Genomic DNA, 55,801 nt, shown 5'->3' with positions numbered 1-55,801 from the left:
GTCTGGCGTCGATCCCCAGGCCGAGCAGAGCTGGCAGAAGTACACCCTGGCCTTGCTCGCCTTCAACCTGGCGGGTTTTGTACTGTTGTTCGCGATCCTGCTGTTCCAGGACCACTTGCCGCTGAACCCGCAAAACCTGCCGGGCCAGGAATGGACGCAAGCGTTCAATACCGCAGTCAGCTTCATGACCAACACCAACTGGCAGTCCTACAGCGGCGAAGCGACCCTGAGCTACCTGAGCCAGATGGTCGGCCTCACCGTGCAGAACTTTGTCAGCGCTGCCACCGGTCTTGCAGTCCTGGTTGCGCTGTGCCGCGGCATCGGTCGCAAATCCACTGCATCGCTGGGCAACTTCTGGGTCGACATGACTCGCGCCACCCTGTACGGCCTGTTGCCGCTGTGCCTGCTGCTGGCGCTGTACTTGGTCTGGCAGGGCGTGCCGCAAACCTTCGCGCAATATGTGAATGCCGTGACCGTGCAGGGCATCGATCAAGTGATCCCGCTGGGGCCGGCCGCCAGCCAGATTGCGATCAAGCAACTGGGCACTAATGGCGGTGGCTTCTTTGGCGTCAACTCGGCGCATCCGTTCGAGAACCCGACGGCCTGGAGCAACCTGTTCGAAGTCGCGTCGATCATCCTGATCCCGGTGGCGCTGGTGTTCACCTTTGGCCATTACGTGAAAGACCTGCGTCAGAGCCGCGCGATCATCGCGTGCATGCTGGCGCTGTTCTTGATCGGTGGCGCGACGTCGCTGTGGGCTGAATACCAACCCAATCCGACCCTGGCCAACGTCGCCGTCGAACAGACCGCACCGCTGGAGGGCAAGGAGGCGCGTTTCGGTACCACCGCCACGGTGCTGTGGTCGGTGACCACCACGGCGGCGTCGAACGGTTCGGTCAATGGCATGCATGACAGTCTCAACCCGCTCAGCGGCATGGTTGCGCTGGTCAACATGATGGTCGGCGAAGTGATCTTCGGCGGCGTCGGCGCGGGGCTCTATGGCATGTTGCTCAACGTGCTGATCGCGGTGTTCCTTGCCGGCCTGATGATCGGCCGGACGCCGGAATACCTCGGCAAGAAACTGCAAGCCCGAGAGGTGCAGCTATTGGTGCTGACCTTGCTGGTCATGCCGATCGGCGTGCTGGTCCTCGGTGCCATTGCCGCCAGCCTGCCAGGGCCTGTGGCCTCGGTGAGCAACCCCGGCGCCCATGGTTTCAGTCAGTTGCTCTACGCCTACACCTCGGCCAGTGCCAACAACGGTTCGGCATTTGGCGGCTTCGGCGCCAATACGCCGTACCACAACCTGATGCTGGGCCTTGGCATGTTGATCGGTCGCTTCGGCTACATCCTGCCGGTGCTGGCCCTGGCCGGCAGCCTGGCGATGAAGAAGACCGCGCCGATTGGCCAGAACAGCTTCCCGACCCACGGCCCGCTGTTCGTGACCTTGCTGACCGTGACCATTTTGCTGGTGGGTGGCTTGACCTTCCTGCCGACGCTGGCGTTGGGCCCGATTGCTGAACATTTAAGCCTGGGCTTCTAAGGAGCAGATGATGAATATGCCCGCAATCAAACCGGTCGCTGCCAAGGCCCCGGAACAAGCAAGAACCGCGATCTCGGCCCTCTGGCGCCCAGCGCTGGTACAAGCTTTCGTCAAGCTCGATCCGCGACAATTGCAGCGTGCGCCGGTGATGCTGGTGGTCGAACTGACGGCGATCCTGACCACCGTGCTGTGCTTCATTCCCGACACGGCGGTGCCGACCTTCGTCGCCGCACAGATTGCCCTGTGGCTGTGGTTTACCGTGCTGTTCGCCAACTTCGCCGAGGCCCTGGCCGAAGGTCGTGGCAAGGCCCGCGCCGACAGCCTCAAGGCGGGTAGCGAAGGCTTGAGCGCCCGGCGCAGAACCAGCAACGGCAGCTTTCAAGTGGTGCCGGCCGCCAGCCTGCGCAAAGGCGATGTGGTGCGCGTCGAAGCGGGGGAGATGATCCCCGGTGACGGTGAGGTGATTGAAGGGATTGCTGCCGTCAACGAAGCGGCCATCACCGGTGAATCCGCTCCGGTGATTCGTGAATCCGGCGGCGACCGCTCGGCGGTGACCGGCAATACCCGGCTGGTGTCTGACTGGCTGTTGGTGAAGATCACCGCCAACCCCGGCGAGTCGACACTGGATCGCATGATCGCCCTGGTCGAAGGCGCCAAGCGCCAGAAAACCCCGAACGAAGTGGCGCTGGACATCCTGTTGATCGGCCTGACCCTGATCTTCCTGCTGGTGGTCGTGACTCTTCAACCGTTCGCCCACTTTGCCAATGGCAGCCTGCCGCTGGTGTTCCTGGTGGCGTTATTGGTCACGCTGATCCCGACCACCATTGGCGGTTTGTTGTCGGCCATCGGTATCGCCGGCATGGACCGCCTGGTGCGCCTGAACGTGATCGCCAAGTCCGGTCGCGCGGTGGAAGCGGCGGGGGACGTGCACGTCCTGCTGCTGGACAAGACCGGCACCATCACCTTCGGTAACCGTCGTTGCGCCGCCGTTGTTCCCGCTCCAGGCGTGACGGCCAGCGAACTGGCCGAGGGTGCCTTGTTGGCCTCTCTGGCCGATGACACGGCGGAAGGTAAATCCATCGTCGAATACCTGCGTGGCACGCAACCGCAAACGGAGCCGGCCGCCGAATTGCTGACGGCTGTACCGTTCAGCGCCGAAACCCGGCTGTCAGGTGTCGACTATCAGGGCCGCGTGTATCGCAAGGGCGCAGTGGATTCCCTGCTGGCGTTCGTCGGCTTGAAGCGAGCCGACCTGGCCGCGCCGTTGTCCCGGGAAATCGACAGGATTGCCCAGAGTGGCGGCACGCCGCTGCTGGTCTGCGCCGACGGCAAACTGCTCGGTGCGATCCACCTCAAGGACGTGGTCAAGCCCGGCATCCGCGAGCGTTTTGCCGAGCTGCGCAAGCTGGGGATCCGCACGGTCATGGTGACCGGCGACAACCCATTGACCGCTGCCGCGATCGCCGCCGAAGCGGGTGTTGACGACGTGCTGGCCGAAGCCACGCCGGAGAAAAAACTGGCGCGCATCCGGCACGAGCAGAACGACGGTCGCCTGGTTGCCATGTGCGGCGACGGCGCCAATGACGCCCCGGCCCTGGCCCAGGCGGACGTCGGCATGGCGATGAATGACGGCACGCAGGCGGCACGTGAAGCGGCCAACATGGTTGACCTCGACAGTGACCCGACCAAGCTGCTGGACGTGGTGCAGATCGGCAAGGAACTGTTGGTGACCCGCGGCGCGCTGACGACCTTTTCCATTGCCAACGACGTGGCCAAGTATTTCGCCATCCTGCCGGCGCTGTTTGCCGCGATCTACCCGCAACTGGGCGTGTTGAACGTCATGCAGCTGCACAGCCCGCAGAGCGCGATTCTCTCGGCGATCGTGTTCAACGCCCTGATCATCGTGGTGCTGATTCCCTTGGCTTTACGCGGTGTGCGCGTGCAGGCGGCGAGCGCGGCGGCGTTGCTGCGACGCAATCTGCTGATCTATGGCCTGGGCGGGATTGTGGTGCCGTTCGTGGGCATCAAGGCGATCGACATGCTGTTGACGGCGTTGCATCTGGTTTGACCGTGTGTCAGGCGTACCGCCTTCGCGAGCAGGCTCGCTCCCACAAAGGCACCTCGTTTCCTTGTGGGAGCGAGCCTGCTCGCGAAAAAGACGACACGTTGTACCTGACTGAACGCGGTACTTGTTCACCGAATTCGAGGAGTTTGAAATGTCCACAATGATACGCCCGGCCCTGAGCCTGCTGGTTTTGATGACCCTTATCACCGGTGTCGCCTATCCCCTGGTGGTCACCGGCGTGGCCCAGGTCGCCTTCCCGGATCAGGCCAATGGCAGCCTGGTGCGTGATGCCGACGGCAAGGTTCGCGGCTCATCGCTGATTGCCCAGGATTTCGTCGGCGACGCCTGGTTCCACCCGCGGCCATCGGCTGGTGCCTTTGCCACCGTATCGAGCAGCGCCAGCAACCTGTCGCCAAGCAACCCGGCCCTGGCCACTCGGGTGATCGACAACGCCAACAAGCTGCTGGTGCCAGGGCAGGGGCCGGTACCGCTGGCGCTGGTCACCACCTCTGGCAGCGGCCTCGATCCGCACTTGCCACCGGCCGCGATTGCCTATCAACTGGCGCGTGTTGCGGCGGCGCGCAACCTGCCGGTTGCGTCGCTCCAGCAACTGCTGGACGCCCACACCGAACAGCCATTGGTAGGCCCAGCGGTCGTGAATGTGCTTGAGTTGAACCTGGCGCTGGAAAAACTGTAGTCGGCGGTGACGCCATTCGCGAGCAGGCTCGCTCCCACAGGAGAATGCATTCCAAATGTGGGAGCGAGCCTGCTCGCGAAGACGGCCCCCAGGCACCACATGAATACCTGAATAAAGAGAATTGAAAGCATGAGCGACTCCGGCCGCGCCGACGCGCTATTAGCAAACCTGCCCCGTGATGGCCGTGGCCGGCTCAAGGTATTCCTCGGCGCCGCCCCCGGCGTCGGCAAGACCTACGCCATGTTGCAAGCGGCCCACACCCAATTGCGCCAAGGCGTGAAAGTCATTGCCGGAGTGGTCGAAACCCACGGCCGTTTCGAGACCGAAGCGTTGCTCAGCGGATTGCCGCAAATGCCATTGGTGCGCTCGTCATACCGTGGCGTGGAGCTCGAGGAGATGGACCTCGACGGTCTGCTTGCAGCCAAGCCCAGGCTGGTGCTGGTGGATGAACTGGCCCACACCAACGCCCCCGGCAGCCGTCACGAAAAACGCTGGCAGGACATCCAGGAACTGCTCGCCGCGGGCATCGACGTGTACACCACGGTCAACGTCCAGCATCTGGAAAGCCTGAATGACAAAGTGCGTGGCATCACGGGCGTGCAGGTGCGCGAAACCCTGCCCGACTGGGTTTTGCAGGAAGCGTACGAACTGCTGCTGATCGATTTGCCACCGCGCGAATTGCTCGAGCGTTTGCGCGACGGCAAGGTCTACGTGCCCGAGCAGGCGAGGGCCGCCATCGATGCGTATTTCTCCCAGACCAACCTCACGGCGCTGCGTGAGCTGGCCATGCAAACCGCGGCGGCCCAGATCGATAACGACCTGACCCAGGGCTATCGCCAGATGGGGCAAGCGGCGCCGACGGTGCGCGGTCGCTTGTTGGTCGGCGTCGATGGCGATGCCCAGGCCGAGCGCCTGGTGCGTCACGCCAGCCGCGTCGCCCAGCGTCGGCATCTGCCGTGGAGTCTGGTGCATGTGGATAATGGCCGCGTGCGTGACGAGCAGTCGCGGCTGCGTCTGCAAAGTGCCCAGCAACTGGCCGAACGCCTGGGCGGTGAAGTAGTGCTGCTGCGGGCCGGCGAGGTCGCCAAAACCCTGATCCAGCACGCCGCTGAACGCCGCGCCAGCCTGGTGCTGGTCGGCCAGTCGCGGCCGCGCCTGCGTCGTCGATTGTTCGGAGGCGGCCTGGCGGCGCGACTGCTGCGTAATGCCCGTGGGCTGGAAATCAACGTGCTCGACACCGAGCAGCAACAGCATCAACCAAGGCAGCGTTCGATGCAGGCACCGGTATGGTTCGACTACGCCCTGGCCGTGGTGGCGACGCTGTCGGCCACTGCCCTGGCCTGGGCAGTTGCCAGTGTGCTGCCGTTGCCGAACATCTCGCTGGTGTTTCTCGCCGCGGTGTTGCTGGTAGCGGTGCGCAGCAGTCTTGGCCCGGCCCTGGCCTGTGCGGCGTTGTCGTTCCTGACCTACGATTTTTTGTTCATTCCGCCGAATTTTTCCTTCAGCATCCAGCGCGAAGAAGACGTGCTGACCTTGCTGTTTTTCCTGCTGATGGCGGCGCTCACCGGCAACCTTGCTGCACGCCAGCGCCGGCAATTGCAGGCCCTGCGTGATACCCAGGAAGAGACCAGCGAACTGCTCGATCTGTCGCGCAAACTCACCGCTGCCACCGATCGTCAGGCCGTGGTCAACGCGGCGGCCCAGCACCTCAGCGGCTGGAGCGACCTGCAACTGTGCCTGCTCAATCGCGACGGCCAGAGCGGCTGGAAAGTCGAGATCGGTGGCCCGCTGGAGTTCACCGAAGCCGAACGCGCCGCCGCCGATTGGGCGTGGCAGCACGACCAGCCGGCGGGCGCGGGCACCGGGACCTTGCCGTTCGGTCGTTGGTGGTGGTGGCCATTGTCAGTGGAGGAGGGGCCGCTGGCGCTGCTCGGTGTGTGTGCCAAAGAAGGCCAGGCCTTGAGCGGCCAGCGTCGGCGTTTGTTGACCGCGTTGAGCCAGCCGTTGGCCCAGGCGCTGGCCCGAGCACAACTGGCCGATGACCTGGAAGCCGCGCGGCTGCACGGCGAAACCGAACAATTGCGCAGTGCCTTGCTGGCCTCGGTGTCTCATGATTTGCGTACCCCGCTGACCTCCATGCGCGGCAGTATCGATAGTCTGCTGGCCCTCGGTGAGGCCATTCCCCTGGAGGATCGCCGTGAGTTGCTGGAAGGCACCCGCGACGAAGCCGAACGCCTCGATCGCTACATTCAAAACCTGCTGGACATGACCCGCCTCGGTCACGGGGCATTGAAGCTGGCACGGGACTGGGTATCGCCGGCAGACATTGTCGGCAGTGCGCTCAATCGCCTTCGCGCGGTATTGGCCCCGTTGCAGGTCACCACCGAAGTGCCGGCGCAACTGCCGCTGTTATTCGTCCACGCGGCGCTGATCGAGCAGGCCCTGGTCAACGTGATGGAAAACGCTGCGCGTTTCTCGCCGTCCCACGGGCGCCTGCACGTGCGCGCGGGGGCCGATGACACGGAGCTGTTTTTCTCGGTAAGCGACGAAGGGCCGGGGATTCCGGAAGCGGAGCGGGAGAAGATTTTCGACATGTTCTACACCGCCGCTCGCGGCGACCGTGGTGGGCAGGGCACGGGGCTGGGGTTGGCGATCTGTCAGGGCATGGTCGGTGCCCATGGCGGGCGGATCAGCGTGGCCGACGGTATTGAAGGGCGCGGCACCTGCATCACCTTGCACTTGCCTTTGCAGGCGCAGCCGGGCTTTGAGAGTGAAGCCTGATCGTGCTTGCGTTACTCTCTTGCCACTACTTTGTGTTGATGTGAATCCATGAACCAGACCGCGACCATCCTGGTCATCGATGACGAACCGCAAATCCGTAAATTCCTGCGCATCAGCCTCGCTTCACAGGGCTACAAGGTGCTGGAGGCCGGTACCGGCACCGAAGGCCTGGCGCAAGCGGCGTTGAACAAACCGGACTTGCTGGTGCTCGACCTCGGCCTGCCGGACATGGACGGCCAGCAGGTACTGCGTGAGTTTCGCGAGTGGTCGACAGTGCCGGTGCTGGTGCTCTCGGTGCGTGCCGGTGAAGGGCAGAAAGTCGAGGCGCTGGATGGCGGTGCCAATGACTACGTGACCAAGCCCTTTGGCATCCAGGAATTCCTGGCGCGAATTCGAGCGCTATTACGCCAGGCGCCGGTGGGCGAGGCCCAGCAAGCGGCACTGGCCTTCGGCCCGCTGACGGTGGACCTGGCCTATCGGCGGGTATTGCTCGATGGTAGCGAAGTCGCGCTGACCCGCAAGGAATACGCAGTGCTGGCGCAACTGGCACGGCATCCCGGACGAGTCATCACCCAGCAACAACTGCTCAAGGACATCTGGGGGCCGACCCATACTGAAGACACGCATTACTTGCGGATCGTGGTGGGGCACTTGCGCCAGAAACTGGCGGACGACCCGATGCAACCGCGGTTCATCGTGACCGAGGCGGGGGTGGGGTATCGGTTACTCGATTCATGATCGTTCCCACGCTCTGCGTGGGAACGCCGTCATGGACGCTCCGCGTCCGCTATTGAGTTCGTGACGCGGAGCGTCACAGGATGCATTCCCACGCAGAGCGTGGGAACGATCGTTGTTTCAGGAATCTCGCTCACTCTCATACCGATCCAGCGTATCGCGCGCAATCTCGCGTCCCAGCGCGATCAACTCCGGCGCCTTGTAGAACTCGAAAAACCGGCACACCCGCTTCGGCACGTTGATCAGGATGTCCGGCGGATACCCGGCAATCTTGTATTGCGCCAAGGAGGTCTGCATGACCTCGAAACTCTGGTTGATCAAATCCAGCAGGGACGCCGGCCCCACGTTGTCGATGATGAACGACCCGGTGGCGGACTTCGGCGCACCGTCCCGTTCAGGCGCGGCCGCGGGTTGCTGGGCTTCAGGTTCGGCCGACTCGACCCAGGGGTTGATCTCTGCCGCTTCGGCCATCAACGCTTCCTTCTCCAGCAGCAGCAATTGTTCGGCCTGCTTGCGCCGGAACGGCAACTTCGAGCCCAGGGAACTGATCAGGCTGTCAAAGCGGGTCTTGAAGGCAGCTGGGCGCTGGATCACCGGTAACTGGTAGTGACGCTGGTTGGTGGAGTTGAGGTTGACCGCGATGATCAGATCGCAATGGCTCGACACCACCGGCACGATCGGCAAGGGGTTGAGGATACCGCCATCGACCAGCATGCGATTGCCCTGCATCACCGGGGTAAACAGACTGGGAATCGCCGCCGAGGCACGCATGGCCTGGTGCAGGCAGCCCTCCTGGAACCAGATTTCCTGCTGGTTGGTCAGGTCGGTGGCCACTGCGGTATAGGGGATGCGCAGGTCTTCGATATTGATTTCGCCAACGATCTTGCGGATTTGCCCGAAGACCTTTTCCCCGCGGATGGCCCCGAGGCGAAAACTGACGTCCACCAGGCGCAGTACGTCGAGGTAATCCAGGCTCTCGATCCAGTCCCGATAATCATCGAGTTTGCCAGCGGCGTAGATCCCGCCAACCACCGCGCCCATGGAGCAACCGGCGATACAGGCGATATCGTAGCCTCGCCGTTCAATTTCCTGGATGACGCCTATATGGGCATAGCCCCGGGCTCCACCCGAGCCCAACACCAGTGCGACACGCTTTTTCATTGATCGCCCTCGTTTGAATCGTTCAACAATGCACCCAACGAGGGGGGCGCTTCAATCGACAGGTCGTTCGGCCGCGTGAATGGGTCGTTTTTTCGACACTCCATGGCGGCGGATGGGTATTCTCTCCCCGTTGGGTTAACGTTGCCGACGGACGGCACTTTTTGTCCGCCAGACCGTCCTACCTGCATGACTGTTTACCTATTTTAGAGGTGTAAGAAATGAAAGCCTGGATCTGTGTGCCACTGATTGCCCTGGCGCTGGCCGGTTGTGCCGGCAAAACCGCTTATCGCGACAGCTGCGGCAGCCAGCTCGATGCCGCCTGGCGTGAGTTGGACCTGGCAAAGGCCGAAGGTTTCGCCGGAACCGTCAGCTACTCCAAGGCTTTATCGCTGCTGACCGCAGCCAAGACCCAGCAACAATTCGAAGGCTTCGAGGGATGCGCGAAGAAGGCCGAAAAGGCGCGTTTCTATATTCGTGAGTCGCGCGCGGGGAGATAGGCTGGAAAGCAGCTATAAGTTATAAGCTGCAAGCCACAAGTCGGTTCGCTTGCAGCTTGCAGCTTACAGCCGTTTACGGAGTAAACCATGATCGATAGGTTGGTGGCCCGGGTCTTAGGCTTGGAAATTCGTCTATTGGCCTGTCAGGCACGCTTGAGTGCCCACACCGATCCTGAGGCATTGCACGAGTTGCGTACCACGGTGCGCCGGTTGCGCAGCCTGCTGCGGCCGTTGCGCGGGTTGCCCGGAGTCGAGCAGCTGGAAGCGGCGGCGTCCGAAGTTGGCGACTTGACCACGCCATTGCGTGATCGTGAGGTGTTGGCTGCCTACTTGCTCGAAAACGATCAAGTGCAAGCCGCGCAGCGGCGCATGGTGCAAATGGCCAAGGCTTATCCTGCGGTGGCGACCAGTACGGAGTTTAAGCAGCTGCTGTTGATCCTCGATGCCTTTCCGCGATTCCTGCGCGCTGCTCAGCGCCAGGGTTTGCTCAAGGGGCTGGACAAGCGCATCGAAAAACGCCTGGGCAAACAGTGGAAGAAACTCGACACCGCCTTGCACGATCCGGCCCATGACCGCCATCGTTTGCGCTTGCTGATCAAGCGCGTACGTTATGGCATCGACGCTTACCCCGAACTGGATCGCCTGCCCAAGGCCGCCATGCCCCGACTGAAATCTGCCCAAGGGGCCTTGGGGGACTGGCACGACTGTGTGCAATGGCTGGCGATGGCCGAGCAGGAAGCGGATTTGCAGCCTTGTGTCGCCGTTTGGCAAGCCACCATGGCCAAGGCCGAACAGCGTGCCGACCGGGTGCTGGAAAAACTCAGCAAGGCCTGTTTCAAATCCTGAACCCACCACGACCCCTGTAGGAGCTGCCGCAGGCTGCGATCTTTTGATCTTTGTTTTTAAAATCAAAAGATCGCAGCCTGCGGCAGCTCCTACACAGGCGCAGGCGGCTTATCTGTCAGTCAATTTGACCGGAATAGGCACTGTACAGCCCCAGTGAGCTGGTTAAGATTCCTTCATCCGTTTCCTGCCTTGAGGTCTTCATGCGCTTTTGCGATTTGCTCGACGCTGTTCGCCGTCAACCACTGGAACTGTCGATCCCGCCCGGATGGGCGCAAGGCCGAGCCAGTTTCGGCGGCCTGGTGGCTGCCTTGCAGTACGAAGCCATGCGCGCCAAGGTGCCAGCGGACCGGCCGGTACGCTCACTGGCAATCACCTTTGTCGGCCCGGTCGAACCCGACGTGCCGGTCAGTTTTGAAGTTGATGTATTGCGCGAGGGCAAGGCGGTCAGCCAGGTGTTGGGCCGCGCGATGCAGAGGGGGCAGGTCGTCACGCTGGTTCAGGGCAGCTTCGGCGCCTCGCGTCCATCGGAAGTGGCGGTGCAAGCGTTGCCGGCGCCAGAGATGAAGCATTGGGACGACTGTCAGGAACTGCCTTTCATCGAGGGCGTGCTCCCGCAATTCATGCAGCACCTGGCAATGCGCTGGAGTGTTGGCGGGTTGCCATTCAGCGGCAATACATCGCGTCAAATGGGCGGCTGGGTGCGCTTGCGGGGTGATGTGAAGGAGGAGTCGGTCACCGAAGCGCACATCCTGGCGCTGGTGGATGCCTGGCCACCGGCCCTGATGCCGTTTCTGAAGAAGCCGGCGATGTGCAGCACGCTGACCTGGACCATCGAATTCGTCCAGCCATTGCTGGCACTAAGCACCCTGGACTGGTGCAAATACCTGGTTGAAACCGAGCATGCCGCCGACGGCTACGGCCATGCCGCGGCGAAGCTGTGGGATGTGGAGGGGCGGTTGATTGCCATGAGCCGGCAGACGGTGACGGTGTTCGGCTGATCAATGACGACGGTGGCGCTCGCGCCAGGCGCGCCACCAGCCGCCGCTGAGGACGTATCGCGGGAAGGTCAGGAACTGCTCGACCAGCAAGCGTGAAACCGCATCTTTGCGATCACTGAATGGCTCGGAGGCTTGCGCCTCCAGGGTATGGCCGTGACGTTGCAGACCCAAGGCGGCAATCACACCGATGACGCCGATGGCGAAATTCGCCAGGTTCAGGCCGAATACCCCGCAGGCGATCAGCAGGAAGGCGACAATGAACAGTGGCACGGCAATCAGGTGCAACACCAGGTTGGTCGGGTGTTGGTGATTGTTCGGGTACGCACGCCATTGCCAGGCGGGAAGGTTGGGGTGACGTTTACCCATGATGCTTATCCTCGATCCTTGTTGAACTCATGAATCAAGGATAGGCCCGGTAGATGCGGGCGGCGAATCAAGCTTGGCTATCGAAGCGATAGGGGTCATGTCCACCCTCGATGTTATAGCTTGAGCTGCCCGATCGCCGTGCTCAACTCGCCGGCCAACACCGCCAGTTCATCACTGGTTGTAGCCGAGCTGACGGTCTGGCGCACCGTATTTTCGGTCACATCGCGGATGCTCACCACCGCCCGGTTCATCTCTTCGGCCACCTGGCTTTGTTGCTCGGCCGCCACGGCGATCTGGGTGTTGCTTTCGCGCATCTGCGCCACTGCCCCGGTAATCTGCGCCAACGCGGCCCCAGCCTCCTGGGCTTGCTGTACGCATTCATCGGCCTTGAATGAACTCTCCTGCATGAAGTCCACCGCATCGCGAGTACCTGATTGCAAGGCGGACACCATCACGGTGATTTCATCGGTGGAGGTTTGGACGCGCTTGGCCAGGTTGCGCACTTCATCGGCGACCACCGCAAACCCCCGGCCCATTTCGCCGGCCCGGGCCGCTTCGATTGCCGCGTTCAGCGCCAGCAGATTGGTCTGCTCGGCAATGCTGTGAATCACGTTGACCACACCGTTGATCTTCTTGCTGTCCTCGGCGAGGCGCTGGATCATCTCGGCGGTCTGCTGCACCCCGGTAGACAGTCCGGCAATCGATCGCTGTACCCGCATGACCACTTCCTGCCCGCTGCCGGCCAAGGTGTCGGCAGATTGCGAAAGGTCTCGGGTGGCACCGGCGTGCTGGGCGATGTGATAGACGGTGGCGGTCATTTCATTGATGGCCGTTGCCGCCTGATCGGTTTCGCTCTGCTGGCCAAGCATGCCATGACGCACTTCATTCATGTTCGATGCCAGGCGTGCGGCACCTTCGTCCAGTTGTCGGACGGTGCTGGCGACGGTGCTGACCACGCCTTGGTAACCGGCCTGCATGGCGTTGAAAGCGTTGGCCATCTGCCCGACTTCGTCGCTGCAAGTCAGCGGGACACGGGCCGACAAGTCGCCAGTTTTTTCAACGTGGAGCATCACGTCTTTCAGGGTATTGAGTTGACTGAGCAAAAAGCGAATCAACAACTGTGAGGCACCGAGCATTGCCAGCATCAGGATAAACACCGCCAGCGCATAATTGACAACACGTTCGCTGAACACCTGGCCCAGGCTTGGGCCATGGGCAATCAAGGCGACCCGCTGGCCGTCCGTGCGGGTGAAGACTTCGGCGCCGATCGGCGGGTTGTCACCGAAATATGGCAGCGCGTCGAACTCGACCCAGCCGGTGGCATCGGCCAGTGCCTGCAGCGGCTGTCCGTCCAGCCGCGGTGCCTGGCCGTGATCGAAGGTCAGCAGGTTCCCGGCCCTGGGCAGCGGCTGCCCGGCAGGCCAGGCTTCGAGCAATCGCGCCTGGGCCTGGGCCGATTCCTGGGCGGCATGGCTGCGGGCTTGTTGTTCGAGCTGCACGGCATAAAACACCAGCAGTAGCGTGGTGACGAAAGCGACGGCGTTCACCGCCCAGAATTTGTACTTCAGCGAGATATTGCTAAGCCAGGCACCCATGGAGGTCTTCTCTGATAGCGGAAACAGTTTTGGCAAGGTGCCATTATTGTGCCGCTATTGTTGGGCTGAACGCTTGATGCAGGTCAAGATTGCGAGGCTTGCTTGCAAGACGCCATCGCAGGGCGTAATGCGCTATCCTGCGCGCCCTGAAAATTTACCAGCTACAGGATCCGCCCCCATGAAAGCCGCCCTCATCGAACTCATCAGCAACATCAGCTCCGGGTGCATGGCCGATGACGAAATCGAGAAAGTCGCTGATGAAGCGGCCCAGGCTTATGCTGATCCAGCGGCTTTCCTGAGCGCCAACCCGGACATCAACTACGACGACAGCTTCCCGATCCCGCTGGGTGAGTGGGTCGTGGTTGGCAGCCTGCCCGATACCGTGCTGTTTCAGGCCGACACCTATGTGGACCTGTTTGCCCAGATCGTCGCCTCGTTCGGCCCCGGGGTAGAGTTCAATCTCAAGCCCAAGCAGTTGGCCAGGACCGAAGCCCTGACCGCACTGAATCGCATCCAGGTGCAGATGAGCAGCCTGAACAAGGAAAACGGTGGCTACACGCTGATGAACTTCAGCCAATTGCTGGACGATGAACTGCAAGTGGTGCTGGTCTACGGCAATGCCGTGCCTCGGGTGCTCGAACTGTGCGCGCAAGTCGGCATCGCCGCTGCGCCATCGCTGGAAGCCTTGAAAGTGGCGATCCACGTCTGAACCGGTAAAGCTGTCAAAAAAAGGGAACCCTGTTCACGGCGGGCTATCCTAAGAGGGCATATCACTCTTCAGGAGCGTCATCATGGGTTCCACGTTCAATAGCCTGGTTGGCTTGATCATTCTTGCCCTGGATATCTGGGCAATCATCAACGTGCTGAAAAGTGGCGCCGAGACCGGAATGAAAATCTTCTGGGTGCTGTTGATCCTGTTGCTGCCGGTTCTGGGCCTGATCATCTGGGCCATTGCGGGCCCACGAGGAAATGTGCGCATCTGAAGCGAAACACTCGCCGGAACATTGCCCGGCGCCCGAGGTCGAGATAGGTGTAAGCCCATCCATGGGTTTTATCGAGGAGGCACCGATGCAAAGGTGGAAAGTCACTTTCGTGGATGATCATGGTGAAGTAATCGATGAAGAATTCGAGTGCGAGGAGTGCCCGAGTCACGAAGAGGCCGCCAAACTCATCAAGGCGCGATTGCTTCCCGTGGCCGCCGAACTGGATCTGAACGACTATGAGGGCCGCACCCCGGATGCAGGCGTCAAAAGCCTGAAGGCCCAGAACAGTATTGAAATTCGCAGCATCACCCCCGTCTGAACCTCTTCTCGTTATCGACTACAGCAGAACCAGGCCTTGGCAGCGGCTCTATCTTGGGGCTACTCTGCAAGCGAGATCAGCGAATGGATCGCTAAGGTCTGGTCTTGTCAGCTCCATGCTTGTTTCCCGTCGCGCGCACCCTTGGGTTCGCACAAGGGAGTACGGAAAGTCTATCCATCAGTTTGAGGAGGACGTTTCATGAGCACAGCCTATCAAGAAGACATCAGCAGCAGTGTGTTGCGCCGCATGAAAGAAGGCGGTTTTGATTTTTCCCGGTTCCATCCCATCGAGTTCTACGCCATTTTCCCGGACGAGGAGCGGGCACGCAGGGCGGCAGGTCATTTTCACCGTGGTGAATCCCTGGATGCGCAAATCAGTGTGCGCGACGATGGCGCCTGGGCTTTGGAGTTGTGCAAGGTCATGTATGCGACCTACGACGACATTGGCGATTTCGAACAGGGTTTCGAGGCAGTGGTCGAGCCTCTGGGCGGCATCATCGAAGGCTGGGGTGTGAAACAGGAGGTACGAGGGCGACTCGCATAAACCTATGAACAGTTACAAACAGCAATGACGGCTAACCTTCGGGTTGGCCGTTTTCGTTTTTGTCGATGGCAATCGAACAAGGCCGACCCGTTCGCCGGCAAGCCGGCGCCTACGGTCTATGCTGGTGATGGGCGACGACAACGCCTTGCAATGAAGCGGGGGCCGTCAGGTGGGGGCATTTGCCGCACAGGATTGGTGCGGCGCTCGCGTGGTGATTATCCAACCGATTGAAATCAAAGCGTTTCTGCCGATGGCACGGGCCTTGCGAAGGCCTGTATGTCCGGGTGACAAGGAGTACGGCATGATCCGCACCTATTTTGATGAGATGTACGACGCTGGCGGCCAGGTCCGCCCGCATTATCGGGAGTTTGCCCGTTGGCTGGCCGAGACGCCTGACGAGCTTCTGGCACAACGGCGACGCGAGGCCGATCTGCTGTTTCATCGCGCCGGGATTACCTTCACGCTCTACGGTGATGAGCAGGGCACAGAGCGCCTGATTCCCTTCGACACCATCCCGCGCAGTATCCCCGCCAGTGAATGGCGCGTGGTCGAGCGCGGCTGTATCCAGCGGGTCAAGGCGTTGAACATGTTTCTCGCCGACCTTTACCACGAGCAGCGCATTATCAAGGCCGGGATCATTCCGGCCGAGCAGGTGCTGGCCAACGAGCAGTACCAGTTGGCGATGCAAGGCCTGGACCTGCATCGGGATATCTATTCGCACATTTCCGGCGTCGACCTGGTGCGCGACGGCGACGGCACGTACTACGTGCTCGAAGACAATCTTCGTACACCGAGCGGCGTCAGCTACATGCTCGAAGACCGCAAGATGATGATGCGCCTGTTCCCCGAGTTGTTTGCGGCCCAGCGCATTGCCCCCATCGACCATTACCCGAACCTGTTGCTCGACACCCTGAAAAGCTCAAGCCCGATCGAAAATCCGAGTGTCGTGGTGCTGACGCCGGGGCGCTTCAACAGCGCCTTCTTCGAGCATGCATTCCTGGCGCGAGAAATGGGCGTGGAGCTGGTGGAGGGTGCGGACCTGTTCGTGCGTGACGACAAGGTGTTCATGCGCACCACCGACGGGCCGAAAGCCGTCGATGTGATTTACCGCCGTCTCGACGATGCGTTCCTTGACCCGCTGGCGTTCAATCCCGACTCGATGCTGGGCGTGCCCGGCCTGCTGTCGTCCTATCGTTCGGGCAATGTCGTGTTGGCGAACGCCATCGGAACCGGGGTGGCAGACGACAAATCGGTGTATCCATTCGTCACCGACATGATCCGTTTCTACCTGGACGAAGAACCGATCCTGAAAAACGTACCCACGTGGCAGTGTCGCAATCCTTCTGAGCTGTCCCACGTCCTGGCCAACCTTCCGGAGCTCGTGGTCAAGGAAACCCAGGGCTCCGGCGGCTACGGAATGCTGGTGGGGCCCGCGGCGAGCGCAGCGGAAATCGAAGCCTTCCGCGCGCGCATCATCGCCAAGCCCCATGCCTACATCGCACAGCCGACACTGTCGCTGTCGACCTGTCCGACCTTTGTCGAAAGCGGCATCGCGCCACGCCATATCGACCTGCGTCCGTTTGTACTGTCTGGCCGCGAAACCCGGGTCGTGCCCGGCGGCTTGACCCGTGTCGCCCTGCGCGAAGGCTCCCTGGTGGTGAATTCCTCCCAGGGCGGCGGAACCAAGGACACCTGGGTGGTTGAGGATTGAAGGAAGCCTGACATGTTAAGTAGAACTGCCTCGGATTTGTATTGGATGTCGCGTTACCTGGAGCGGGCGGAAAACCTCGCGCGGATGCTCGACATCAGTTATTCGCTGTCGCTGATGCCCCAGGATGGCCGTGGGAACGGCCTGCACGAGTTGGCCATGCCGTTGCTGATTACCGGCACGCTGGATGATTATCTCGAACGCCACGGCGAGCTGCATGCCGAAAGGTTGTTGCATTTCTTTGCCCTGGACGCGGCCAACCCGGCCAGCATCTACAGTTGCCTCGGGGCCGCACGGGCCAGTGCCCACGCGGTACGTGGCCGCATCACCGCCGACATGTGGGAAAACATCAACGCCACTTGGCTGGAGATTCGCGGCATCGCCGAACAGGGCCTGGGCCGCTACGGCATGAGCCGTTTCTGCGAGTGGATCAAGGAACGTTCCCATCTGTTCCGTGGTGCGTCCTACGGCACCATCATGCGCAACGACGCGTTCCGTTTCATTCGCCTGGGGACATTCATCGAAAGGGCCGACAACACACTGCGCCTGCTCGATGCGCGCTACGAAATGGCCGGTGATCAGGCCGAAGCGGTCAGCGACGGCACGGCCCACGCCTATTACCAATGGAGTGCGTTGTTGCGGGCCCTGTCGTCTTTCGAGGCGTACACCGAGATCTACCGTGACGCCCCCGGCGCCCGGCATGTGGCCGAGTTGCTGCTGCTGCGGGCCGATGTTCCACGCTCTTTGCGCGCCTGCACCGAAGAAATCGATCTGATCCTGGCGCAACTGCCAGGGGCCAATGGCCGCCCGGCACAGCGCTTGGCTGCGGAGATGGACGCACGATTGCGCTATACCGGCATCAACGAAATCCTCGACGAAGGCCTGCATGCCTGGCTGACCGAGTTCATCCCGCTGGTGCGCCAGTTGGGTAATGCCATTCACAGTTCCTACCTGGAGGCTGCATGAGACTTTCCATAAGCCACGAGACCACCTATCACTACGAGGATCAGGTGCGGGCGAGCATCCAGTACCTGCGGCTGACGCCTCACGACAGCGAGCGCCAACACGTGCTCAGTTGGCAGCTCGATCTGCCGCGGCCGGTGCGCGCGCAACTGGATCCGTTCGGCAACATCCTGCACGTACTGACCATGGACGAACCCCACGCGGCCATCATCATCGGTGCCCGTGGCCAGGTCGACATCGACGAGTTGCGCGAAGCCGAGCACGAGAGCCAGTCGGCATTGCCGTTCTTGCGTTTCACCCGGCTGACCGAGGCCGACCAGGCGCTACGCGCGTTCGCCGACAAGGCGTGCAAGCAGCGCCGCGACCGAACGGCGCTGATCGACTTGATGCATGGCTTGAACCAGCACATGACCTACACGCCGGGCGCCACCGAAGTGGACACCAGCGCCGCCCAGGCTTTCGCCGGGCGTTCGGGCGTGTGCCAGGACCATACCCACGCGTTCCTCGCCTGCGCCCGCAGCCTGGGCGTGCCGGCGCGTTATGTGTCGGGTTACCTGTACAGCGAAAACAGCGAACACCTGGCCAGCCATGCCTGGGCCGAAGCCTGGCTCGATGACGCCTGGTACAGCTTCGATGTGACCAATGAACTGGCCCGTCCTGAACGCCATTTGAAGCTCGCGGTAGGGCTCGATTACCTGGACGCCTGCCCGGTACGTGGCATGCGCCGCGGTGGTGGGTGTGAGCAGATGCATGCAAAAGTGTTCGTATCGCCGACGCCTGCGCCGGTGATCTCCGTGCAGCAACAGTAAAATCGGGGATACCGCTTCGCGAGCAAGCCCGCTCCCACATTTGATCTTTGTTGGTCACAAATTCTGTGTTCGCAGAAGATCGAATGTGGGAGCGGGCTTGCTCGCGAAGAGGCCGGCCCAGACACCACAAGCTCAGGGTTTAACCTTGCGCCCGGCCATGTGCTGCAAATACCCCACCAACATCTGCAGATCCCCATCCGGCAACACCTCGGCCGAGAACCCCGGCATTTTCGCCTGCGGCCACTGGCGCAAACTCTGCGGGTCGCGGATATAGCGCTGGAGGAAATCCGCGCCGAAGTACTCGGTCGGGTTGTACGGGATATTCAGGTCCGGGCCGAACTGCGAATCACCGGCACCGTTGAGTCGATGGCACGCCAGGCAGTTTTTCTGAAACAGCGCAAAGCCCTTGTTCACCGGATCGTCGGCCTTCAACGCAGGATCAGGCAGCAGGGCAGGGAAACGCGCGGCCACCGGTGCCATGCGCTTGATGCTGGCGACTTCGAACGGCCATTGTTCCGGGCTGATGTTGCCTGCACGCGGATCGGTCCAGACCAGGTAAAACGGCCCGGCGCTGTGTTTGCCTTCTGCCAGCGGCGGCCACGGCTGGGCCGGATCTTCGATCGCCAGCCAGGCACGCGCGCCTTGGGTATTGAGCAGCGGCGCCGCCGACAACTCGGCCGCAAAGCCGTCCAGCGCCACGGCTTGCAGGTGATCGTCAGGCTTGATGTCGGTCAATAGCGCAGCGAGCGGCACGGCGCGATAAGTCATGTCACGCTTGTAGGACACATCATTGCTGATACTGATGGTCTGGATCTGAGGATGCTTGAGCAACTCCTCGGATTGCCACGTGCGACTGTTCGCGCCCAGCTCAAGGTTCAGCTGTGCGGCATGAAGAGGCGTGCTGAGTAGCAGGGCCCCGAACACAATAAGCGTTTTCAAATGATCGCCATCCATGTCGTGCAAGTGCCGCAGAGGTTGGCACAGCCATACTGGCACGGGAAGCGAGCCAGTCACATTTTTACATGGCGATTAAAGACCTGCCGCCGTCTTTTCAAGATCGACTAACCGATCACCTTGGTCAGGTTTGGCAAAATCAACAATAGAGTGGTGGCGAAAAGAATGAGCCCGGCTTGACGAACTTTCGATTGTTTGAACATGGCTGACCGCCTTTTTTTTGTTATTTCCTGATGCCTGCCTGCCCATCTCCATGACGGCAAACGTTGCACTTCCTGTAGCACGAGCGTCTCGGCAAAACCCGACGACAACTTCGTACACCTTCACCTTAGAGCCCGCGTCACACTTGGTTTAGATCCATTTAGTATGGTGTTGTGACGGACTGCTATTAAAAAGGCATGAGGCCAATTGCCAGCTTCTTGAGCGGCCTTTTGCTAGACACCTGCGTGTGCTGAACCCCTTCACCGGGGGCGGGATGACCGTCCGTCTGAGCGTGTGGGTCAACGTTGATGAACGTTGCGGTCATTGAATGGCCGGCAGCTCGGAATAAGGTGGAGGCTCTCTGGAAGATCAGAAGATTGCAGCCCCATCAGGTTCGAGGACGCCATGACCCAAGCTTTGATTTTCGACGCGTTACGTACGCCCCGTGGCAAAGGCAAGCCCAGTGGCGCCTTGCACAGTGTCAAGCCGGTGAGCCTGGTGGCCGGCTTGCTCACGGCGCTGCAACAGCGAACCGACCTTGATACCAGCCAGGTCGACGACGTGGTGCTCGGATGCGTGACGCCCATCGGCGACCAGGGCTCTGACATCGCCAAGACCGCGGTCCAGGTGGCGGAATGGGACGTCAGCGTGGCGGGCGTGCAGATCAACCGTTTCTGCGCCTCGGGGCTGGAGGCAGTGAACCTGGGGGCGATGAAAGTCCGTTCCGGTTTCGAAGACCTGGTGGTGGTCGGCGGCGTCGAGTCGATGTCACGCATCCCCATGGGCAGCGACGGCGGGGCGTGGGCGCTGGACCCGCAAACCAACCTGCACGGCCATTTCATTCCACAGGGCGTGAGCGCCGACCTGATCGCCACGCTTGAAGGTTTCAGCCGGCAGGACGTCGATGCCTACGCCTTGCACTCGCAACAAAAAGCCGCAAGGGCGAGGGCTGACGGGGCGTTCAAAAACTCATTGGTGCCGGTGCAGGACCAGAACGGCATCATCCTGCTCGATCATGACGAGTTCATCCGCGCCGAATCGACCCTGGAAGGCCTTGGCAAACTCAAGCCGAGTTTCGAAATGATCGGGCAAATGGGGTTCGACGCCACTGCGCTGCGGGTTTTCAGCCAGGTGGAGCGGATCGATCATGTACACACCCCCGGCAACAGTTCCGGGATCGTCGACGGCGCAGCGTTGATGTTGATCGGCTCCGAAGCCATGGGCCAGGTCCTGGGCTTGCAGCCACGGGCGCGGATCGTCGCCACCGCAGTCACCAGCACCGATCCGACCCTGATGCTCACAGGTCCTGCGCCGGCCACCCGCAAGGCGTTGGCCAAGGCCGGGTTGCGGGTCGAAGACATTGATCTGTTCGAGGTCAACGAGGCGTTTGCCTCGGTGGTGTTGAAGTTCATCAGGGACATGGCCGTCGACCCGGAAAAAGTCAATGTCAACGGCGGCTCCATTGCCATGGGCCACCCGTTGGGCGCCACAGGCTGCGCCATTCTCGGCACGCTGCTCGATGAACTGGAAAGCCGGAGCCTGCGCTATGGCCTGGCGACTTTGTGTGTCGGCGGCGGCATGGGCATTGCCACCATCATCGAACGCCTCTGAGCCCCGATTGCAAGGAACCTGTATATGAGCCAAGCCATTCGCTACGAAAAAGGCCAGGACCGGATCGTCGTCCTGACCATCGACCTGCCGGGCCAGAGCGCCAACACCATGAATGCGCTTTACCGCGAAGCCATGGCCGACTGTGTCGCCCGCCTGCAGGCCGAAAAAAACAGCATCGCGGGTGTGATCATCACCTCGGCCAAGAAAACCTTCTTTGCCGGCGGCGATCTCAATGAGCTGATCAAGGTCGACAGGCCCCAGGCCACGGCTTTTTACAACAGGGTGCTGAGCCTCAAGAGCCAACTGCGCACCCTGGAAACCCTTGGTAAACCCGTGGTCGCCGCAATCAATGGCGCGGCGTTGGGTGGAGGCTGGGAAATCTGCCTGGCTTGCCATCACCGCATAGCGCTGGACGATCCTTCCCTGCAACTCGGCCTGCCGGAAGTGACCCTCGGTTTGCTGCCGGGGGGGGGCGGCGTGGTACGCATGGTGCGAATGCTGGGCATTGAAAAAGCCCTGCCGTACCTGCTCGAAGGCAAGAAATTAGCCCCGCAGAAGGCCTTGCAAGCGGGTTTGATCGATGACCTGGCGAGCGATCGCGAGGCGCTGCTGAACAAGGCACGCACTTGGATCAAGGCCAATCCGACGGCGGTCCAGCGCTGGGACGTGAAGGGCTTTCAGATTCCAGGTGGCACGCCGTCGAACCCGAAAGTCGCCCAGATGCTGTCGATTGCACCGTCTATCCTGCGCAGTAAAACCCAGGGTACGTTGCCCGCGCCGGAGAAAATCCTGTGTGCGGCGGTGGAGGGTGCCCAGGTGGATTTCGACACGGCGCAGCTGATTGAAACCCGCTACTTCACAGAGCTGGTCACCGGCCAGGTCGCGAAAAACCTGATTGGCACCTTCTGGTTCCAGCTCAACCAGATCAATGCCGGTGGTTCGCGTCCTGAAGGTTTCGTACCTTATGTGACGAAAAAAGTCGGCGTGCTCGGCGCCGGGATGATGGGGGCGGGTATCGCTTTTGTCAGCGCGTCGGCCGGTGTCGACGTGGTGCTCAAGGACGTCAACCTGGCAGCGGCCGATAGGGGCAAGGCGCATTCAGCTGCGTTGCTGGACAAGAAAGTGGCGCGCCGGCAGATCAGCGTCGAGCACCGTCAAGCCGTGCTGGCGCGCATCCATACCACTGACAACGATGCCGATCTGGCGGGTTGCGACTTGATCATCGAAGCGGTATTCGAGGACCGTGAGCTGAAGGCCAAAGTCTCCTCGGCCGCGCAAAATGTGGTGGGCGCCGATGCACTGATCGCCTCCAACACCTCGACCCTGCCGATCAGTGGCCTCGCCACCGCGGTGGCGGACCCGAGCAAGTTCATTGGCCTGCATTTCTTCAGCCCCGTGGAAAAAATGCCATTGGTGGAAATCATCAAGGGCGCCCGCACCAGCGACGAAACCCTGGCCCGCGGGTTCGATTTCGTCCTGCAAATCCGCAAAACCCCTATCGTCGTCAACGACAGTCGGGGTTTCTTCACCTCTCGGGTGTTCGGCACGTTCACCAATGAAGGCATTGCCATGCTGGGTGAAGGCGTCTGCGCGGCGATGATCGAGACCGAGGCGCGCAAGGCTGGCATGCCAGTCGGACCTCTGGCGATCTCCGACGAAGTTTCCCTCAGCCTCATGAGCCATATCCGCCAGCAAACCGCCAAGGACTTGCAGGCAGAGGGCAAGGCGCTGGTCGAGCACCCGGCGTACGCCGTGATCGACTTGCTGCTCAGCGAGTACAAGCGTGCAGGCAAGGCCGCCGGGGGTGGGTTCTATGAATACCCGGCGGGCGGGCAAAAACAATTATGGCCAGAACTGAAAACCCGCTTTGAAAAGGCTGACGGGCAGATTTCGCCCAAGGATGTGCGCGATCGCCTGCTGTTTGTACAAGCCATCGAAACCGTGCGCTGTGTGGAGGAGGGTGTGCTGACGTCGACGGCGGATGCCAACATCGGCTCGATCTTCGGCATCGGCTTCGCTGCCTGGACCGGCGGTGCACTGCAGTTCATCAATCAGTACGGGGTCAAGGACTTCGTCGCCCGCGCCCAGTACCTGGCCGGGCAATACGGCGAGCGCTTTGCACCGCCGGCCCTGCTGCTGGAAAAAGCCGCCAAGGGCGAGGCGTTTTAGGGATCGGTGACACACTGCGGGGCTTGCCTTGTCACGGTGTTTCAAGGCAGGCTCTGGGGTGTGCATTATTCCCATCACGTGTCAGGTATTTTTTATGTCGTTACGCATCTGCATTCTGGAAACCGACAACCTGCGTCCGGAATTGGTCGACCAATATCAGGGCTACGGGCAGATGTTCAAACACCTGTTTTCGCAGCAACCCATCGCCGCTGAATTCACGATCTATAACGTGGTACAGGGTGAATATCCCAGCGATGACCAGACCTTCGATGCCTACCTGGTCACCGGCAGCAAAGCTGACTCCTTTGGCACCGATCCGTGGATCCAGACCCTCAAGGAGTACCTGCTGACCCGCTATGAGCGTGGCGACAAACTGTTGGGCGTGTGCTTCGGCCATCAGTTGCTGGCGCTGTTGCTGGGCGGCAAAAGCGAACGTGCAACGCAAGGCTGGGGCGTTGGCACGCATAAATACAAACTCGCTGCCAAGGCGCCTTGGATGAACCCGGTGAGGGAAGAGCTGACCCTGTTGATCAGCCACCAGGATCAGGTCACCTCGCTACCGGAAAACGCTACGGTGATCGCCTCCAGCGATTTCTGCCCGTTTGCCGCCTACCACATCAACGACCAGGTGCTGTGCTTCCAGGGGCATCCGGAATTCATCCACGACTATTCCCGGGCCTTGCTGGAAATTCGCCAGCAGGCGCTGGGGGAGCAGGTGTATTCCAAAGGAATCGCGAGCCTGGAAAGTGAACACCACGGCACCACGGTCGCCGAGTGGATGATGCGGTTTGTGGCGCACAAGCCAGAAACCGTTTAACACCGATCTCTTGTAGGAGCTGCCGAAGGCTGCGATCTTTTGATCTTGCATTATAAAAATCAAAAGATCGCAGCCTCGTTGCACTCGGCAGCTCCTACAAAAGAGCGCGAGCTCGCTCCTAAAGCCACCCCGACCTCTTGAAGCTCACCCACAACCCCACACACCCCACCGTGATGAACCCCAGAACCCCGAAATACCCGTAATGCCAGGTCAACTCCGGCATGTTCTGGAAGTTCATCCCGTAAATTCCCGCCACCGCCGTCGGGAACGCCAGGATCGCCGCCCACGCGGCAAACTTGCGCTGCACCACGCTCTGGCGAGAGGCCTCCAGCAACACCCCGACCTCAATGGTCTGGCTGGCAATGTCCGCCAGGGTCGTCAGGTCCTCCATCTGCCGCGTCACATGAATCTGCACGTCGCGAAAATACGGGCGCATGTTCTTGTCGATGAAGGGAAAGCTCAGCTTCTGCAGTTCCTCGCCAATTTCCACCATCGGCGCCGCGAACCGACGCAAGCGCAATACATCGCGACGTAGGCTGTGGAGTTTTTGAATGTCGTGCTCGTTCAGGGAGCCGCACATGACGTTGCGTTCCAGCTCATCGATTTGAGCATGAATGGCTTCGCCCATTGGCTGGTAGTTTTCAATGACAAAATCGAGAATGGCATAGAGTACGAAATCTTCCCCATGCTCCAGCAACAATGGACGCGCCTCACAACGCTGACGCACATAGGCGTAGGACGCCGAATGGCCGTTGCGCGCGGTGATGATGTAGCCGTTGCCGGCAAAAATATGGGTCTCAATGAACTTGAGCTTGCCTTCTTCCATGATGGGCGAATACGTAACGATGAACAGCGCATCGCCAAAGGTTTCCAGCTTCGGACGGCTGTGTTTTTCCAGGGCGTCTTCAATGGCCAGTTCATGCAGGTTGAACTGGCGTTGCAGGTTGTACAGTTCCTCGGCGTTCGGCTCTTCAAGGCCGATCCAGACAAAGTGCCCCGGCTTTGCAGCCCAGGCTGCGCCTTCGTCGAGGGTGATGTTGGTGACTTTTTTACCAGCGCTGTAAACCGCAGCAGCAACAACTCTACCCATGATGTTGATTCACTTCTTCTTGGCAGCTTTCTATGGCAAATGGCCGTGGCAGGCAGCGTTCAGCTTAGCCTTGTCTGCTATCGAGAGTCAGTGAAATCTTGTAGGAGCCAGGCTTGCCGGCGAAGGCGCCCGCCCATTCGATGGATTTGTCTGCGGTCGTACTGCATTTTCAAGCGGCTTGCAGCTGCCGATCCATCGAATCGATGCATTCGCGCATCTGCTCGCGGCACTGGGCCATTAACATCGGCATGTCATCCAGGCTCAATCCCGCGGTCGGAATGGCCGGCAAGGAACGGATCAGAATTTTCCCACTGCGCCAGCGGTTCAATCGCATGTGCTTGACGTAACTGCTGACACACACCGGTACGATGGGCACCCCGGCCGCGATGGCCATCTGGAAGGCGCCTTTTTTGAACGGCAACAGCTCTTCGCCCAGGTTGCGCGTGCCTTCCGGGAAAACCCAGATCGAAGTGTCTTCGTTTTGCAGGGTATGGGTGGTGGTCAACATCGACTGACGCGCCTTCTGCGCATTGCCACGGTCGATCAGCACATTGCCGGCCAGCCAGAACAACTGCCCGAACAAGGGCACCCATTTCAGGCTCTTTTTGCCGATGCATACCGTACGGCGGGGCACCACATTGCCAAACACGAACAAATCATAGTTGGACTGGTGGTTGGCAATGATCACGCAACTGTCGGGTTTGTCCATCAACGGCCCGACGTCGGCTTTTACCCGCAGGCGCAGAATGCACATTGCTGGCCACGCATAGAGGCGCGCGCACAGGCGACTGTTGTCCGGATTGAACGGGCGACACAGGCCAAGCACGACGCCCAGCACGCCCGCCACAATAAAGTGCAGGCCCATCAAAGACATACGTAAAGCGAACAGCATTTGCAGGCCCCACCGGGACAAAAGGTGGCGCAGTGTACGGATGTGCACTGTTTTCGGCAATTGCCACTATGGAGGCGGGAGATAGGCGATGTTTGAGCGCATGTTTCCGACTGATGGGTCAGACGCGCTCTAGAGCGGTTGCAGGCTTATCAACGTGGCGCGTACGAAAAGCCCGACACGACCGTCGGGCTTTTCGTTGCTGCAGGTTGGGGCTTAACCCATATGCTCCTGATCCAGCATGATTGCGTTGTCCAGGGTTTCCAGCAGTGCCTTGCGTACTTTTAGCTTGGTGTTCTTGTGGGCGGTCATGTTGATCTTCTTCAACTGACGAGCCGCTGTCAGTGCTGCACCTTGCAGCTCCTCGGCCGACACCACCACGTCAAGGAAACCGGCATCCACCGCAGACTGCGGATTGAACATCTCAGCGTTGATCACCGAACGGTGGAACGCCGATTTGCGCAGGCGATCACGGGCCAGCTCGATACCGGCGTGGTGCATGGTCATGCCGATCTGTACTTCATTCAGGCCAATGCTGAACGGACCGTCGACACCGATGCGATAGTCGGCGGACAGCAGCAGAAACGCGCCCTTGGCCACGGCATGCCCAGGGCAAGCCACAATCACCGGGAAAGGGTGCGACAACAGGCGACGGGCGAGCGTCGAGCCGGCAGTCACCAGCGCCATGGCTTCTTTAGGGCCGGACGTCATCACTTTCAGATCGTACCCGCCCGACAGAATCCCTGGCTGACCGGTAATGATCACCACCGCGCGATCAGTCACCGCCTGATCCAGCGCAGCGTTGAACGCCGCAATCACGTCCGGAGAGATGGCATTGACCTTGCCGTTGCTCAAGGTCAGGGTCGCGATACCGTCTTCGAGGTGGTAGGAAATCAACTCACTCATGACGCTAATCCTTTCTGTAAAGTAGGGCAGACGTTACTCACCGACACCCGCCAGGTAAAGCGCCGTGACTGACTCGCCAGTCACGCTCCAAGCCGTCGGCCAGCGTCCCCCGGCACGCCAGCCGCGCATCGCCAGCTATATAGAAGGGGATGCCAAGCCGGAGATTGGCCGGTTTGCCATTACCCAGGGCAACCAGAAACAGCTATGCGAGTTAAGCGCATGAAAATTCTGAAAAAAATGTTTGCCATCAGAAAAGCTTTCGACTACATTAGCGCGCCTCGACAGACAGAACTTGTTTGAAGAGATACGGTGAAGTGTCCGAGTGGCTTAAGGAGCACGCCTGGAAAGTGTGTATACAGGAAACTGTATCGAGAGTTCGAATCTCTCCTTCACCGCCACATTTATACGAAAAAGCCCTGATTATTCAGGGCTTTTTCGTTTCTGCGTTTCTGAAAAAAATCCCAGCCCGCGACAATGCTTACCCTGGCATCGCCCAGGACTGCAGCGTGTAACCCCCCTGGCTCAACTCGGCGCGCACTTCTTGCAGCAGGCTTTCCAGCTGCGCCGGGTCGGAATAGGTGCTGCTTGGAATCTGTTTGCGACAAATTCGAGTGGCGGCCCGGTCGATGACGGTCAGGCTCAGGTCGCCATTACCGTCTTGCGGAGCCCAGGCGACGCATTGAAAGGGTTCGAATGCTCGACCTGCAATCAAGAGTGCTTCGTTGATGCGGAACGGGGTGCTCATGGAGCCTCTCTCCTTGTACCCAAACAAATGAAGTGCCGCCGGTTGGGCTTACCGGCGGCTATCTATTGCGTTTGCGTGATTTGATCTTCGTCTGTGCGATCAAGCTGCTGTGTTGCAGGCAGTGTTGCGCAGCGCTCCACAGCAGTATTTCATTGCTTTACAAAGCTGCCTGGCGCCGGCTCCAGAGGCGGGTATTGGTCATTGCCGATGTGCGCAACCGCGGGTTGACGCTCGCCTGAGTGCCCCGCCAGCCAGTTGAACCAGTCATTCCACCAGCTACCTTGTTGCTGCTCGGCATTCTTGAACCAGGTCTCGGGGTTTTTAGTCACCCGATTGTTGGTCCAGTAATGACGCTTCTGCTTGGCCGGCGGATTGACGACGCCGGCGATGTGCCCGGAAGCACCCAGTACGAAACGCTTGGGCCCGGAAAGCAGGTGGGTGCTGGCGTAGGCGCTCTTCCACGGCACGATGTGATCGTCATGGGTGGCGAGGATGTAGGCGGGCGCGTCGATTGCACGAAAATCCAGCTTGGTCCCGCAGCACTCCAGCTCGCCTGACTTCAAGTCGTTCTGCAGGTAGGTGTGGCGCAGGTACCAGCAGTACATCGGCCCTGGAAGGTTGGTGCTGTCGTTGTTCCAGAACAGCAGGTCCAGTGGAATCGGCTTTTGCCCCTTGAGGTATTTGTCGACGTTGTAGTTCCACCACAGTTCGTTGGGGCGCAGCAGGGAAAAGGTATTGCCCATGTCTTCGCCACGGAACAATCCGATAGGGCCGTCGACACCGCCAATGGTGCGCTCGCGGTAGGCCACCAGTTCTTCATCGACGAAGATGTCGATGGGACCGGTATCCAGGTAATCGAGGAACGTGGCGAACAGGCTCAGGCTGGCGATCTCGCGGTCGCCACGTGCAGCCAATACGGCCAGCGCCGTGCTCAACAGGGTGCCGCCTATGCAGAAACCCACGCAATTGAGGCGCTGTTGGCCACTGATCTCGCGGGTCACTTTCACGGCGTTTATCACCCCGTGCTCGATCAGGTCGTCCCAGGTGGTACCGGCGTGTTCCTGGTCAAAGTTGCGCCAGGAGACCAGGAATACGGGATGTCCCTTTTCCAGCAGGTGGCGGACCATCGAGTTGTCGGGGCGCAGATCAAGTATGTAGTACTTGTTGATCGATGGAGGTACGACGAGCACCGGCTGCTGGTACTGGGTTTCGCTTTGCGGGTAGTACTGGATGAGTTGGAAGATGCGATTCTCGAAGACGACTTCGCCAGGGGTATTGGCCAGGTCGACTCCCACCTTGAAGGCGCCGCTATCGCACTGGCGCATTTTGCCTTCGTTCATGTCGCTGGCCAGATGCTGCATCCCTGTGATCAGGCTGGCACCTTGGGTCTCGACCGCACGCTGCAACGCATCAGGGTTGCTGGCCAGGAAATTGCTCGGTGCACTGGCGGCAATGGCTTGCTCCACCAGATAGCGCAGGCGTTGGCGTGCTTTCTTTTCGTCGATTCGCAGCTTGTCGAGCAGTTTCAGCAGGAAGCTGGAGTTGAGCAGGTAAAACGCGGCGAGGGAGCCGAACAGGGGGGCGCTCCAGTTGCCGCTGGTGAAGCGTCGATCATCAAAGCTGAAGGGCTGGCCGGTCAGCAGTTTCTGGCCGAGTTGAGCCCATTCAACCTGGTAGTCCGCTTGAAGGCTGTCCAGGGTCTCGCGAGGCAGGTCGAACCAGGTGTCGTGGTCATGCCCGGAAAACCACGGATTGGTGCTCACCCACAGGCGCAATTGTTGCACTGCAAAAGAGGCGATGAACGGAACCTGTCCTGACCAGAAGGTTTTGAATGTATGCGCGTTGTTGTCCATAAAATTCATACCGATGTGCCGGGCAGAAAAAAGCCGCGCTATACCGGATTGCGGCGTAGCGACGGCAAGGGAGGCAGGCAACGTTGTCCGAGGCCAGCCTGATGCGCGGAGCAAGGAGCCCAAGTCCGCGCATTGGCTATTCGTATGCCGTTGGTTAGCGTTCGATAGCCAGGCCGACGCCTTGTCCGCCACCGATGCACAAGGTGGCCAGTCCTTTCTTGCCATCGCGACGGATCAGTTCGTGCACCAGCGACACCAGGATCCGTGCGCCCGACGCGCCGATCGGATGGCCAAGGGCGATCGCGCCGCCGTTGACGTTGACTTTGCTGGTGTCCCAACCCATCTCTTTGCCAACCGCCAGGGCCTGGGCGGCGAAGGCTTCGTTGGCTTCGATCAGGTCCAGGTCCTCGACACTCCAGCCGGCCTTTTGCAGGGTCAGGCGTGTGGCCGGGACCGGGCCGATACCCATGATCGACGGGTCCACACCGGCGCTGGCATAGGCCTTGATTTTGGCCAGTACTGGTAAGCCCAGCGCTTGGGCTTTGGCGGCGCTGGCCAGCAACAGCACGGCCGCACCGTCGTTGAGGGTCGAAGCGTTGCCAGCGGTCACGCTGCCGTCTTTCTGGAAGGCCGGTTTGAGCTTGGCCAAGGCTTGCGCCGTACTGTCGACACGCGGCTGTTCGTCGGTGTCGAAGGCCAGCGGTTCGCCCTTGCGCTGAGGGATCAGGATCGGCGTGATTTCGCTCTGGAAACGCCCGCCCTCAATGGCGGCGGCGGCCTTCTGTTGCGAGGCGGCAGCGAAGGCATCCTGTGCTTCACGGGAGATCTCGTACTTCTGCGCCAGGTTCTCGGCGGTGATGCCCATGTGGTAGTCGTTGAATGCATCCCACAGGCCATCCTGGATCATGCTGTCTTGCAGTTGCGCATGGCCCATGCGCAGGCCGGTGCGTGCCTTAGGCAGGACATAGGGGGCCAGGCTCATGTTTTCCTGACCGCCAGCGATGATCAGTTCCGCGTCGCCGCAACGGATGGCCTGTACGGCGAGGTGGACCGCCTTGAGGCCGGAGCCGCAGACTTTGTTCAAGGTCAGGGCAGGCGTGGTGTGGGGCAAGCCAGCCTTGATCGCGGTCTGGCGTGCCGGGTTTTGCCCGGCGCCGGCGGTGAGCACCTGGCCGAGGATCACTTCATCAATTTGCGCAGCTTGGACACCCGTCTGCTCCAGCAGGCGGCGAATCACTGCTGCACCCAGTTCGGTCGCGGGAATTGCAGACAAGGCACCCTGGAAACTGCCAATGGCGGTACGCGTAGCGGCAACGATTACGACTTCGTTCATGCATGACCTCATGGAAAAGACAAAATTCGACGAGCAAACCTGGGCATTAAGGCCCGGGTCAGGGTTACTGCATGTTCATGCCGCCGTTTACCGAGAAGTCGGCACCGGTGCTGTAGGCGGATTCATCGGACGCCAGCCAGGCAACGATCGAGGCGATCTCTTCCGGCAGGCCAAGGCGACCCACCGGGATTCCCGAGATCATGCCTTCGAGAATGTCCGGGCGAATGGCCGCGGTCATGGAGGTCTGGATGTAGCCTGGGGATACGGTATTGACGGTCACGCCCTTGCCGGAGACTTCCCGGGCCAGTGCCATGGTGAAACCATGGATGCCAGCCTTGGCGGCGGAGTAGTTGGTCTGGCCGAACTGGCCACGCTGACCGTTGATCGAGGAGATATTGATGATCCGCCCCCAACCTTTGGAGAGCATGCCCTCAATGACCTGCTTGGTGGTGTTGAACAAGCCCGTCAGGTTGGTCCCGATCACGCTGTCCCAGTCTTGCGGGGTGAGCTTGCGAAAAGAGGCGTCGCGAGTGATGCCGGCGTTGTTGACCAGCACATCGATCGGGCCGAATTGTTCACGAGCCATCTCGAAAGCCTTGCGGGTCGACTCCCAGTCGGTGACGTCGCCATAGATGAACTCGAACTCGTAACCTGCCTCACGCTGGCTGGCAGCCCAGTCGTCCTTGCGGCTGGAGTCAGAACTGCAGCCGACGATTACCTTGAATCCTTCCTTGTATAGACGTTGGCTGATTGCTGTACCGATACCGCCCATACCACCCGTTACCAAAGCAATACGACTACGCGATTCCATACATCTACTCCGTTTTTTTTTGCGCTGCAGGAGTGGTGATTGTTGGTTATCGACGGGCTGTGGGGGAAGTGTTTGAAGGTGACGTTCTCCTGTCCTTCGGTGCCACGCGGAAGGGAGGGGGATGGCAAAAAATGAGGAGTACCTATACTTGGATCAATACTTAAAACTGAATGGATAGTTAATATTTCTGCAACAGAGTTGAAATATGTTCTACACGTGTCAGCATCGGCTCCGGACAGGACGTTCGGTTCCACTGGTCATTGAGGACGCCATGTACAGGATAAGTTCAGGTTATGCCAGCGTGCTGGCGAATACGTTTTTGGCCCAGGGTCTCGACCTTGCCGCTCTGTGCGAGGAGGCGGGACTGGATATCGGGTTCGTGAATAAACCAGGGGCATTCTGCGAGCGAAACGTTATCTATCGTCTCTGGGATCTGGCGGCCCAGGCTTCGAACGATCCGAATATCGGTCTGAAAGCCTACGGGGAATGCCATCCCAGCAGTTTTCAGATCGTGGGCTACACGATGATGTCCAGTTCGAACCTGAAAAGGGCGCTTGAACGCCTGGTCCGTTTCAGCCCGTTGATCGGCACCGGATTCAGCCTTTTCCTTGTCCAGGAGGAGCAGCATTACCGATTGGCCAGTCTCGATCATCAGCAAGATGGCTCGGTCAAACCACGGCAATATACGGATGCAGCCTTGGCGTCGCTGCTGGGCTTCTGCCGTTGGCTGGCAGGTGGCAAGTCACCGCAACCCATGAGTGTGGAGTTCTCCTATCCCGAGCCAGAAGACACGTCGCAGCATCAGCGACTTTTTGGCTGCCCGCTGAGTTTCGGGGCGGCCTATGACAGCATCCTGTTCGACGGCCAGGAGCTCCTGACGCCATTGAGCATGGCCAATGAGGCGCTGGCCACGCTGCATGACAGTTTTGCCGAAGCTCAATTGGACCAGTTGTCCGGGTACTCGATCGTTGGCAGGATTCGCCGCCTTTTGACCGAGCGCTTGAGCCAGGGGCAAGGCCAGGGGCAGTGTGATATGGAGTCGATTGCAGCAGCGCTGAACATCAGCAAGCGCACACTTCAGCGCGGTCTTGAGAAGGATGGGACGCAATTCAAGGATGTCCTGAGCGATGTGCGCCGGCAGATGGCCGAATTCTACTTGCGCCACTCTCATTTCAACCTGAAGCATGTCACCCACCTGCTCGGCTTTCATGATCACAGCAGCTTCCACAAGGCGTGCACCCGTTGGTTCGGTATGACCCCCGGCCAATATCGAACCCATGAGTCGTTGCCTGTGCTCAAGGACGTCGTGCCGGTCCTACCCATGAGTGCTATAGGTCGGCGCGGGGATCACAAGATCCCAAGCTTCGCCAGAGATTACGTCGAACGGATGCACCGCTAATCTCCTGTGAAGGCACATTGAGAGATGGAGTTCCACGAGGGCCTCCAGGATGACAAACGATTCACTGGGCGCTCGGCTCAGGTGCGTGGAGATTTCGCGGAGGCTGGGCGCCGGTGAAGGCGCCCAGTACGCCGTAAATACCGTAGAAACAGATCTCTTGAGTGGCGTCACGCACGTCGCGGTACGCATTCAGGGTGTCTTGCATCTGGTTGGAGAACAGCTCCTGCCAGGCCAGCAGCGGGTTGTCCTGGTGTGCGGGACGACGGTTACGGTTGACCGCTGAAACTGTCCCGGGCAACCACCATAGCGTCGGATTCAAGCTGCTCCAAAACAATTGCTGCTGATGGAAGGGGTGCGTCCTGCGCATCCATTCGGCCGTGGGTTCGTTGATGATCTGACGCAGCCACGGACGTATCGATCCGTCGTAAAACGCACTGTTGATTTCAGAGGCGCGCACGACCGAAGAGAATTCGCGATCGTCATCACGGACAGGCTCGTGGTCATCGTGAATATCGGCAATTTGCCTTGATTGGAAATGCACCCGGTATTGCATGTCACCGCTGCCTGAAGTGGCCGGCAGGTCGTCAATCAGCATCTCATGCAGCCCGGGCGGCAGCGCATTGATGGCTTCGACCGCACCTAGCAACCCTCGGTGTTCGCGCCGCGCCACCTGGCCCGAGACAAAGATACCCAAGTGGCCGATGCTGGCATGCCGCAGGTAGACGATGGTGCGGCCTGCCTCCTGCAAGGCGAGATCGCTGGAATAGACATCGGCGATCCAGTTCAACGCCTGTTGGGGAGGGGTGATGTTGTCCCCGTAGGAGCAGAACACCACCACCGGCACTTCGATCCGTTTCAGGTCGATACCGTTACTCTTGCGGTCGGCACGGCCCGACAATTGGTTGCCGATGAACAGATCATCGACAATCATCTCGATCTCTTCTCCATTGAGCAGGGTCGGGCTACCCCACCAGCGTTCGAAATCGAGGAAGCGCCCGGCCTCGCTGTCGATCTGGCTGAACAACTGGTAATACTTGCCCCAATAGGTGTTGGCCGGGTCGAGGTTTTCGAAGTTGCTGACCAGCCAGGTACCGTCAAATCGGCCATTGCCCAAGTCGCTGCCAAGGCGAGCCATCCAGCCGCCACCCAGCAGGCCGCCGGTATAGCGCATGGGATTGCGTCCATTGATGCCGGCCCAGTAAGACAAGGGGGCGCCGTTGATAATGATCAGGCCGGGTAGCTCCGGTCGTGTGGCCGCCAGGCCCATCAAGGCCCAGCCGGCCTGGCAGTTGCCGATGATGATCGGCTTGTCGTTGGCTGGGTGCAGGGCGCTGACGGCTTCGATGAACCGGGCCTGGGCCTGGACGATATCGTCCAGGGTTTGCCCAGGCTGTGGCGAGTGACTGAAAGAGATGAAGTAGGTGGGGTGCCCGGCCCTGAGGCTCTCACCTATGATCGAATCCTGCTTGAAACCACCGATTCCCGAACCATGTCCCCCGCGCGGGTCAATGATGATCACCGGCTGGCTGTTACCGTCGATTTCTTGCTCGGGGCCGGGGAGGATCCGCAGCAGTGAAAAATTGACCGGGCGCGCAAGATCAGGGCCAGCGATCAAGGTTTCATGATCGAACTTGAGCAGCAGTGGATACCCGGCGCGTTCATGGGCCAGCCTGTTGTCGCCGCGCTGGCGCAGGGTGTCCCAGAACAGCAGGCAGCGTTGGCTGAAGTCGATGACATATTCCTGCCATTGAGCGGGAGTAGGTTGTCTGAGTTGGCCTCGTTTCAGGGGCGTGAGGGTTTTTTTCTGGCGTTGGCGCACAGCCTCGAGGACGTTCAGCGCATTGAGGCGCTGCAGATGACTCAGGTGTTCCCACAGGCCGCGTGGTGAGGTGGGTTTTTCCTGTTGCGATGCACTAATGTCTTCCTGGTCCATGGTGATCTCCTGACGATAGGCATGTAGGAGTCTATAGCGAACATCCATAGGATGGAAAAGTCTTTTGTGCGGTGCACAAAAAATCGTTGCCAAAAGAAATTGTGCACTGCAATATAAACCCTAACGCGATGACCGGCAGGATCGCTCTCGCGTCCTCAGGCCCGAGTCGGCCTTCAAACCAGGAGATTCAAGCATGTCTTTTTTCAACTCGGAAAAATTGCAAGACGCTCAGAAAGCCAACCTCGACCTCCTGCAGCAAATCAGCGGCAAAATCTTTTCCAGTGTCGAGCAACTGAGCCAGTTGCAGTTCAAGACCCTGCAGGCCTCCACCGAGGAGCAGTTCGAGGGCTTTCGCAAGCTGCTTTCGGTACGTGATCCACAAGGATTCGCCGAGCTCCAGGCGTCTTTCATCCAGCCGAATGTGCAAGCCGAACGCCTGGCTGATTACAACCGTCAAGTACAGGCGCTGATTGTCGATACCCACTCGGAAATCGCCAAGCTGACCTCGCGTCAGGTCGAGGCGGGCACTCAGCAGGTGCGAGAGTTTGTTGACGTGATCAGCAAGAATGCACCGGCTGGCTCCGAGCCTGTCGTGGCTGGGTTCAAATCGTCGCTGGCCAATGCCGGTGCCGTTTTTGAAAGTGCACAGAAAGCGGTAAAACAGGCTGCTGACGTTGCCCAGAGCAACTTTGACGCAGCGACCGCTGCAGTTGGCAAAACCGCTGCTGGTGGCAAGGCTGATAGCAAGTAAGCCTGATCAGGCTGGTTACAGGATGGCGATGGGGATTACTCCCCATCGCCATTTTTTTTCGGCCCGCCATCGGCACCTGGCTTGCCTGGGGGCACGGCGCCGAACATTCCGAAGAGGTTCTGGGTGTTCAGGTAGAGCGCTTTTGACTGGTCGACATACTGGCGCATCAAATCCTGCATGACCGGTGCCTGCTGGTGCATGAACGCGCTCCAGGTTTCGGAGGACTGAGCGCCGGTCTGGGACTGGATGTCGATGACCGTCTGGATGCTTTTGTCCAGATAGCTGCCAAGGACGCTCTGGTAGGGACCGTAGAACTGGATGATCCCCATCAGCATCTCACTGGAGAAGATCGGCTGACCGCCACTTTCGGCTTCCAGAATGACCTGCAGCAAAATACTCCGGGTCAGGTTCTCGCCAGTCTTGGCGTCGACTACCTCGAATGGGATTCTATCGACGACCAATTGGCGAATATCCGCAAGGGTCAGATGACTGCTGGTGTGCGTGTCATACAGACGGCGATTCGGGTATTTCTTGATCAGACGGGTGGTGTTCCGACTGTTTTCTGTCATGCGGGGCTACTCACAGCGAGCCTGGTTTGCTGGCATCTTAACCTACTCTGGGCACTGCCACTCTTATGTGTCGCCTCACATCACACTGCGGTGTCGGTCAAACTGCTCTGACAGGCTTCGCCCATTCGTCGGGCATTCGGTTGCCTGAACAACAAGTCCGTTAATGACCGGCTAGTCTCAAAATCCTTGGTGATCGATATTTTTCGGGCAAAGGGCTTGCCGGTGTCGATCCCGTATTTTTGAGAGGGGTGAAGCGATGACTGAACCGTACATCGAAGACGACGGCGCAGAATATCCGATCAACAACTACGTTCAATGCGGCCAGACAGAGTATGTGGCCAGCTTTGGCGAAGATCAGGCCAAGGTCCTCAAGATCAAGACCAAGGCATGCCGAGTGTTGAAGGGAAAATTCCTGCCGAAGCTTACAGAACCGGCCAGCAAGTAAATGATCCGCGAGCCAACCCCGTCATCGAACGGGGTTTTTTGTGCCCGGAATCTGAACGAATATTTAATTTGGAAAGTTTTCACAAACTTTTCACAAGGCCCTACGTAGGCTCAAACCATCCGTTAGACGCAACACCCTGCCCGTTCCCCAGCGGGCTTTTTTTTGCCTGCGATAAAACCTTTTCCAAAAAAGCTGTCCAACCGTCGCGAACAACGAGGTTGAGCGCGCGCATGTCTGGACTTTGTTCCCTCTAAAGCATTCAATCTCGACCCTTTTGAATTTTACCCCCTATTTTTTGAGGTTTTCGTCATGCGTTTCACACTGCCTGCTCTGGTTCTGGGTCTTCTGGTTACTCAAGGTGCAATCGCCGGTGACGGTACAGCCGCCCTTGGTGGTGGCCTGGGTGGTGCGCTGGGTAATGTCGTTGGCCGAAGCATGGGCGGCAGCACCGGTGCCGCGATTGGTGCGGGGGTTGCGGGTGCAGCCGGCAGCGCGGTTGCCGCCAAGAAAGGCCACCGTACCAGTGCCGCCATCGGTGGTGGCGTGGGCGCTGCCGGTGGTTCGGTGATCGGCAACAGCCTGGGCGGCAAGACCGGTTCGACCATCGGCGCAGGCCTGGGTGGCGCCTTGGGCGGCGGCGTAGGCAGCAACCTGGCCAACGGTCACAAGCGTCACTGATACCCCAAGGGTCGTGAACAAAAGCCCGGCTTGATGCCGGGCTTTTGCGTTTTTGAACGTTTATGGAATTAACGGCTCCAATTCACATACCCCCGATAAATAAGAGGCGTGCCATGACCCCGAAAACCCAAGGTAATGAAGTGCAGTACCCGAGTACTCGACGCTTGACGTTACCGGCAATTGTTTTTGGATTGTTGTTTACACCATTCGCACTGGCTGCAGGCGATGGTACCGCAGCCGTTGGCGGCGGTATTGGTGGTGCGCTGGGCAACGTGGTAGGTGGACAAATGGGCGGCAGCACGGGCGCTGCGATTGGTGCCGGCGTCGGTGGCGCCGCCGGTAGCGCGATCGGTGCGCCCAAGGGTAGTCGCACCGAAGCGGCGGTAGGCGGTGGCTTGGGTTCAGCCGGCGGTTCAGTGATCGGCAACAGCCTGGGTGGCAGGACCGGTTCGACTATTGGCGCAGGTCTGGGTGGTGCAGCGGGTGGTGCGGTCGGCAACAACCTGGGAAGCGACGATGGCGACTCCCACTCCGGCGGCGGTCACAAACATAAGCACAAACACAAGAACAAACATCACTGACGGATTCGATCGGCAACATAACCGATGGTCTCCCTGATCGAACCTGACGATCGACTCTACCTCCAACGGTCAGGACCTGCCTTTACAGGTCCGTTGCGAGGTGCCCCATGAATGCTGATCCGAAAGTCTCCGATATCGACGAAACCCCCGAATACCCCTTGCCTTCGCCGACTGATTCTCTCAGTCGGGATCAGCGGCCGCCCGATGACGAGCCCGGAGTCGAGCAGGTGCCCAACGATGACCTCAAGCGCACGGATTCTGATGTCGAAGTCGACCCGGACGATCCGGACATTGCCGGTGAGGACGCATCCGGGGAGCCGAGCTGACCGACCTCTGGCGCGAGACCGCCTGTCGAATGAGTGGTAACCCTGCCGATGCACTGCTGCCAGACTCAAGGTATGCAACGGGTAAAAGGAGACGTCCATGATCAGGTCAAGCGTGTTGGCCCTGGCAGTGGCTAGTCTGTTATCGATCGGTTCAGGCGTGGCATTTTCACAATCCTCAGGTAACGACGCGCCCGTCGATAAGGGCGGTATGCCGCCGTCTACTGAAATGAATGCAGGCTCTGGAACTGAGAACGCATTACCGCCTGGCGCCATCAGGAATGGCAATGCAGGCGATGCCAATGGGAGCACCACCCGCCCGGAGACGGGAAGCGGGTCGACCAGCGGTGGCAGTTCGACGGGGAGCGCTTCTGGCAATGGGTCTGGAGGATCAGATAGTGCTGCCAAAAGTAGTGGGACAGGCAAGGCGTGCGGTTAGCCTGGCATAAATCAACAGCGCGTAAAGCTGTCCGGGCCCGGCGATTTGCCGGGCTTTTTGCGTCATGCGCCCGTTGCTCTTGGCCACGGCTGCTCGTTATGCTGCTGAAACCTTTAACCTGTCGAGGACCGGCCATACCAGAGCCGCCTGGGATGTCATGAAAACGGATCAGATGCGATGAATTTACCGCTCAAGGAGTTCGGCCCCATCAAGGCCGTGATTTTCGATATGGACGGCTTGTTGCTGGACACCGAGGGGATTTACACCGAAGTCACGGCCACGATTGCCGCGCGCTATGGCCGAACGTTCGACTGGAGCGTCAAGCAGAACATCATCGGCCGTGGCGCAGGTGACCTGGCGAGTTATGTGGTGCAGGCGCTGGACTTGCCGATCAGCGCCGAAGAGTTCCTGGTGATTCGCGAGCCGCTGATGCGCGAGCGTTTTCCTGCGGCGCAGTCGATGCCGGGAGCAGAAGAGCTGGTTCGGCACTTGAAGGCGCACAACATTCCCATTGCGGTGGGAACCAGTTCCTCAAGCCAGTCGTTCGGCCAGAAAACCACCTTGCATCGCGACTGGTTCGCCTTGTTCGACTTCATCGTCACGGCTGATGATCCAGAAGTCGGTGCGGCCAAACCGGCGCCGGATATCTTCCTGACGGCGGCACGACGCCTGGGTATCGAGCCACGTGATTGCCTGGTGTTCGAGGATTCGCCGTTCGGTGTCACGGCGGCCAAGGCGGCGGGGATGACGGCGATTGCGATTCCGGATGCGGCGATGGCCGATGAAAAGTACGCACACGCCGATGGCATTCTTCGAACGCTGAAGGCGTTCGTGCCGAGTGCCTGTGGCTTGCCAGCACTCGATTGGGCCTGATGATCAAAATTTGTAGGAGCGAGCATGTTCGCGATGAGCCTGAGAGCGCCGCTGGGTGTCAGGTTTCCCTCGTCATCGTTGACGACCATCGCGAGCATGCTCGCTCCTACAGGGTCAAGCGCCAAAACCACCGTCGATGGTCAGGCTCGCACCGGTGATGTAGCCCGCTTCGGGACCGACCAGGTAGGCGACGAAACTGGCGATCTCTTCGACTTTGCCGTAGCGCCCCACTGCCATCAGCGGGATCAGGCTGTCGGCGAAGTCGCCGTGGGCAGGGTTCATGTCGGTATCGACCGGGCCCGGTTGCACGTTATTGATGGTGATGCCCTTGGGGCCGAGGTCGCGGGCCAGGCCCTTGGTCAGGCCAACCAGCGCCGATTTGCTCATGGCGTACGGGCCACCACCCGCGAAGGGCATGCGGTCGGCATTGGTGCTGCCGATATTGATGATGCGACCGCCTTCGGTCATGTGCCTGGCGGCAGCCTGGGTGGCAATGAACACGCTGCGTACGTTGATCGCCAGGGACTGGTCGAAGTCTTCGAGCTTGAAGTCTTCCAGCGGTGCGACGGCCAGCACACCCGCGTTGTTAACCAGGATATCCAGCTGGCCAAACGCTTCTACGGTTGCCGTCACGGCGTTGCGAATGGCCTCGGCGTCAGCGCTGTCAGCCTTGATCGCCAGGGCTTTGCCGCCGCCTTGGGTGATGCTGTTCTGCAGTTCTTCGGCCTTCGCCGTGGAGCTTACGTAGGTAAAGGCGACTGTCGCGCCTTCAGCGGCCAGGCGTTTGACGATGGCAGCGCCGATGCCGCGGGAACCGCCTTGGATCAAAGCCACTTTGCCGCTGAGGTTCTGAGTAGTCATATCGATCTCCAAAGTCCCGAGGCGAGATGTCCCGGTTGATGGAGCCTAGTATCGATTCAAGATTACAAGCTGAGTAGACAGCAATTGCGATAGTCTGTGTAAACCATAAGTTTATAATGGCTCCTATGGAAACCTTCAGCAGTATCGAATGCTTCGTGCGCAGTGCCGAGGTGGGCAGCTTTGCCGAAGCCGCGCGACGCTTGAGCCTGACCCCGGCGGCAGTCGGCAAGAGCGTGGCCAAACTGGAAGTGCGGCTGGGGGTACGCTTATTTCAGCGCAGTACTCGCAGCTTGACGCTGACCGAGGCCGGGCAGCTGTTTCTGAGCGAAGTCAGTGCCAGCCTGCACACGATCCAGAATGCCGTGGCCAATCTGGCCAGCGCCGAGGGGCGTCCCGCGGGCACTTTGAAGGTCAGCATGGGCACCGTCTTCGGGCGTCTATACATCGTGCCGCTGCTCGGTGAGTTTTTGCGGCGTTTTCCAGCGATCAACCCGGACTGGCATTTCGATAACCGTCAGGTCGACCTGATCGCCCAAGGTTTCGACGCCGCGATTGGTGGCGGGTTCGAACTGCCCCAAGGGGTGGTGGCGCGCAAGCTGACCCCGGCCCATCGCGTGTTGGTAGCCTCGGCCGGTTACCTGGCGGCGCATGAAGCGATTGTCGAGCCCGATGATCTCAAGCTTCACGACGGCATCCTCATTCGCTCACCGCAGACCGGCCGCGTGCGCTCCTGGCAGTTGACCAGCCGCACCCGACAACACAGCCCGCTGACGCTCAGGGCGCGGATGACCATGAGCGATTCGGAGGCGGCCTGCGCCACGGCGGTCCAGGGTTTGGGCATTGCCCTGGTGAGCATGCCGTTTGCCGTGGGGTATCTGGAGGCGGGGACGCTGGAGCGGGTGCTGCCGGACTGGTATGTCGATGATGGCAATATTTCGATCTATTACGCCGAGCACAAACTGCTGCCGGGCAAGACCCGGGCGTTTGTGGATTTTATTATCGAGCAGTTTGCCGGGCAGGGGTTGGGGCAGCGTTTTAGTGCTATTTGAGTCAGGCTTGAAACCGAGTCGCCCCCATTCGCGAGCGGGCTCGCTCCCACAGGGGAGTTTTGTACGCCGCGGAACCAATGTGGGAGCGAGCCTGCTCGCGAAGAACGATAACGCGGTTTACCTGCCAAATCGCCCCGGCCAGCCAATGATTTTTTTCGGCCGCGGCGTCGCATAGGTCCGCACCTTGGACGTCGACAACCCCAGCCGCACCAGCGATTCGGCGATGGTCACCGCCGCCGTCACACCATCGATTACCGGAACGCCTGTGCGCTGGCGAATCTGCTCGTCCAGCCCGGCCATGCCACCGCAACCCAGGCAAATCACTTCGGCCTTGTCCTGGGTTACTGCCAGTTCAGCCTGATGCACGATGGCCTCCAGTGCGCGTTGCGGCTCGTGTTCCAGTTCCAGCACCGCCAGGCCGCTAGCTCGCACCGAGGCACAACGGTCCCAGAGCCCCGACAGTTTCAGGCGATCTTCGATCAGAGGAACGGTGCGGTCGAGGGTAGTGACGACCGAGTAGGCATGGCCGAGAAACATCGCGGTGCTCGCTGCCGCATCGGTGATGTCCACCACCGGTACGTTGAGCAATTCCTGCAGGCCTTCGCGACCGTGTTCGCCATAGCCTGCTTGAATCACGGCATCGAAGGGCTGGTCGTAGGCCATGACCCGATCCATCACCGCAATGGCGGCCAGGTAGCTTTCGAAGTTGCCTTCGATCGAGTCGGCACCGAAGTAGGGCGTCAGGCCAACGATTTCCGTGCCGGGCGCAGCCACGGCCTGGGCCGAACGGGCAATGGCCTGGGTGATGGATTCGGTGGTGTTGACGTTGACCACGAGAATACGCATGGGGATTCCTTATAGCGGGTGGTTCAGCAGCCCGACGCTGCCGGGCCGCGATGGAGTCAATGGCTGACGTTGTCCACGGCGATGGCTTCACCGCTGACGTCGGCGTAGTGAGGTTGGCGCTTGGCGATGATCAGGTAGAGCATCCCGGCAATCCCGGCCCCAATCAGCCAGGAGAACGGCGACACCAAGTGGAAGCCCGGTACCAGCGCCAGGACGATGGCGATCAGTGCGGCAGGAATGAATGCCGCCACGGCGCGCAGGTTGACCCCGCGGCTGTAGTAATAAGCACCGTTCGGGTCTTCGCTGTACAACTGCGGCACGTTGACCTGGCCTTTTCGTACAAGCCAGTAGTCGACCATGATCACGCCATACAGCGGGCCGAGCAGGGCGCCAAGGCCGGAGAGGAAGTAGACGATCACCAACGGGCTGTTATAGAGGTTCCACGGCAGGATCAGCACGGCGATGGTCGCGCTGATCAGCCCGGCACGACGGAACGTCAGGTATTTGGGCGCCAGGTTGCTGAGGACAAAGGCCGGCGCGACGAAGTTGGCCATGATGTTGACCGCCACGGTGACGATCAGGAACGCCAGGCAGCCCAGGACCAGGAAGAAGGTGTTGGGGATCGAAGCGATGATCTCTGTAGGGCTTTCGATAATGTGGCCATTGATCTGGAATTGCGCGCCGCACAGCAGGACGGTGATGGCAGCGAATACCAGGATGTTCACCGGCAGGCCCCAGAAGTTTCCGACCTTGATGGTCTTGCGGCACGGCGAAGAGCGGGCGAAGTCGCAGAAATTGAGGATCAGCGTACCGTAGATCGCCAGCCACAATGCACCGCCGGCAAAGATGTTGCGCCACATCTCGCCGCCGCTCAGCGGCTCGCGGATCGACCAGGCGATGGTCGCATTGGCCTGAAAATACATCCAGGCGGCCAGGGCGGCGACGGTCAGCAGGATCACCGGCCCGGCAAAGGCTTCATAGCGCCGCACCATTTCCATGCCGTAGGCAAGGATGCCCAATTGCACCAACCAGATCGCCACGAAACACACCCAGCCCAGGCTGGACAGGCCGAGGATCGAATCGTGGTCGTACTCGGCGAACCCGGGATGGATGGCGGTCAGCAGGACGCGGAACACAACCGAGGCCAGGTACGTCTGGATGCCGAACCAGGCGATGGCGATCACGGCGCGGATCAGGGCAGGAATCTGCGCGCCATGGATGCCGAAACTGATGCGGCTGATGACCGGAAACGGCACACCGGTCTTCTGGCCCATGTAGCCCGACAGGTTCATGAAGCAATACACCAGCGCCGCGCCGATGCCCAGCGACAGGAGAATCTGCCAGCCGCCCAGGCCCAGGGCGTAAAGGCCAATGGCAAACGAGTAGTTGGCGATGTTATGCACATCGTTGGTCCATAACGCGAAGATGCTGTAGCGACCCCAGCGCCGGCCTTCTGCCTTGGTCGGGGCCAGGTCTTTGTTGTGCAGGCGGGGGCTGAGCACGACAGGGGGTTGCAGTGGCTGCCCAAGGTCGGTCTGGGTGACGTGGGAAGAAGGTAGATCCAGCGCAATATCGTTGGTGGAGAGACTTGTACGCATTCCGGCAGGCTCCTGATGTTCGACGCCGCGATGACTGTGCATGAGCGCAAGGCTCGACAAATCTTCGTCGCGGGTAGCGAAAACCATTGGTTATGGGGCATCTGCAGCCTGTACGGGATAGGGCGCTTCAGGCTTGCGGATCTGAGTGTTTTTATGTTTTGAGGTGATTGTATACAAAACATGTATGCACTTAAGCGAGATGCGTGCCAGTCTTGAATCTATGGATTTGGTTGCTCATTTCGTTTTGTTATCAGCGGGTGCTAAACCGCTGAAAAACGGGTGATATAAGTTGACCGATTGCGCAGGTATTTATTTTTTCGGAGGGGGCTACAAAAAGCTGTGGCGAGGGTTGTCAGGCAGGGAAATGTAACTTTTTAGGGCGAAGAAACAAAAAGTGCACACAAAAATGACACCGATGGTGACAGTGGTGTGTACATATTTTCAGGGCTGATGTTGACACCTGTGGGAGCTGGCTTGCCCGCGATTGTCTTCAACGATAACGCAGGGTGCCTGATACACCGCGGCGTTCTCACGTTTTTCGCGAGCGAGCTTGCTCCTACATGTGGGTATCGCTGTTATGACTTGCTGATGATATTGCCGGCATGCAGCCCGCATTCCTTCTGCGTGGCCTCTTCCCACCACCAGCGACCTTCACGCTCGTGCTGGTTTGGCAGTACCGGGCGGGTGCACGGCTCACAGCCAATGCTGATGAACCCGCGTTCGTGCAGGCTGTTGTACGGCAGTTCCAGCATCCGGATGTAGCCCCAGATTTCCTCGCTGGTCATCTGCGCCAGCGGGTTGAACTTGTACAGGGTGCGTTCCGGGGTAGAGAACGCGGTGTCTATTTCCATCACGGCCACAGCGCTGCGCGTGCCAGGGCTCTGGTCGCGGCGCTGGCCGGTAGCCCAGGCCTTCACGCCAGACAGCTTGCGACGCAGCGGCTCGATCTTGCGGATGCCGCAGCATTCGCCATGGCCGTCCTTGTAGAAACTGAACAGGCCTTTTTCCTTCACGAACGGTTCAAGCTTGGTGTGATCCGGGGACACCAGTTCGATATCGATCTTGTAATGCTCGCGCACCTGATCGATGAAGCGGTAGGTTTCGGGATGCAAGCGGCCAGTGTCGAGGCTGAACACTTTGACGTTCTTGTTCAGCTTCCAGGCCATGTCCACCAGCACCACGTCCTCGGCGCCGCTGAAAGATATCCACAGATCATCGCCGAACTCGGCAAAAGCGAGTTTCAGGATGTCCTGGGCGGATTTGTTGGCATAGGTCGTGGCGAGTTCCACGACGTCGAACGTTGGGCTCATCAGGGCGGCTTCCTACAGGTCGGTGGCGCTGGGCGCTCTATATGGGGCCGATGGTAACAAAAAGCTGCGCTGGCCGGGGCGTCCTCTGCGTTGCGTGGTGGGGGAGTTGTCGCTAGAGTTCGGGCTCGCTCGACTCAATAAACAATACCAATGGGAGTGTCTTGTGGAAATTGCCTGTCTGGATCTTGAAGGTGTGCTGGTCCCGGAAATATGGATCGCCTTCGCCGAAAAAACCGGGATCGAATCCCTCAGGGCCACCACCCGGGACATTCCCGACTATGACGTGCTGATGAAGCAGCGCTTGCGGATTCTCGATGAACACGGCCTGAAACTCGCCGACATCCAGGAGGTGATCGCCACGCTCAAGCCGCTGGACGGTGCCGTCGAGTTCGTCGATTGGCTGCGCGAGCGCTTCCAGGTGGTGATTCTGTCGGACACCTTCTACGAGTTTTCCCAGCCGCTGATGCGTCAGCTCGGCTTCCCGACCTTGCTCTGCCATCGTTTGATTACTGACGATACCGGCCGGGTGACGGGCTATCAGCTGCGTCAGAAAGATCCCAAGCGCCAGTCGGTGCTGTCCTTCAAGAGCCTCTACTACCGGGTGATTGCAGCGGGCGATTCCTACAACGACACCACGATGCTGGGTGAGGCGGACGCCGGGATTCTGTTCCATGCGCCGGACAATGTGATCGCCGAGTTCCCGCAGTTCCCGGCGGTGCATACCTTTGAAGAGCTGAAGCAGGAGTTCATCAAGGCTTCGAATCGTACCTTGAGTTTGTAGTCGTTCTTCAGGACGCCTTCGCGGGCAAGCCCGCTCCCACAGTGTTTTTTCGTCGGTCACAAAATCTGTGAACAACCATTAACCTGTGGGAGCGGGCTTGCCCGCGATGTTTTTAGAGGTTCTGGAGGGTATCGAGCAGCACCTTCACCTTGGTGATCGATTCCTGATACTCGGCCTGCCACTCGGAATCGGCGACGATTCCGCCACCACCCCAGCAGCACACCTGCCCATCCTTGACCAACAGGCTGCGGATGGCGATGGAGCTGTCCATCTCGCCGCGCACGTCCAGATACAGCAATGAACCGCAGTACAGCCCGCGTCGGGTGGGTTCCAGCTCGTCGATGATCTGCATCGAGCGAATTTTCGGCGCACCGGTAATAGAGCCGCCCGGGAAGCTGCCGGCGATCAGGTCCAGCGCATCGCGATCATCTGCCAGTTCGCCGGTCACGCTGCTCACCAGGTGATGCACATTGGGGTAGCTTTCCAGGCTGAACAACTCAGGCACTCGAACCGAACCGGTGCGGCAGGTGCGACCGAGGTCGTTGCGCAACAGATCGACGATCATCAGGTTTTCCGCACGGTCCTTGGGGCTCGCCAGCAGTTCGGCGGCGTTCGCCGCGTCCTCGGCAGCGCTAAGGCCGCGCGGGCGTGTGCCTTTGATCGGACGGGTCTCAACATGGCGTTCGCTGACTTTGACGAAACGTTCCGGTGACAGGCTCAGCACCGCGCCGCCGTCGGGCAGGCTCTGGAAGCCGGAAAACGGAGTGGGGCAAGCCAGTCGCAACGCGCAATACGCCGTCCATGGATCACCTTGGCAGGGTGCACGGAAACGCTGGGCGAAGTTGACCTGATAGCAATCGCCTGCCTGGATGTATTGCTGGATGCGCTCGATCGCCTGGCGATACTGATCAGCGTTCAGATCGGCATTCATCGGCGCTTGCAGCTTGAACGGCTCGACCGCTTCAGCGGCGGGCTGGCTGAACAGCTGGATCAGGCGTTGGCGCTCGCTGTCAGCCAGCGTTGGGTGAAACACCAATTGGCTGGTGGCCTGGTGGTGATCGCTGATCAGCGCCCAATCGTACAGGCCGAAGCGCGCATCGGGTAACTGCAGGTCATCCAGGGCCTGGCTCGGCAGGTTTTCCAGGTGGCGGCCGAAGTCGTAGCTCAGGTAACCGATCAAGCCGCCCGCAAACGGCAGTTCATAAGGTGCAGGCAGCGATGCTTCGCCCAAGCGTGTCAGATTGTCCCGAAGGCGTTGCAGGAAATCGCTGCCGCGTTCGTCAGGCGCTACGGCCAGTTGTTCCAGCGGCCAGGCGCTGAGCAAGTCAAAGCGCCCGCGCTCGGCGCTGGGGCGGCCGCTGTCGAGCAGCACGGCACCTGGGGCATGACGAATGGCCGCGAAGTAGTCGGCAGGGTTGGCGCGATAGGGCAGCGGGTGTACGGAGCAGGTCAGCATGGGCGGGTTGGATCAGCCATCGAGGCGGGGTGGCGATTGTAGTCCCCTCGGGGAATTGCTCCTAGAGGGGATTAGCAGATTGGAGGCAGGCATGGCTACTGTGGAATCTGGCAGATTGTATTCGCGAGCAGGCTCGCTCCCACAGGGTTCAGCGCAATACTTGTGGGAGCGAGCCTGCTCGCGAAAGACACACCTGGGTTCTGGATCAACCCTCGACCGGTGGAATATGCCCGAACATCTCCTGCACAAACGCCACTCGCTCTTCGACGGTTTCGCTGACGCCGCGTGCTTTCAAGTCTTCCAGCCGCGCCTCGACCGCATGGGTGCGCAATGTCAGGCCGCAATCATTGGCAATCTGGATATTCAAGCCAGGTCGGGCGTTGAGCTCGAGGATCAGTGGGCCTTTCTCCTGGTCCAGCACCATGTCGACACCGATGTAGCCCAGCCCGCACAGTTCATAGCAACCCGCGGCGAGTTTCATGAAACCGTCCCAGTAGGGCAGTTGCACGCCATCCACCGCGTTGGTGGTGTCCGGGTGTTTGGCGATGATGTTGTTCAGCCAGGTGCCGCGCAGGGTCAGGCCGGTGGCCAGGTCGACACCTACGCCGATGGCGCCCTGGTGCAAGTTGGCCTTGCCGCCGGACTGACGGGTGGGCAAGCGCAGCATGGCCATGACCGGATACCCCATCAACACGATGATGCGGATGTCCGGCACACCTTCATAGCTGATGCTCTTGAAGATCTGGTCCGGGATCACCCGGTATTCGATCAGTGCACGGTCGCGATGCCCGCCCAGGGAATACAGGCCGGTCAGGATGCTGGAAATATGGTGCTCGAGCTCTTCGTGGCCGACGATCTTGCCGGACACCGTGCGATAGCGGCCCTCGAAGCGGTCGGCGATGACAATGATGCCATCGCCGCCGGCGCCTTGGGCCGGCTTGATCACGAAATCGGTGTGCCCGTCGATGATCTCGTCGAGCTTGTCGATTTCCTTTTCGGTCGATATCACCCCATACAGTTGCGGCACATGGATGCCGGCGGCGATGGCACGTTCCTTGGTGATGATCTTGTCATCGACGATCGGATACAGGCTGCGCTTGTTGTACTTGAGCACGTAGTCCGCGTTACGCCGATTGATGCCCATGATGCCCCGGGCTTCCAGGGCTTTCCAGGTCTTCCAGAAGCCGAACATCAGGCGTCAGCCTTCTTCAGGAAAGCCTTGAAACGCACCAGCTCGGTCAGGCGGTAGCCGCGATAGCGACCCATGGCCAGCATGAAGCCCACCATGATCAGCAGGATCGCCGGGAAGGTGAACACGAAGTACACCAGCTCCGGAATGGTCATGATCAGGTGCGCCAGCGTCGCGGCGAACAGGGTGCCGATCGCCACTTTCATGGCATGGCTGGCGCCTCGTTCTTCCCAGGTGATCGACAGGCGTTCGATGGTCATGGTCAGGATCACCATCGGGAACAATGCCACCGACAGCCCGCGCTCCAGGCCGAGCTTATGGCTGAACAGGCTGATGGCCGCGATCAACACCACGACGAACGTCAGCACCACCGACAGCCTTGGCAGCATTTGCAGTTTCAGGTGCTCAAGGTAAGAGCGCAGCGACAGCCCCAGCGCCGTAATGATGGTAAACAGCACGATACCGAAGCCGAGCTGGGTCTCGCGGAAGGCCAGGGCGATCAGCACCGGGGTAAAGGTGCCGAGGGTCTGCAGGCCGATCAGGTTGCGCAGGACCAGGATCACCAGCACGCCGATCGGGATCATCACCATGATCATGAAGGTCTGCTGGGTTTGCAGCGGCAAGCCGTACAGTGAGTACTCGAGGAAATTGGCGTCGGTGTTCTCGTCGGTCAGCTTGGCCAGGCGAATGGCGTTCATCTCGCTGTTGTTCATGCTGAAGGTCACAGTGGCCTTCTTGCCGCCATCGACGGTGATCAGGTTTTCGTCGCCGGTCCACCACAGCAGGCGGTCGGTCGGCAGGCCCTGTTCGCCGGTTTCCGGGTTGAAGTACAGCCAGTCGGTGCCATTGAAGCTGCGCAGCCAGAGCTCCGGGGTTTGCGGCTGGTCGGCCACCAGGCGAATGGTGTGGACCTTTTCCACCGGCACGTGGGCGATGGACAGCAGCAGCTCGACGATCTTTGCCTTGTGGGCCGGTGTCGGGTCGCCGGCCAGGAGCATCTTGGCGTTGTCGTCGTTGCTGTTGTTGACCCGCTTGATCGCTTCGCTGATGAAGGTCTCGACATCGGCCGAGTGTTGGCGAATCGGCGCCAGCAGCGCTTCGGCGGCGAGTTTTTCAGGGCCTTCCACGGCAATGCTGTCGCGGAAGGTCGGCCCCTTGATCTTGGCTTTTTCGGCGGTGTAGCGCTTGGTCAACACCAGACGGTAATAAAGGGTCTGGTTGCCTTTGGCCCGGCGCGCCGACCACGTGACCTTGCGGTTGCCGTCGACTCGGTTCACGGCCACGCCGTAATTATTTGAAATAAAGCTTTCGTTGAGACTCACGTAATCGCGGCTCAACGGTGGCACGAACATCTGGATCTTGACTGGGTCCTTGGCACTGGCGACGAACTCGACCTTGGCGTCGATGTTCCACAAGTCGTCGGTGGCGTCTTCCGTCACGGGAATGCCGAGTACGAAGATCTGGTAGGCCGTGACTGAAATGCCCAATACCACCAGGATGGCGATCAACATTTTCAGATGAAGGGTAAGAGAGCGCATTTAAATTACTCGGCGGTATGAGCGTCGGCGGCGCAGGCGGGTTTGCCGGCAGCGTATTTAAGACTGGGGTCGACCAGCGCATCGAAGCGTTTGAGTGCTTCGGAGCCGATCAATAGCGGGTATTGGAACGCGCTACGGTCGGTCAGGTTCACTTCGATGCTACGTAAAGCTGAACCCATGCAGATATCCAGCTCGATCACCGGTCGGGCAGTGTACTTCTTGCCCTCTTCCGGGTCGTAGTCACCGGCCCGGCGTTTGATCTTGCTGACGCGGGCCAGCGGTCGTTCGATCGGGTGCGAATGGGCGGTGTCGATGGCCAGGTAGAAGCGCACCCAGGACTCGCCATTGCGTTTGAAGCGCTTGATGTCGCGGGCGCTCAAGGATGCGGTTTTTGCCCCGGTGTCGAGTTTGGCGGCCACTTCGAGGTCGATGCCGCCCAACGAAGCATATTCATTGAGGCCGTACACGGTCTTGTCCCCGGCAGCAGCGAACCCGGGCAGGCAAAGAAGAAAAAGGAAGATCGGGAAGGGCTTGAGTCTCATAAATCCTGGTGCGCAGCGGTCTGTTCTTTAATTCAAGACCCTGGCATCGCTGCGCAAGCTCCTCGTATGCCTATCAGCTATTTATGACAAGCCGTGCAGATGTCACAAACAAATGCGGGCGGCATTCTAGCACGGCAGGTTGATGGCGCCAGCGCTGGCGGGCGGCTGTGAATCGAGGGCACTGCTTTGTTATGGTGCAGGAGGTTATTAGACGATTGTCGACAATATCTAATTATCCTTTGACTGTGGCGGCAGTTTTGGTTAATTTTTGCCGCACTGGCTTTCAAGGTGTCGACAATATGCTGGATCAACTGGCTCCCCCGCTTACCGTTCAGGATGACTCGGAAACGCTTTCCGAAAACGTCTTCCGACGCATTCAAGCGGCCATCATCAAGGGTGAGATCGCCCCGGGCAGCAAAATCTCCGAGCCCGAGCTGGCCCGTACCTACGGCATCAGCCGTGGCCCGTTGCGCGAAGCCATCCACCGCCTGGAAGGCCAACGCCTGCTGGTGCGCGTGCCACACGTCGGAGCACGGGTGGTGTCGCTCAACCATGCCGAGCTGGTGGAGCTCTACGAAATCCGCGAATCCCTCGAAGGCATGGCCTGTCGCCTGGCCGCCGAGCGCATGAGCGTCGAGGAAATCGATGAGCTGCGCCGGGTCCTTGAAACCCACGAACGCGATGAGGCCTTCCAGGCTGGCCGCGGCTACTACCAGCAGGAAGGCGATTTCGACTTCCACTACCGGATTATCCAGGGCAGCGGTAACCGCACCCTGACGCAAATGCTCTGCGGCGAGCTGTATCAATTGGTGCGCATGTACCGCATCCAGTTTTCCACCACGCCCAATCGCCCGCACCAGGCCTTTGCCGAGCACCACCGAATTCTCGATGCCATCGCCGACCGTGACGGTGAACTGGCCGAGTTGTTGATGCGCCGTCACATCGGCGCCTCCAAACGCAACATCGCCCGTCATTACCAGGACGGCGCTAACCCGACAGCCAAACGAGGTGAGTCATGAGTTTGAACAAGAGCACTCCAGGCCAGCGTTTCCGCGATGCGGTCGCCAGCGAGCATCCATTGCAAGTGGTCGGCGCCATCAACGCCAACCACGCCCTGCTGGCCAAGCGTGCCGGTTTCAAGGCGATCTACCTGTCGGGTGGCGGGGTGGCTGCTGGCTCCCTGGGCGTGCCGGACCTGGGCATCACCGGCCTGGATGACGTGCTGACCGACGTGCGTCGCATCACCGACGTCTGCGACCTGCCGCTGCTGGTGGATGTGGACACCGGTTTCGGCTCCTCGGCGTTCAACGTCGCCCGTACCGTCAAGTCGATGATCAAGTTCGGCGCGGCGGCGATTCACATCGAAGACCAGGTTGGCGCCAAGCGTTGCGGTCACCGTCCTAATAAGGAAATCGTGACCCAGCAGGAAATGGTCGATCGCATCAAGGCGGCCGTCGATGCCCGTACCGATGACAGCTTCGTGATCATGGCCCGTACCGACGCCCTGGCAGTGGAAGGCCTGGAATCGGCACTGGATCGCGCCGCCGCGTGCATCGAGGCCGGCGCCGACATGGTGTTCCCGGAAGCCATCACCGAACTCGAGATGTACAAACTGTTCGCCAGCCGTGTGAAAGCGCCGATCCTGGCCAACATCACCGAATTCGGCGCGACGCCGCTGTACACCACCGAGCAACTCGCCGCTGCGGACGTGTCGCTGGTGCTGTACCCGCTGTCGGCCTTCCGCGCCATGAACAAGGCTGCGGAAAATGTCTACACCGCGATCCGTCGCGATGGCACCCAGGCGAATGTCATCGACACCATGCAGACCCGCATGGAGCTTTACGATCGCATCGACTACCACACCTTCGAGCAGAAGCTCGATGCGTTGTTCGCCGCGAAAAAATGAAGATCAAAAGATCGCAGCCTTCGGCAGCTCCTACCTCGGCCGTGATCCTCTGTAGGAGCTGTCGAGTGCAACGAGGCTGCGATCTTTTCGGCATCACCCGAATAACCTGATGAAGCACAATTTGCCGATTCCCTAACAAAATTAAAAACTGGAGGCAGAAATGGCCGAAGCAAAAGTACTCAGTGGCGCCGGGCTCCGTGGCCAGGTTGCCGGGCAAACCGCACTGTCCACCGTGGGCCAGTCGGGCGCAGGCCTGACCTATCGTGGCTATGACGTTCGCGAACTGGCGGCTGACGCGCAATTCGAAGAAGTCGCTTACCTGCTGCTGTACGGCGAACTGCCGACCAAGGCGCAACTGGCCGCCTACATCACTAAACTGAGCAAGCTGCGTGACCTGCCGCAAGCGCTCAAGGAAGTGCTGGAACGCATCCCCGCCGACGCCCACCCGATGGACGTGATGCGCACCGGCTGCTCGTTCCTGGGCAACCTGGAGCCAGAGAACGACTTCTCCGAGCAGCACGACAAGACTGACCGCCTGCTGGCGGCATTCCCGGCGATCATGACCTACTGGTATCGCTTCAGCCACGAAGGCAAGCGCATTGAATGCGTTAGCGACGAACCATCCATCGGTGGTCACTTCCTGCACCTGCTGCACGGCAAGAAGCCGAGCGAGCTGCACGTCAAGGTGATGAACGTTTCGCTGATCCTCTACGCGGAGCACGAATTCAACGCCTCGACCTTCACCGCGCGCGTGTGTGCCTCGACCCTGTCCGACCTGTATTCGTGCATCACCGCGGCCATTGGCTCGCTGCGCGGTCCGTTGCATGGTGGCGCCAACGAAGCGGCGATGGAAATGATCGAGCGCTTCAGCTCGCCGGAAGATGCGATCAAGGGCACCCTCGGCATGCTCGAGCGCAAGGACAAGATCATGGGCTTCGGCCACGCGATCTATAAGGACAGCGACCCGCGCAACGAGGTGATCAAGGGCTGGTCGAAAAAACTCGCCGACGAAGTGGGCGATAAAGTGCTGTTCCCGGTCTCCGAAGCCATCGACAAGACCATGTGGGAGCAGAAGAAGCTGTTCCCTAACGCCGACTTCTACCATGCCTCGGCGTACCACTTCATGGGCATCCCGACCAAGTTGTTCACACCGATCTTCGTCTGCTCACGCCTGACCGGCTGGGCGGCCCACGTGTACGAACAGCGTGCCAACAACCGCATTATCCGTCCGAGCGCCGAATACGTCGGCGTTGAACAGCGCAAGTTCGTGCCAATCGAACAACGCTGAATGGTGGAGGCCTGATCACCTGGAACCTGTAGGAGCCGAGCTTGCTCGCGATGACGGACTGACATTCAACAATGATGTCGACTGTTACACCGCTATCGCGAGCAAGCTCGGCTCCTACAGGGATCGGGTTGAATTCGAGCCAAGTGCCAGGCCCCACCCTTTGAAACTACCGTGACCGAGTCCTGACCGATGAACACAGAATTCCGTAAATCGCTGCCCGGCAGCCACCTGGATTACTTCGACGTCCGCGCGGCGGTCGAGGCCATCCAGCCCGGCGCCTATGACACCCTGCCGTACACCTCCCGCGTGCTGGCGGAAAACCTGGTGCGTCGCTGTGACCCGGCCACGCTGACCGAATCCCTGAAGCAATTCATCGAGCGCAAGCGCGACCTCGATTTCCCCTGGTTCCCGGCCCGTGTGGTGTGCCACGACATTCTTGGCCAGACTGCGCTGGTCGACCTCGCCGGCCTGCGTGACGCTATCGCTCTGCAAGGCGGCGACCCGGCGCAAGTCAACCCGGTGGTGCCAACCCAACTGATCGTCGACCACTCCCTGGCCGTCGAGCGCGGTGGCTTCGATCCGGAGGCGTTCGAGAAGAACCGCGCCATCGAAGACCGTCGCAACGAAGACCGTTTCCACTTCATCAACTGGACCAAGAAGGCGTTCAAGAACGTCGACGTGATCCCGCCGGGCAACGGCATCATGCACCAGATCAACCTGGAGAAAATGTCTCCGGTGATCCAGGTGCGCGACGGCGTGGCGTTCCCTGATACTTGCGTCGGCACCGACAGCCACACCCCGCACGTCGATGCGCTGGGCGTGATCGCCATCGGTGTGGGTGGCCTGGAAGCCGAAAGCGTAATGCTCGGCCGCGCCTCCTGGATGCGCCTGCCGGAAAGCGTCGGCGTCGAGCTCACCGGCAAGCTGCAACCGGGCATCACCGCCACCGACATGGTGCTGGCGCTGACCGAGTTCCTGCGCAAGCAAAAAGTCGTCGGTGCCTGGCTGGAGTTCTTCGGCGAAGGCGCCGCGGCCCTGACCCTGGGCGACCGCGCGACCATCTCCAACATGGCCCCGGAATACGGTGCCACCGCGGCGATGTTCTACATCGACCAGCAAACCATCGACTACCTCAAGCTCACCGGCCGTGAAGACGATCAGGTGCAGCTGGTCGAGAACTACGCCAAGACCACGGGCCTGTGGGCCGACAGCCTGAAAGGCGCGCAATACGAGCGCGGCCTGACCTTCGACCTGTCCTCGGTGGTGCGCAACATGGCCGGCCCGAGCAACCCGCACGCCCGTGTGGCGGTGTCGGACCTGGCGGCCAAAGGCATTTCCGGTCAGTGGGACGATGTACCCGGCCAAATGCCGGACGGTGCGGTGATCATCGCCGCCATCACCAGCTGCACCAACACCAGCAACCCGCGCAACGTGATCGCTGCCGGCCTGCTGGCGCGCAAC

The 55,801-nt window shown here is 60.1% G+C and carries 54 protein-coding genes and 1 tRNA gene (2 of these 55 running past the window's edge); 33 read left to right on the top strand and 22 right to left on the bottom strand.

All coding sequences use genetic code 11. From position 1 onward, the window contains the following. The 5 genes from kdpA to AC1Q8Q_RS04905 form a co-directional block, all read left to right on the top strand. Window positions 1-1,540, top strand: partial view of a potassium-transporting ATPase subunit KdpA gene (gene kdpA, locus AC1Q8Q_RS04925; protein ID WP_020796132.1) — the 3' portion only. 155 nt of this gene lie to the left of the window's left edge; only the last 1,540 of its 1,695 coding nucleotides appear in the window; its start codon lies beyond the left edge, outside the window; the stop codon is at window positions 1,538-1,540. Window positions 1,541-1,550: 10 nt separating this feature from the next. After that, complete coding sequence (kdpB, locus tag AC1Q8Q_RS04920) at window positions 1,551-3,608, top strand: potassium-transporting ATPase subunit KdpB (protein WP_020796131.1); 2,058 nt, start codon at window positions 1,551-1,553, stop codon at window positions 3,606-3,608. A 148-nt stretch (window positions 3,609-3,756) separates the two neighbouring features. Further along, the gene (gene kdpC, locus AC1Q8Q_RS04915; protein ID WP_492614866.1) at window positions 3,757-4,302 is read left to right on the top strand and encodes a potassium-transporting ATPase subunit KdpC; all 546 of its coding nucleotides are present in this window, start codon (window positions 3,757-3,759) and stop codon (window positions 4,300-4,302) included. Between the two features lie 129 nt (window positions 4,303-4,431). Next, window positions 4,432-7,083 carry a DUF4118 domain-containing protein gene (locus tag AC1Q8Q_RS04910; RefSeq protein ID WP_168758743.1) on the top strand — a complete coding sequence of 884 codons (2,652 nt, stop codon included), beginning with the start codon at window positions 4,432-4,434 and terminating at the stop codon, window positions 7,081-7,083. A gap of 48 nt (window positions 7,084-7,131) precedes the next feature. Next, window positions 7,132-7,821, top strand: coding sequence for a response regulator (locus tag AC1Q8Q_RS04905; protein WP_020796128.1), 690 nt, complete (start codon window positions 7,132-7,134; stop codon window positions 7,819-7,821). A 117-nt stretch (window positions 7,822-7,938) separates the two neighbouring features. Here the strand turns inward: AC1Q8Q_RS04905 and AC1Q8Q_RS04900 are convergent, their stop codons facing one another. Then, window positions 7,939-8,979, bottom strand: a complete 1,041-nt coding sequence (locus AC1Q8Q_RS04900; RefSeq protein ID WP_033042534.1) for a patatin-like phospholipase family protein — start codon at window positions 8,977-8,979, stop codon at window positions 7,939-7,941. A gap of 218 nt (window positions 8,980-9,197) precedes the next feature. On the opposite strand from AC1Q8Q_RS04900, the gene AC1Q8Q_RS04895 reads away from it, so the two are divergent. The 3 genes from AC1Q8Q_RS04895 to AC1Q8Q_RS04885 all read left to right on the top strand — a co-directional run bounded on the left by AC1Q8Q_RS04895 (window position 9,198) and on the right by AC1Q8Q_RS04885 (window position 11,320). Then, entirely contained in the window at window positions 9,198-9,476 is a 279-nt protein-coding gene (locus tag AC1Q8Q_RS04895; RefSeq protein WP_020796126.1) for a hypothetical protein, read from the top strand. An 87-nt stretch (window positions 9,477-9,563) separates the two neighbouring features. Beyond that, window positions 9,564-10,322, top strand: coding sequence for a CHAD domain-containing protein (locus AC1Q8Q_RS04890; protein WP_020796125.1), 759 nt, complete (start codon window positions 9,564-9,566; stop codon window positions 10,320-10,322). 200 nt (window positions 10,323-10,522) lie between these two features. Next, window positions 10,523-11,320, top strand: a complete 798-nt coding sequence (locus AC1Q8Q_RS04885; RefSeq protein ID WP_492614865.1) for an acyl-CoA thioesterase — start codon at window positions 10,523-10,525, stop codon at window positions 11,318-11,320. Here AC1Q8Q_RS04885 and AC1Q8Q_RS04880 read toward each other — a convergent pair whose 3' ends face one another. Beyond that, a complete protein-coding gene (locus AC1Q8Q_RS04880; RefSeq protein ID WP_020796123.1) occupies window positions 11,321-11,686 on the bottom strand; it encodes a DUF962 domain-containing protein in 366 nt (121 codons plus the stop codon). Window positions 11,687-11,799: 113 nt separating this feature from the next. After that, the gene (locus tag AC1Q8Q_RS04875; RefSeq protein WP_492614864.1) at window positions 11,800-13,281 is read right to left on the bottom strand and encodes a methyl-accepting chemotaxis protein; all 1,482 of its coding nucleotides are present in this window, start codon (window positions 13,279-13,281) and stop codon (window positions 11,800-11,802) included. 178 nt (window positions 13,282-13,459) lie between these two features. Here AC1Q8Q_RS04875 and AC1Q8Q_RS04870 point away from each other — a divergent pair, with 178 nt between their 5' ends. From AC1Q8Q_RS04870 to AC1Q8Q_RS04840, 7 genes are all read left to right on the top strand, one after another. Next, the gene (locus AC1Q8Q_RS04870) at window positions 13,460-13,990 is read left to right on the top strand and encodes a hypothetical protein (RefSeq protein WP_020796121.1); all 531 of its coding nucleotides are present in this window, start codon (window positions 13,460-13,462) and stop codon (window positions 13,988-13,990) included. 82 nt (window positions 13,991-14,072) lie between these two features. Next, window positions 14,073-14,264: a PLDc N-terminal domain-containing protein gene (locus AC1Q8Q_RS04865; RefSeq protein WP_020796120.1), complete on the top strand. Its 192-nt coding sequence runs from the start codon at window positions 14,073-14,075 to the stop codon at window positions 14,262-14,264. 85 nt (window positions 14,265-14,349) lie between these two features. Next, window positions 14,350-14,583 carry a hypothetical protein gene (locus AC1Q8Q_RS04860; protein WP_033043848.1) on the top strand — a complete coding sequence of 78 codons (234 nt, stop codon included), beginning with the start codon at window positions 14,350-14,352 and terminating at the stop codon, window positions 14,581-14,583. 198 nt (window positions 14,584-14,781) lie between these two features. Next, a complete protein-coding gene (locus AC1Q8Q_RS04855; RefSeq protein WP_020796118.1) occupies window positions 14,782-15,126 on the top strand; it encodes a ribonuclease E inhibitor RraB in 345 nt (114 codons plus the stop codon). A 301-nt stretch (window positions 15,127-15,427) separates the two neighbouring features. Continuing rightward, window positions 15,428-16,837: a circularly permuted type 2 ATP-grasp protein gene (locus AC1Q8Q_RS04850; protein WP_020796117.1), complete on the top strand. Its 1,410-nt coding sequence runs from the start codon at window positions 15,428-15,430 to the stop codon at window positions 16,835-16,837. A gap of 12 nt (window positions 16,838-16,849) precedes the next feature. Then, complete coding sequence (locus AC1Q8Q_RS04845) at window positions 16,850-17,800, top strand: alpha-E domain-containing protein (RefSeq protein ID WP_020796116.1); 951 nt, start codon at window positions 16,850-16,852, stop codon at window positions 17,798-17,800. Continuing rightward, the gene (locus AC1Q8Q_RS04840; RefSeq protein WP_110749588.1) at window positions 17,797-18,606 is read left to right on the top strand and encodes a transglutaminase family protein; all 810 of its coding nucleotides are present in this window, start codon (window positions 17,797-17,799) and stop codon (window positions 18,604-18,606) included. Before AC1Q8Q_RS04845 ends, AC1Q8Q_RS04840 begins: the two co-directional genes overlap by 4 nt. A 132-nt stretch (window positions 18,607-18,738) precedes the next feature. On the opposite strand, the gene AC1Q8Q_RS04835 is transcribed toward AC1Q8Q_RS04840, so the two are convergent. Both AC1Q8Q_RS04835 and AC1Q8Q_RS04830 read right to left on the bottom strand, forming a co-directional pair. Continuing rightward, window positions 18,739-19,560, bottom strand: a complete 822-nt coding sequence (locus AC1Q8Q_RS04835) for a c-type cytochrome (protein WP_168758741.1) — start codon at window positions 19,558-19,560, stop codon at window positions 18,739-18,741. A 75-nt stretch (window positions 19,561-19,635) separates the two neighbouring features. Continuing rightward, on the bottom strand, window positions 19,636-19,881 hold the full coding sequence (locus AC1Q8Q_RS04830; RefSeq protein ID WP_162276359.1) for a hypothetical protein: 246 nt from the start codon (window positions 19,879-19,881) through the stop codon (window positions 19,636-19,638). A 285-nt stretch (window positions 19,882-20,166) separates the two neighbouring features. On the opposite strand from AC1Q8Q_RS04830, the gene AC1Q8Q_RS04825 reads away from it, so the two are divergent. From AC1Q8Q_RS04825 to AC1Q8Q_RS04815, 3 genes are all read left to right on the top strand, one after another. Next, entirely contained in the window at window positions 20,167-21,372 is a 1,206-nt protein-coding gene (locus AC1Q8Q_RS04825) for an acetyl-CoA C-acetyltransferase (protein WP_033045543.1), read from the top strand. 24 nt (window positions 21,373-21,396) lie between these two features. Further along, window positions 21,397-23,541, top strand: a complete 2,145-nt coding sequence (locus tag AC1Q8Q_RS04820) for a 3-hydroxyacyl-CoA dehydrogenase NAD-binding domain-containing protein (RefSeq protein WP_492614863.1) — start codon at window positions 21,397-21,399, stop codon at window positions 23,539-23,541. Between the two features lie 94 nt (window positions 23,542-23,635). Further along, on the top strand, window positions 23,636-24,358 hold the full coding sequence (locus AC1Q8Q_RS04815; protein ID WP_020796110.1) for an amidotransferase: 723 nt from the start codon (window positions 23,636-23,638) through the stop codon (window positions 24,356-24,358). Window positions 24,359-24,476: 118 nt separating this feature from the next. Here AC1Q8Q_RS04815 and AC1Q8Q_RS04810 read toward each other — a convergent pair whose 3' ends face one another. The 3 genes from AC1Q8Q_RS04810 to AC1Q8Q_RS04800 all read right to left on the bottom strand — a co-directional run bounded on the left by AC1Q8Q_RS04810 (window position 24,477) and on the right by AC1Q8Q_RS04800 (window position 27,243). Further along, window positions 24,477-25,448 (bottom strand): magnesium and cobalt transport protein CorA, encoded by a 972-nt coding sequence (locus tag AC1Q8Q_RS04810; protein ID WP_083349594.1) that lies wholly within the window; start codon window positions 25,446-25,448, stop codon window positions 24,477-24,479. A 169-nt stretch (window positions 25,449-25,617) separates the two neighbouring features. Continuing rightward, window positions 25,618-26,340, bottom strand: a complete 723-nt coding sequence (locus AC1Q8Q_RS04805; protein ID WP_020796108.1) for a lysophospholipid acyltransferase family protein — start codon at window positions 26,338-26,340, stop codon at window positions 25,618-25,620. 213 nt (window positions 26,341-26,553) lie between these two features. Beyond that, window positions 26,554-27,243: a crotonase/enoyl-CoA hydratase family protein gene (locus AC1Q8Q_RS04800; RefSeq protein WP_033045540.1), complete on the bottom strand. Its 690-nt coding sequence runs from the start codon at window positions 27,241-27,243 to the stop codon at window positions 26,554-26,556. A gap of 64 nt (window positions 27,244-27,307) precedes the next feature. Here AC1Q8Q_RS04800 and AC1Q8Q_RS04795 point away from each other — a divergent pair, with 64 nt between their 5' ends. Together AC1Q8Q_RS04795 and AC1Q8Q_RS04790 are read left to right on the top strand one after the other, a co-directional pair. Then, window positions 27,308-27,466, top strand: coding sequence for a hypothetical protein (locus tag AC1Q8Q_RS04795; protein ID WP_168758738.1), 159 nt, complete (start codon window positions 27,308-27,310; stop codon window positions 27,464-27,466). An 85-nt stretch (window positions 27,467-27,551) separates the two neighbouring features. Beyond that, a tRNA-Ser gene (locus tag AC1Q8Q_RS04790) sits at window positions 27,552-27,641 on the top strand. An 80-nt stretch (window positions 27,642-27,721) separates the two neighbouring features. On the opposite strand, the gene AC1Q8Q_RS04785 is transcribed toward AC1Q8Q_RS04790, so the two are convergent. From AC1Q8Q_RS04785 to phbB, 4 genes are all read right to left on the bottom strand, one after another. After that, a complete protein-coding gene (locus AC1Q8Q_RS04785) occupies window positions 27,722-27,988 on the bottom strand; it encodes a hypothetical protein (RefSeq protein WP_033040196.1) in 267 nt (88 codons plus the stop codon). Between the two features lie 149 nt (window positions 27,989-28,137). Then, window positions 28,138-29,841, bottom strand: coding sequence for a class I poly(R)-hydroxyalkanoic acid synthase (phaC, locus tag AC1Q8Q_RS04780; protein WP_033040193.1), 1,704 nt, complete (start codon window positions 29,839-29,841; stop codon window positions 28,138-28,140). A gap of 154 nt (window positions 29,842-29,995) precedes the next feature. Continuing rightward, the gene (locus tag AC1Q8Q_RS04775) at window positions 29,996-31,174 is read right to left on the bottom strand and encodes an acetyl-CoA C-acetyltransferase (RefSeq protein WP_020796103.1); all 1,179 of its coding nucleotides are present in this window, start codon (window positions 31,172-31,174) and stop codon (window positions 29,996-29,998) included. A 64-nt stretch (window positions 31,175-31,238) separates the two neighbouring features. Beyond that, complete coding sequence (gene phbB, locus AC1Q8Q_RS04770; protein ID WP_080725291.1) at window positions 31,239-31,985, bottom strand: acetoacetyl-CoA reductase; 747 nt, start codon at window positions 31,983-31,985, stop codon at window positions 31,239-31,241. 271 nt (window positions 31,986-32,256) lie between these two features. Here phbB and AC1Q8Q_RS04765 point away from each other — a divergent pair, with 271 nt between their 5' ends. Further along, entirely contained in the window at window positions 32,257-33,384 is a 1,128-nt protein-coding gene (locus AC1Q8Q_RS04765) for an AraC family transcriptional regulator (RefSeq protein ID WP_020796101.1), read from the top strand. A 61-nt stretch (window positions 33,385-33,445) separates the two neighbouring features. On the opposite strand, the gene AC1Q8Q_RS04760 is transcribed toward AC1Q8Q_RS04765, so the two are convergent. Continuing rightward, on the bottom strand, window positions 33,446-35,317 hold the full coding sequence (locus AC1Q8Q_RS04760) for a DUF3141 domain-containing protein (RefSeq protein WP_492614862.1): 1,872 nt from the start codon (window positions 35,315-35,317) through the stop codon (window positions 33,446-33,448). 193 nt (window positions 35,318-35,510) lie between these two features. Here AC1Q8Q_RS04760 and phaP point away from each other — a divergent pair, with 193 nt between their 5' ends. Beyond that, window positions 35,511-36,068 (top strand): TIGR01841 family phasin, encoded by a 558-nt coding sequence (gene phaP, locus AC1Q8Q_RS04755; RefSeq protein ID WP_020796099.1) that lies wholly within the window; start codon window positions 35,511-35,513, stop codon window positions 36,066-36,068. Between the two features lie 35 nt (window positions 36,069-36,103). Here the strand turns inward: phaP and phaR are convergent, their stop codons facing one another. Further along, a complete protein-coding gene (phaR, locus tag AC1Q8Q_RS04750; RefSeq protein ID WP_020796098.1) occupies window positions 36,104-36,637 on the bottom strand; it encodes a polyhydroxyalkanoate synthesis repressor PhaR in 534 nt (177 codons plus the stop codon). A gap of 256 nt (window positions 36,638-36,893) precedes the next feature. Between phaR and AC1Q8Q_RS04745 the strand changes: the two genes are divergently transcribed. From AC1Q8Q_RS04745 to AC1Q8Q_RS04725, 5 genes are all read left to right on the top strand, one after another. Beyond that, window positions 36,894-37,082, top strand: a complete 189-nt coding sequence (locus AC1Q8Q_RS04745; protein WP_020796097.1) for a hypothetical protein — start codon at window positions 36,894-36,896, stop codon at window positions 37,080-37,082. A 309-nt stretch (window positions 37,083-37,391) separates the two neighbouring features. Further along, entirely contained in the window at window positions 37,392-37,760 is a 369-nt protein-coding gene (locus tag AC1Q8Q_RS04740; protein WP_008061778.1) for a hypothetical protein, read from the top strand. 113 nt (window positions 37,761-37,873) lie between these two features. Beyond that, window positions 37,874-38,341, top strand: coding sequence for a glycine zipper domain-containing protein (locus tag AC1Q8Q_RS04735; protein WP_020800469.1), 468 nt, complete (start codon window positions 37,874-37,876; stop codon window positions 38,339-38,341). A gap of 107 nt (window positions 38,342-38,448) precedes the next feature. Then, entirely contained in the window at window positions 38,449-38,667 is a 219-nt protein-coding gene (locus tag AC1Q8Q_RS04730; RefSeq protein WP_492598928.1) for a hypothetical protein, read from the top strand. 613 nt (window positions 38,668-39,280) lie between these two features. Next, window positions 39,281-39,976 carry an HAD-IA family hydrolase gene (locus tag AC1Q8Q_RS04725; RefSeq protein ID WP_168758736.1) on the top strand — a complete coding sequence of 232 codons (696 nt, stop codon included), beginning with the start codon at window positions 39,281-39,283 and terminating at the stop codon, window positions 39,974-39,976. A gap of 114 nt (window positions 39,977-40,090) precedes the next feature. On the opposite strand, the gene AC1Q8Q_RS04720 is transcribed toward AC1Q8Q_RS04725, so the two are convergent. After that, window positions 40,091-40,837, bottom strand: a complete 747-nt coding sequence (locus AC1Q8Q_RS04720; RefSeq protein WP_492614861.1) for a 3-oxoacyl-ACP reductase family protein — start codon at window positions 40,835-40,837, stop codon at window positions 40,091-40,093. A gap of 125 nt (window positions 40,838-40,962) precedes the next feature. On the opposite strand from AC1Q8Q_RS04720, the gene AC1Q8Q_RS04715 reads away from it, so the two are divergent. Further along, the gene (locus AC1Q8Q_RS04715) at window positions 40,963-41,886 is read left to right on the top strand and encodes a LysR family transcriptional regulator (RefSeq protein WP_033044112.1); all 924 of its coding nucleotides are present in this window, start codon (window positions 40,963-40,965) and stop codon (window positions 41,884-41,886) included. A gap of 117 nt (window positions 41,887-42,003) precedes the next feature. Here AC1Q8Q_RS04715 and AC1Q8Q_RS04710 read toward each other — a convergent pair whose 3' ends face one another. The 3 genes from AC1Q8Q_RS04710 to AC1Q8Q_RS04700 all read right to left on the bottom strand — a co-directional run bounded on the left by AC1Q8Q_RS04710 (window position 42,004) and on the right by AC1Q8Q_RS04700 (window position 45,640). Then, window positions 42,004-42,732 carry an aspartate/glutamate racemase family protein gene (locus tag AC1Q8Q_RS04710; protein ID WP_020800463.1) on the bottom strand — a complete coding sequence of 243 codons (729 nt, stop codon included), beginning with the start codon at window positions 42,730-42,732 and terminating at the stop codon, window positions 42,004-42,006. 56 nt (window positions 42,733-42,788) lie between these two features. Further along, complete coding sequence (locus AC1Q8Q_RS04705) at window positions 42,789-44,330, bottom strand: NCS1 family nucleobase:cation symporter-1 (protein ID WP_151142974.1); 1,542 nt, start codon at window positions 44,328-44,330, stop codon at window positions 42,789-42,791. A 575-nt stretch (window positions 44,331-44,905) separates the two neighbouring features. Further along, window positions 44,906-45,640 (bottom strand): phosphoadenylyl-sulfate reductase, encoded by a 735-nt coding sequence (locus AC1Q8Q_RS04700; protein WP_033044110.1) that lies wholly within the window; start codon window positions 45,638-45,640, stop codon window positions 44,906-44,908. Window positions 45,641-45,803: 163 nt separating this feature from the next. Between AC1Q8Q_RS04700 and thrH the strand changes: the two genes are divergently transcribed. Continuing rightward, window positions 45,804-46,421, top strand: a complete 618-nt coding sequence (thrH, locus tag AC1Q8Q_RS04695; RefSeq protein ID WP_020800459.1) for a bifunctional phosphoserine phosphatase/homoserine phosphotransferase ThrH — start codon at window positions 45,804-45,806, stop codon at window positions 46,419-46,421. Between the two features lie 112 nt (window positions 46,422-46,533). On the opposite strand, the gene pabB is transcribed toward thrH, so the two are convergent. The 4 genes from pabB to rloA form a co-directional block, all read right to left on the bottom strand. Next, a complete protein-coding gene (gene pabB, locus AC1Q8Q_RS04690) occupies window positions 46,534-47,877 on the bottom strand; it encodes an aminodeoxychorismate synthase component I (RefSeq protein WP_020800458.1) in 1,344 nt (447 codons plus the stop codon). A gap of 205 nt (window positions 47,878-48,082) precedes the next feature. Further along, entirely contained in the window at window positions 48,083-49,069 is a 987-nt protein-coding gene (locus tag AC1Q8Q_RS04685; protein WP_020800457.1) for an alpha-L-glutamate ligase-like protein, read from the bottom strand. Then, window positions 49,069-50,604: an osmotic stress tolerance membrane protein RloB gene (rloB, locus tag AC1Q8Q_RS04680; protein WP_033044105.1), complete on the bottom strand. Its 1,536-nt coding sequence runs from the start codon at window positions 50,602-50,604 to the stop codon at window positions 49,069-49,071. The genes AC1Q8Q_RS04685 and rloB overlap by 1 nt, the downstream gene beginning before the upstream one ends. 5 nt (window positions 50,605-50,609) lie before the next feature. After that, a complete protein-coding gene (gene rloA, locus AC1Q8Q_RS04675) occupies window positions 50,610-51,146 on the bottom strand; it encodes a retropepsin-like aspartic peptidase RloA (RefSeq protein ID WP_020800455.1) in 537 nt (178 codons plus the stop codon). Between the two features lie 302 nt (window positions 51,147-51,448). Here rloA and AC1Q8Q_RS04670 point away from each other — a divergent pair, with 302 nt between their 5' ends. The 4 genes from AC1Q8Q_RS04670 to acnD all read left to right on the top strand — a co-directional run. Further along, window positions 51,449-52,165, top strand: a complete 717-nt coding sequence (locus AC1Q8Q_RS04670) for a GntR family transcriptional regulator (RefSeq protein ID WP_492614881.1) — start codon at window positions 51,449-51,451, stop codon at window positions 52,163-52,165. Next, window positions 52,162-53,052 carry a methylisocitrate lyase gene (gene prpB, locus AC1Q8Q_RS04665; RefSeq protein ID WP_020800453.1) on the top strand — a complete coding sequence of 297 codons (891 nt, stop codon included), beginning with the start codon at window positions 52,162-52,164 and terminating at the stop codon, window positions 53,050-53,052. Before AC1Q8Q_RS04670 ends, prpB begins: the two co-directional genes overlap by 4 nt. A gap of 160 nt (window positions 53,053-53,212) precedes the next feature. Further along, window positions 53,213-54,340, top strand: coding sequence for a bifunctional 2-methylcitrate synthase/citrate synthase (gene prpC, locus AC1Q8Q_RS04660; protein WP_110749535.1), 1,128 nt, complete (start codon window positions 53,213-53,215; stop codon window positions 54,338-54,340). 189 nt (window positions 54,341-54,529) lie between these two features. Then, window positions 54,530-55,801: the 5' portion of a Fe/S-dependent 2-methylisocitrate dehydratase AcnD gene (gene acnD, locus AC1Q8Q_RS04655; protein ID WP_020800451.1), read on the top strand. It continues 1,323 nt past the right edge of the window; the window shows 1,272 of its 2,595 coding nt (coding positions 1-1,272); its start codon is at window positions 54,530-54,532; the stop codon falls past the right edge of the window.

It is taken from the genome of Pseudomonas sp. GW823-FHT06B06, assembly GCF_058795195.1.
This window is presented reverse-complemented; position numbering and strand designations above follow the sequence as displayed.

Coding starts and splice junctions, on each gene's coding strand:
- AC1Q8Q_RS04890 (WP_020796125.1), top strand. CDS start 9,564: ATGATCGATAGGTTGGTGGCCCGGGTCTTAGGCTTGGAAATTCGTCTA.
- prpB (WP_020800453.1), top strand. CDS start 52,162: ATGAGTTTGAACAAGAGCACTCCAGGCCAGCGTTTCCGCGATGCGGTC.
- AC1Q8Q_RS04720 (WP_492614861.1), bottom strand. CDS start 40,837: ATGACTACTCAGAACCTCAGCGGCAAAGTGGCTTTGATCCAAGGCGGT.
- AC1Q8Q_RS04745 (WP_020796097.1), top strand. CDS start 36,894: ATGACTGAACCGTACATCGAAGACGACGGCGCAGAATATCCGATCAAC.
- AC1Q8Q_RS04910 (WP_168758743.1), top strand. CDS start 4,432: ATGAGCGACTCCGGCCGCGCCGACGCGCTATTAGCAAACCTGCCCCGT.
- AC1Q8Q_RS04715 (WP_033044112.1), top strand. CDS start 40,963: ATGGAAACCTTCAGCAGTATCGAATGCTTCGTGCGCAGTGCCGAGGTG.
- AC1Q8Q_RS04820 (WP_492614863.1), top strand. CDS start 21,397: ATGAGCCAAGCCATTCGCTACGAAAAAGGCCAGGACCGGATCGTCGTC.
- AC1Q8Q_RS04800 (WP_033045540.1), bottom strand. CDS start 27,243: ATGAGTGAGTTGATTTCCTACCACCTCGAAGACGGTATCGCGACCCTG.
- AC1Q8Q_RS04810 (WP_083349594.1), bottom strand. CDS start 25,448: ATGGGTAGAGTTGTTGCTGCTGCGGTTTACAGCGCTGGTAAAAAAGTC.
- AC1Q8Q_RS04730 (WP_492598928.1), top strand. CDS start 38,449: ATGAATGCTGATCCGAAAGTCTCCGATATCGACGAAACCCCCGAATAC.
- rloA (WP_020800455.1), bottom strand. CDS start 51,146: ATGAGACTCAAGCCCTTCCCGATCTTCCTTTTTCTTCTTTGCCTGCCC.
- AC1Q8Q_RS04785 (WP_033040196.1), bottom strand. CDS start 27,988: ATGAGCACCCCGTTCCGCATCAACGAAGCACTCTTGATTGCAGGTCGA.
- AC1Q8Q_RS04685 (WP_020800457.1), bottom strand. CDS start 49,069: ATGTTCGGCTTCTGGAAGACCTGGAAAGCCCTGGAAGCCCGGGGCATC.
- AC1Q8Q_RS04875 (WP_492614864.1), bottom strand. CDS start 13,281: ATGGGTGCCTGGCTTAGCAATATCTCGCTGAAGTACAAATTCTGGGCG.
- AC1Q8Q_RS04840 (WP_110749588.1), top strand. CDS start 17,797: ATGAGACTTTCCATAAGCCACGAGACCACCTATCACTACGAGGATCAG.
- AC1Q8Q_RS04850 (WP_020796117.1), top strand. CDS start 15,428: ATGATCCGCACCTATTTTGATGAGATGTACGACGCTGGCGGCCAGGTC.
- pabB (WP_020800458.1), bottom strand. CDS start 47,877: ATGCTGACCTGCTCCGTACACCCGCTGCCCTATCGCGCCAACCCTGCC.
- AC1Q8Q_RS04710 (WP_020800463.1), bottom strand. CDS start 42,732: ATGCGTATTCTCGTGGTCAACGTCAACACCACCGAATCCATCACCCAG.
- phaP (WP_020796099.1), top strand. CDS start 35,511: ATGTCTTTTTTCAACTCGGAAAAATTGCAAGACGCTCAGAAAGCCAAC.
- kdpB (WP_020796131.1), top strand. CDS start 1,551: ATGAATATGCCCGCAATCAAACCGGTCGCTGCCAAGGCCCCGGAACAA.
- AC1Q8Q_RS04860 (WP_033043848.1), top strand. CDS start 14,350: ATGCAAAGGTGGAAAGTCACTTTCGTGGATGATCATGGTGAAGTAATC.
- AC1Q8Q_RS04735 (WP_020800469.1), top strand. CDS start 37,874: ATGACCCCGAAAACCCAAGGTAATGAAGTGCAGTACCCGAGTACTCGA.
- AC1Q8Q_RS04825 (WP_033045543.1), top strand. CDS start 20,167: ATGACCCAAGCTTTGATTTTCGACGCGTTACGTACGCCCCGTGGCAAA.
- AC1Q8Q_RS04895 (WP_020796126.1), top strand. CDS start 9,198: ATGAAAGCCTGGATCTGTGTGCCACTGATTGCCCTGGCGCTGGCCGGT.
- AC1Q8Q_RS04855 (WP_020796118.1), top strand. CDS start 14,782: ATGAGCACAGCCTATCAAGAAGACATCAGCAGCAGTGTGTTGCGCCGC.
- AC1Q8Q_RS04900 (WP_033042534.1), bottom strand. CDS start 8,979: ATGAAAAAGCGTGTCGCACTGGTGTTGGGCTCGGGTGGAGCCCGGGGC.
- AC1Q8Q_RS04905 (WP_020796128.1), top strand. CDS start 7,132: ATGAACCAGACCGCGACCATCCTGGTCATCGATGACGAACCGCAAATC.
- AC1Q8Q_RS04765 (WP_020796101.1), top strand. CDS start 32,257: ATGTACAGGATAAGTTCAGGTTATGCCAGCGTGCTGGCGAATACGTTT.
- AC1Q8Q_RS04815 (WP_020796110.1), top strand. CDS start 23,636: ATGTCGTTACGCATCTGCATTCTGGAAACCGACAACCTGCGTCCGGAA.
- AC1Q8Q_RS04805 (WP_020796108.1), bottom strand. CDS start 26,340: ATGCTGTTCGCTTTACGTATGTCTTTGATGGGCCTGCACTTTATTGTG.
- AC1Q8Q_RS04880 (WP_020796123.1), bottom strand. CDS start 11,686: ATGGGTAAACGTCACCCCAACCTTCCCGCCTGGCAATGGCGTGCGTAC.
- phaR (WP_020796098.1), bottom strand. CDS start 36,637: ATGACAGAAAACAGTCGGAACACCACCCGTCTGATCAAGAAATACCCG.
- rloB (WP_033044105.1), bottom strand. CDS start 50,604: ATGCGCTCTCTTACCCTTCATCTGAAAATGTTGATCGCCATCCTGGTG.
- AC1Q8Q_RS04760 (WP_492614862.1), bottom strand. CDS start 35,317: ATGGACCAGGAAGACATTAGTGCATCGCAACAGGAAAAACCCACCTCA.
- AC1Q8Q_RS04725 (WP_168758736.1), top strand. CDS start 39,281: ATGAATTTACCGCTCAAGGAGTTCGGCCCCATCAAGGCCGTGATTTTC.
- AC1Q8Q_RS04740 (WP_008061778.1), top strand. CDS start 37,392: ATGCGTTTCACACTGCCTGCTCTGGTTCTGGGTCTTCTGGTTACTCAA.
- prpC (WP_110749535.1), top strand. CDS start 53,213: ATGGCCGAAGCAAAAGTACTCAGTGGCGCCGGGCTCCGTGGCCAGGTT.
- AC1Q8Q_RS04775 (WP_020796103.1), bottom strand. CDS start 31,174: ATGAACGAAGTCGTAATCGTTGCCGCTACGCGTACCGCCATTGGCAGT.
- AC1Q8Q_RS04835 (WP_168758741.1), bottom strand. CDS start 19,560: ATGGATGGCGATCATTTGAAAACGCTTATTGTGTTCGGGGCCCTGCTA.
- AC1Q8Q_RS04700 (WP_033044110.1), bottom strand. CDS start 45,640: ATGAGCCCAACGTTCGACGTCGTGGAACTCGCCACGACCTATGCCAAC.
- AC1Q8Q_RS04865 (WP_020796120.1), top strand. CDS start 14,073: ATGGGTTCCACGTTCAATAGCCTGGTTGGCTTGATCATTCTTGCCCTG.
- phbB (WP_080725291.1), bottom strand. CDS start 31,985: ATGGAATCGCGTAGTCGTATTGCTTTGGTAACGGGTGGTATGGGCGGT.
- AC1Q8Q_RS04870 (WP_020796121.1), top strand. CDS start 13,460: ATGAAAGCCGCCCTCATCGAACTCATCAGCAACATCAGCTCCGGGTGC.
- kdpC (WP_492614866.1), top strand. CDS start 3,757: ATGTCCACAATGATACGCCCGGCCCTGAGCCTGCTGGTTTTGATGACC.
- phaC (WP_033040193.1), bottom strand. CDS start 29,841: ATGGACAACAACGCGCATACATTCAAAACCTTCTGGTCAGGACAGGTT.
- AC1Q8Q_RS04705 (WP_151142974.1), bottom strand. CDS start 44,330: ATGCGTACAAGTCTCTCCACCAACGATATTGCGCTGGATCTACCTTCT.
- AC1Q8Q_RS04845 (WP_020796116.1), top strand. CDS start 16,850: ATGTTAAGTAGAACTGCCTCGGATTTGTATTGGATGTCGCGTTACCTG.
- AC1Q8Q_RS04885 (WP_492614865.1), top strand. CDS start 10,523: ATGCGCTTTTGCGATTTGCTCGACGCTGTTCGCCGTCAACCACTGGAA.